Below are 57671 nucleotides of genomic sequence, written 5' to 3' on the forward strand. Positions count from 1 at the left end.
TTTGCTCTAACTAGTGAAAGAATATTAAAAAGATTTAATAACAAAATAAAAAGTTATGAAGACACGTTAAATAGCTTAAAAGAAAATAAGTATGAGGAAGTTTATATTATTCCTTTATATTTTTCAAGAGGTCTAGAATACTCTAAAGTAGAAAAAATATCTAATTCTTATAAAGATTCATTCAAAACATTAAAATATTTAAAGCCTATTTTTGAGGAAAATAAAGATATACTTGATGATTATTTTAAAATACCAAAAAATATATTATTTATCTGTCATGGAAGTAGAAATTCTAATGAATCATTAGATAAAAAATTTATAGAAGATAAAATATTAGATAGTGGAAAGAAGCACTATGTGTCATCAACAAATGAAAAAGATAATATAGATGAATTAATTAATGATATAAAAGAAGATGGAATAGAAAGTATATTAATAATACCTATTCTTCTTACTAAGGGATATCATTTTACAAAAGATATTATTTTAGATAATGATGAAAGTTTCTTTAGTAAACTTAAGAAAAATAATATTAAAGCTGAAGTACTAGATAAAGCACTTGGGGAAGATGAATCATTTAGAAAGCTTATGATGAAAAATATTGATAGTATAATAAAAGATTAATTAAAGAATCTGTTAAGTTGTTATGAAAAAATAGCTTAATAAATCATAGATTTTCTCGTTCTTTGAAAATTATATAAGTTTGACTATATTTGCGCATGGCAAATAAACCTGCAAAATATAATTTTTCAAGCAGGTTAATCAAAGATATTCTTAATAAATTAAGCAGCTATAAACCAAGATTGCCTAGATAAATTATCACTAGAGAAGCCAGCGACTTCAGCGGGAGTAAGGTTATTTAACGACCCATGAATTCTTATAAAATTATAGTGAAATATAAACATAAAAATAAGATTATTAGCTTTTTCAAATGAGTTAAATCCTTTTTTGGACTTATACCAAGCTTTAAAAGTCTTATTAAAAGATTCTATAAGATTATTATTTATATCACTAGACATTGGCTTAACTGGTACATGTTTTGTTTCCGGTAATAGCGTAGCTATCGCTTCGTTATAAGCTGGCCATCTATCTGTAATTAGGTTAGAGGGTGAACCATATTTTTTAGCTTCATTGATCAGAGAAAAAGCAGAGCTTTCATTTCTATATCTACTTAAATGAAAAGATATTATAAATCGCGTTTCAGAGTCTATAACTAACCATAAATAATGTTTTACTCCGTTAATAAAAACAACAGTCTCATCAGCGTGCCAATCGTCAGATTGCAAATCTACTTGTTGTTTAAAGTTATCTGCTTTGAGTTTAAAGTATGGAGCAAATTTATTGCTCCAGTTAGCGATAGTTACATGAGACACTTTTATATTAAAGGTGTTCATAAGAAATTGAGATATAGCTCTAGTTGATGTATTGTTCAAGTAATATAATGTTAGTGCTGTAATAATAATTTGTAATGGGAATCGCATTCCTTTCATAGAAAGGGCCCCGGTAATAGCTTCGCTAGATGGTGAATCAATATTAAAATTATGATGTTGCACAATAATATGATTACATTTTTTATTATTACATTTATATCTATTATAGTGTTTGTAAGAATGATGTAAATAAGTTCCTTTATCACACTTTGGACACTTAGGATACTTCATTTTAGGAACTCCATCACCATCGCTAGCGATGAATTGGCGCTTACATTTTTTACATTGATATTTTTGATTAGCCTGTTTGTCAAAACCAAATTTATATAGTTTATTAGAGTGACAACGAGGGCATCTAATATTTGTTTTGTTCATTGTTTTCTCTCTCCTTTTCTAGGGGGTAATTTAGTCTTTGCAAACTTATTGTATTTCCTAAGGTTGAGAGAATCAATGTTCATATAACTTAACAGATCGTAATTAAATAAAAGGGGGCTTTTTATGGAATTAGTTACTATAATATCATTTTTATCAGCAGCTATAGTTTTAACTTTAGCACCAGGTCCAGATATATTATATGTAATGACTCAAAGTATAACACAAGATAAAAAAGCTGGAATATTTACGGCTATGGGGCTTTGTAGCGGTATATTTATTCATACAATGGCAGCAGCACTTGGAATATCAGGAATACTATATAGTTCGACTAAAGTTTTTAATATTATTAAAATTTTAGGTGCATCATATTTAATTTATTTAGCATTTAAGGAACTTACAAGTAAGGAAGAAAGTTTTCTTTCAGAAAAACAAGAGAATCTAATATATTCAAAACTATATAAAAAAGGTATAACTATGAATTTATTAAATCCTAAGGTTGCATTATTTTTCTTAGCATTACTTCCACAATTTGTAGATAATAATGGAATGAATGTAACATTACAAATGATGATACTAGGAGTAATATTTATGGTGCAAGCCTTTTTGATATTCACTCTAATATCGATTTTTTCTTATAAAATAAAAGAAAAAATATTTAATAAAAATAATAAAATTACATCTAAATTTAATTTAGTAAAAGCGTTTGTTTATGCTTTTATTGGAGTAAATATAGCACTATCATCTAAGTAAAAGTAAAGGTAATCTATAAAATATAGATTACCTTTACTTTTTATATATCATCTACATCCGTTTCTTCACCATATCTAACAGTTCCTTCTGCGGAAAAACTATCATGTGGATTTTTCTCTATGAAAGTTCCGTCATTTGGTTCCTTTGATGAATGACATGTACAATTTGGGCAAGAGTTTGAGCAAGCTTTTTTATGTTTTTTATGAGTCATAATACATACCTCCTTACTATACTAATTATTTTGTACATATAAATAAGAGTTATTCTTAAAAAATATTCAAGAAATTCATAAAATAGAAAAAGTATTACCGAAATAAAGACAAAAATAGTAGTTGTATGGTAATATATATACTAATTCGATGTATAAATGGAGGGGTTTTGTATGGAAAATTTAAATAATGGAGTTGCTATATTTTCAGGCATATTATTGTTAATAACAGTATGTACAATAATAAATTATATTATTACATCATTAGCGTTATATAATGTAGCAAAAGCTGAAGGTGACGATAAACCATGGCTTGCTTGGATTCCGATTGGAAATGCATATATGACTATAAAACTTGGAAAAGGAAATATGTTATTTATAATACCTTTTGTTTTGGCAATGATCTTTACTGGAATGATAAGAAATATTTCTATGGTAATATATACTGCATACTCAATATATATGTATAAAAACATATGTGATAGATATAATGCTAGCTTTTTACCTATATTAATAGGTTCTTTATCTTTAATAGTTGGTATAGTCCCAGCACTTATAAATGCTAATATTTTAATATACTTAATAGGACTTTATGGTCAATGGAACTTATATAGATGCGTAACTAAGAAAGTGAAAGTACAATAAAGAAGATTTTTTTAATTTTAATAAAATAATTTAAATTATAAAATACTAAAGGCTATATAGATTAGTAAATTTCTATATAGTCTTTTAATTATTAATTAAAGCTTAAGTTTACTTAATAGAATATTACTTTTTTGATTAAGTAATTTGTTATATAATATCGATAAGGGAACATAAAGTTAGGAGAGGAGTTAGAAAAACATGGGTGATGATAGAATAATTGATTTTAATGAAATAAAAAATAGAGTGAATGAAAAAGATATAGATAAATTCGAAAGTTATATGTATGATTTATTTTATAAAACTCAAACTGGTGAAATGAGCTTTAGTGATTTTTCTAAAAATTTATCAGAATATATGGCGAAAAATAACATTTCAGAAAAGAAGCTGTTTGAAATACAAAAGAAAATAATGGAGAGATATGGTTTTGATCCTTCATCAATGGAAGATAGTTTAAAACAAATGGGTGTAAATTTAGATTTAAATGATAAAGCTGAAAATTACGAAAAAGTTAGAAAGAAAATATCTTTTAAAGAAAAATATAATAATAAATTGATTGGAAAAACTGTGGAAGAATATTTTATAGAAAATGAAACAAATAAAATAAAGATTCTATTAGATAAAAATATAGTAACTATAATAAGTGATAAAAACATAGATTTAAATGATAATGAGTTAAATGAATTTTTATGTTCCTATAAAAAGATGTTTGAGGGAGAATCTTTAGAAGTTAATATATGTGAAAATAAAAAAACATATAATTATTAAAATGATGAGGCTTTTTCTTTTAAAAGCCTCTTTTAAATTTACATAAAAAAATGATATAATAGTCAAATGAATGAGGTGATAAAATGAGTAGTATAGCAGGACAAGGTTGTCAAAGACTTATACCAGAAGAAGATAGAAAGCCTTTAGAAGAAATTGAAAGAAGTATAGTTAAAAGATATAGAAAACCTATATGGACTAAGTTTATAAAGGCTGTAAAGCAATATAATTTAATTGAAGAAGGAGATAAGATTGCAGTAGCAATATCTGGCGGAAAAGATTCTATGCTAATGGCAAAATTATTCCAAGAACTTCAAAAGCACGGCCAAATAAAATTCGATTTAGAATTTATAGCAATGGACCCAGGTTATCATGAACAAATAAGAGAATTATTAATAGAAAATTGTAAACACTTAAATATACCAATACATCTTTATGAATCAGGAATATTTAAAGTTATAGATGAAAAAGCTAGTGATTATCCATGTTATCTTTGTGCTAGAATGAGAAGAGGTTCTCTTTATGCTAAAGCACAAGAACTTGGATGTAATAAGTTAGCATTAGGACATCATTACAATGATGTAATAGAAACAACTCTTTTAAATATTCTATATGCAGGTAACTTCAAGACAATGCTTCCAAAACTTAAATCTGCTAACTTTGAAGGACTTGAACTTATAAGACCAATGTATTTAATAGAGGAAGAGTACATAAAGAGATTTATCAATTATAGTGGTATATGGCCATTAAACTGTGCATGTATGGTTGCAGCTAAGAAAGTTGGTAATAAGAGATTTGAAATAAAAGAATTAATAAAAAATCTTAAAGAAAACTTCAGTGGTGTTGATAAATCAATATTTAAAGCGGCAGAAAATGTATGTATGGATTCTATACTAGGATGGGAAAAGAAAGGCGTTAAGCATTCTTACTTAGATTTTTATGATGAAGAATAATTTTAAAGGAGCATAGAAAATATGCTCCTTTTTTATAATAATTTATGCAAGATTTTTTAAATGCTCATTTATAGCATGAGCTACACCATTATCATCATTTTTTAGAGTAATAAATTTACATACCTTTTTAACATCTTCTTCTGCATTTCCCATTGCAACACTATATTTAACTTTTTCAAACATAGAAATATCATTAAAATTATCTCCAATTGCCATAACATCATCTAAAGGTATATTTAAGGAATTCGCAATAAATTCAATTGCATTTCCTTTAGAAGATTCGCTATTTAATATTTCAAAATTATTTTTAGAAGATGAAACAATTGTGATTCCAGCCATATCTTTAAGTGCAGATCTACCAGATAGAAGAATATCATTATCAAAAGATATAACAGACACGCTATAACAATCCATTGAATATATATCTTCTAAATTTGTAACTTCTTTAACCTTAATACCATTTTGTGATCCATAGAAAATATGAAGAAGATCATCTAAATCAGATTCATTTAAGCTTGGATTTTTTTCTTTTGCTCTAAAAAAATCATAAATTAGTTTATCACGACCAGCTTCAAACATATAGTTACTAGTTGAAATACAATAATAATAATTGCTATAGTGAAGATAGGGTAGTATTTTTTTTAGACATTCTTTCGATAGTGTAAAAGTTTTTAATGTATTCCCAGTACAGTTATGTATTTGAGAACCATTATTTGAAATTATATATGGGGCTTTAATTCCAGTACCTTTAAGTAAATTTAATACATTTTTATAAGTTCTTCCAGTTGAAATTATTACGTCTACCCCTTTTTTTTGTGCATTTAATATAGCAAGTACATTTTCTTTGCTTATTTTATTATTTGAATTTAATAAAGTACCATCTAAATCAGTTGCAATTAATCTCATAAATACCTCCACAAATATAATAGTATGCGTATTTATTGTACTAGAAAAATAATGAAAAGTATACAAATAATAGATAATAAAATAAGATTTTAATTATTAAATGAATTATATTTTAAAAAACGGTAGAAATTAGAAGTTTAGTATGTATAATAATGATAAATTTAATTGATATAATAAAAGTATATTAAGTATGAAAGAGGTGAATATAATGAAGATAGCTGTTATATCTGATTTACATGGGAATTTAAAAGCATTAGATTATTTTATTAAGTTTATAAATAAAGAAAAAATAGAAACTGTTTTGAATTTAGGAGACATTCTAGGGGGACTTAATCCAATTGAAACACTTAGAATAATAAAAAAGGATAAAAGATTTATAAATGTATGTGGAAATCATGATAAAGAATTAGAATTTTTAAAGGATGATTTAACAAATGATGATATAAGATTTTTAAAAAGCATTCCATTAAGTAGAGTTTTTGAATGTTTTAATAAAAAGTTTTTAATGGTTCATAGTAGGAAAAATAGTAATATAGATATTCCTCTTCTATATAATGAAGGAGATTTAATTGAGTTTTTAACTGATTATGAAGGGGAGTGGGATTATGTATTATTTGGTCATACTCACTATCAATGTTATTTATCATTTTATGATGGTAAGATAATGATAAATCCAGGTTCTCTTGGACTATCTTATGATAACAAAATTAGTTTTGCAATTATTACTATTGAAGAAGGTGAATTTAGTTTAGAATTTAAGAAAATAAAAAACTGGGAATATAATTAAATGATGTTATAATGTAAGAGAAATAAACTATTTAAATTAATAAGCAATAATATGGTAAAGGGAGATGAATTAATTGAAGTTAATAATTAACGGAGATGATTTTGGATTAACAAGAGGGGTTTCAGAAGGGATTATGAAATGTATTAAAAATGGAATACTAACAGATACTTCTGCAATGACTAATATGCCATTTTTCGAAGAAGCTATAAGTATTGCAAAAAGTGAAGGTATAAATGAAATGGGAATACACTTAAATATAACTTGTGGAAAACCAGTTTTACCTCAAAGTGAAGTAAGTAGTATTTGTGATGCAAATGGGAATTTTTATAGAAAGCCAGAGCTAATTCCTTCTAATATAGATCTTTCTCAATTAGAAAAAGAATTAAGAGCTCAAATTGAGAAGTTTAAAAAGACTAATATGAAGATTAACCATATAGATTCACATCATCATTTTTATTCATTTAACGATGATGTATTTAAATTAGTAATTAATCTTGCAAAAGAATTAAATGTACCTATGAGATGTCCAATAAATGAAAAAAGATATGTTGTAGAACAAAATAATGTTTTATGTCCAGATTTTTTTGATAGTACATTTTATGAAGGAAATATATCAGTAGATTATTTAATTAATAGATTAGAAAATTTTAAAGGTATGTATAACGTTATAGAGCTTATGGCTCATCCATCAAATGCATGCGAAGAACTTAAAAAAATTTCTTCTTATAATGTGATGAGAGAGGCTGAACTTGAAGTTTTAACATCAGAAAAAATAAAAGAATATATAAAAAATAATAATATACAACTAATAAGTTATTCTAACTTATAGAAGAAAGAGAAGTGATATTTTATGACTACAGAAGATATAAAAGATATGGATCCTAATATCTTAGTAAGTATAATAAACTTAAAACTTAGAGACTATTATTCAAGTCTAGAAAATTTATGTGAAGATATGGATATTGATATGAATGTATTAGAAAGCTCATTAGAAAAAAGTGGGTTTTCTTATAACAAGGAAGTAAATCAATTCAAATAATTAAAAGGAGTAGTATTTTAATAAAATGCTACTTTTTCTAATTAAAATTTAATAATTGTCTATGGAATAGAAGTTAATATATGGGGTATAATAAAGAAAAAGATGCATAAAAAGAGGTGGGTATTTATGAATTTTAAGAAAAAAAGCAAATTAGCTATTTTAATGGCAGCTACAACTGCATTAGTAGTTACATTAATAAACGACAAAAAAAGAAAAGAGGAGAGCTTAAATAAAGAAGAATATTAATTTTATAGCTTAAAGGTAGACACTATGAGAACGAATGATAAATTAATAACTAATAAAATATTTGAAGAAAAAGATATTAAAGTATTTTTATATGATATAGAGACTGGACTTCCAAATAAGTATTATATGAAATCAAAAGTTGAAGATATTTTAAGAAATAATTATAGTAAAATAAATGATATGACTGCTTTAATAGTAATAGATATAGATAACTTTAATATTATAAATGAAATGTTTAGCTATAGAGTTGGGGACAAGTTATTAAAATTAGTAGCAAAAAGACTTAAAAAGGTTGTAAATGAGAATGATTTATTGGGTAGATATAATGGTGATGAATTTATAATCTTTAAAGATAAATTTAAAGATATAGATAGTATAAAAAAATTTAGTACAGATATACTTAAAGTAATGGAAGAACCATTTTCTGTATATGATGAAAAGATATATATAACAGCAAGCATTGGTATAGCATTATGTCCTCATAATGGAGAAAATTTTAGTGTTCTCTTAAAGTCAGCAGATGCTGCAATGCATTTAAGCAAGAAAAATGGTAAGAACTGTTATAGTTTTTTTGATAATAGTATTTCTTTAGAAGTTACTAGATTATATAATCTAAAAAGATATTTAAAATCAGCATTAATTAATAATGAATTATTTGTAGTATTTCAACCTAAAATATCTTTAAAGGATTGCAGAATGCATGGTATGGAAGCGCTTCTTAGGTGGGAAAGTAAAGAACTTGGTATTGTATATCCATCGGAAATGATTCCTGTTGCAGAAGCTACTAGATTAATAGTACCAATAGGAAAGTTTGTATTAGAAGAAGTATTTAAAAAAGCTAAGGAATTAATTAGTGAAGGTAGAAAAGATTTTAAAATAGCTGTAAATTTATCAGAACTACAATTAAGATATAGTGCTGTATTTAAAGACTTTAAAGAACTTTCAAAAAAATATGATGTTCCTTTAACTTATGTTGAAGTAGAAATAACTGAAAGTGTATTAATGAAAGAAGCTAATAAAAATATAAAAACATTAAATAAGATAAAAGAATTAGGTGCTAGTATTGCACTAGATGATTTTGGCACTGGTTATTCATCTTTTAATTATTTAAAAAATTTACCTATAGATGTTCTTAAGATAGATAAAAGCTTTATTGATGATGTTACAGAGAATATAAAAAGTAGATGTATTGTTGAAAGTATTATATCATTATCTCATAGTTTAGGTATTAAGGTAGTTGCTGAAGGTGTTGACAGTAAAGAGCAAGTGGCATATTTAAAAAGCGTAAATTGTGATATAATTCAAGGTTATTATTATAGTAAACCCTATAAATTTGATAAGATTAAAGATATGTTTTCAAAAACTTTTAAAAAAGAAATTATTTAATATGAAAATAAGGAGTGTATATCAAGGTTTACTTTGGTATACACTCCTTATAGTTTTATTTTATATATTTAAAAACTTCAGGGGTTTTACAATCAATTGTTTTGAAAGTATATCCTTTGTTTTTATAGTAAGATATTATATCAGGAAGTGCTTTGGCCGTATTTTTATGAAGAGGAGAGGCATGCATTAATAAAACAACTGTGTTTTTATCACTTTTAGAATTTTTTAAAATTCTACTTGGAGATAAATTAGGATTCATACCATCTCCACTATCAGCATTCCAATCATAAATTCTTAAATCATTTTCATGTAATAGTTTTACTAAATCTTTTTTTAATTTATAAAAGCTATTATTTACTCCAAATGGAAATCTTAAAATTTTTGGAGAGCAACCTATAGCGTCTTCGATGGCTTGTTGGGTTTTTAGCATCTCATCTAAAAATTTTTCATTTGAAGTATAAAGATTTTTCTTCTCATGAGTAAAACTATGCAAACCAATAGAGTTTCCTTCATCATAAGCTCTTTTTAGAATTTCTTCATTACCCTTTATTTGATTACCTATTACAAAAAAAGTTGCTTTAACATCCTCCTTTTTTAATATATCTAAAATATCTTTAAAAACGGTTTTTGATGGAGCATCATCAAAAGTTAAATATACAATTTTTTCTTTACAATCTATATTTTCTAAAGAATCTTTATCCTCTGCATATGCATATAATATGTTAAAAGGCAGGATAAATAAAATCATAGAAAATATAAAAAATTTTTTAAACATAAAATTACCTCCTAAAACTCAATAATATTAGTTTTGTTTAAATAATAAAAAATATTCTTTTTATATAAAAAATGTTGATATTTTTTTACTAAGTATGCTATAATTCAAGAAAACAATCTTTAAATTGGTCCAGAGAGGCTAGTAAGAAGTTTTAAAAAATTATGATTTATAGGGATCTTTCTATAAATATTTTTTAGTATGCAATGACTTCTTACTTTTGTAAGAAGTTTTTTTTATACCTTTTAAAAGCAGTCCAGCGAGGCTGACAAAGGGAGAAGTTTAATAAATTTCTCCTTACTAAAATGTAGGAGTGATAAATTTATGCAATTATTTGAAACATGTGAATTAAGAGAAGAAAGAACGTTTAAAGCGAAGGCTGTAAGAGTTGTACTAGCGCTTCAACATCTAATAGCTATGTTTGGAGCTACAGTATTAGTACCAATGCTAACAGGACTAGACTTATCAGTAGCATTATTTACAGCTGGAGTTGGAACATTAATGTTCCATATATGCACTAAAGGAAAAGTTCCAGTATTTTTAGGATCATCATTTGCGTTTATTGCAGTAATACAAGCTGTAGGTTTAGAGTATGGTGATTTAAGATATGCTCAAGGTGGAATGTTTGTAGCTGGGTTAATATATGTAATTACTTCATTTTTAGTAAAGAAAATAGGGGTAGATAAAATAAAGAATGTATTACCAGCTGAAGTTGTAGGACCTATGATAATGGTAATAGGATTAAATTTAATACCAACAGCATTTAATATGGCAAATAAAAATATAGTGTTAGCTTTAATAACACTTGGATCAACACTTTTAATTAAACAATTTGGAAGAGGATTTACTAAACAAATAGCAATTCTTGTAGGAGTTTTTGTTGGATATATATGTGCATTAGCAATGGGACAAGTGGATGTTGTAGAAATAAGTAAAGCACCGCTTTTAGCTATACCAAACTTTACATTACCAAAGTTTGATATAGGGGCAATAATGATTATAGCACCAGTTGTTCTTGCAGTATTTATGGAGCATGTTGGAGATATAACTACAAATGGAACAGTAGTTGGGAAAAACTTCATAGAAGATCCAGGATTAAATAGAACATTACTTGGAGATGGGGTAGCAACTATAGCAGCATCCTTATTAGGAGGTCCTGCAAACACTACTTATGGTGAAAATACAGGGGTTTTAGCAGTAACTAAAAATTATGATCCATCTATACTTAGAATTACAGCAGTAATTGCTATACTGCTTAGCTTTATAGCTAAGTTTGGAACTGCAATTAGAACTATACCAGAGCCTGTTATGGGTGGAATAAGCTTAATGCTATTTACTATGATAACTTTAGTTGGAGCTAAAACAATAAAAAATGAAAAAGTAAAATTTAATGCTAAAAATATAATTATTATGTCAACAATTATATTCGTTGGATTAATAGCACCAAATATAAATCCTATGCTTTATAAAAACTTTGGATTTATGATAGCTATTAAAGTGACAAATACAGTAACAATTTCAGGATTAAGCCTTGCAGCAATTGTTGGTGTAGTATTAAACTTAGTTTTAAATAAATTAGTAAAAAAACAAAAATAATTTAATAAAGAACAGAAGGTAGACATTTAGGCTACCTTCTGTTCTTTATAATATATTATAAAGAAAAATGTAGAATTTTATAGTTTACGTAGGATATATATGGTAATATAAGTGTGGGAATAAACAATTCTATGGGGTGAAGTAATGGGAAGAAAGGGACTTTCTATAAAGATTAATTTCAAAATATTAGATACTATATTTATATTAACAGTTATAATACTTCTCATAATAACAAACGATGTGAAAGATAATGTAATAGTTGTTTGTATATTAGTTTTATATTTTGTATTAAAACAAAGAGCACTTAAACAAAGAGAGTTAAATAAAATTAATGAAGAATCTAATATAAATAAGTTGCGTTATAAACGTGCTATAAAAGGTCTTAATGGAGTTGTATGGGAATTATATGAAGATAATTCTTTATATATATCAAGTAGAGCTAGGGATCTACTTAAAACAGATGAAATTATAGATACTTATGAAAAATTTGAAAAATACATAGTTGAAAAATATAAGTGTGAGGTAAGAGAAACTTTTGATAAGTTTGTAAAGTCAGGATATACAGGAAATTTTACTATTGACTTTGATATAAGGGCAAAAGATGGAAGGATAATTCCAATAGAAGTAAAGGGTTCTAGAGAATTTAATGATGGAAAATATACAGTGTATGGAACTGCTTTTGATTTAATATATAAAAAGAATCAAGAAAGATTACTTAAAGAAAGTGAAAAAAATTATAGACTCGCCTTAAAAGGGACTAAAGATATAATGTTCCAATGGGATATAGAAGATAATATAATTAAGCTAGAAGGAAATCTTCATAGTATTTTATATGTAGTGGAATCTAAAGCATTGAATGTAACATTAGAAGATTTTTTAAATAATATTATAAAAGAAGATAGAGAAAAAATTTTAGATGTTTATAAAATTTGCATTAAAGGTAATGAAGAATATTATGAGTGTGAATTTAGAATGAAATCTATAAGAGAGGTTTCATGGATTAGACTTAGAGGTATGGTCTATGATGAAGAAGGAAAACAAATTATTTATGGATCATTAAGTGATGTAAGTGATAGAAAAGAAAAAGAAGAAAAAATTTATTATATGAATTATTATGATAAAATCACAGCTCAACCTAATAGGAGACTTTTTGAGGAATGTATAAGAAGTAAAATCGAAAATTATCTATTAGAAAATAAAAATCTTGCTATAGCATGTATAGATTTAGATAACTTAAAGGATGTTAATGATAATTATGGACATGACTTAGGCGATAAATTATTAAAGCAATTTTGTATAGTTATAAAAAAAGCATTATATAAAAAAGGATTTTTAGCAAGATTCGAAGGAGATGAATTTGTAGTATCAATAGAAGAGTATAATTCAAAAGAAGAGCTAGAAGAATATCTAAAAAAAATAATTAATATGTTTAATAGACCTATAAGAATTGATACTGTAGATATATACTGTACTATAAGTATAGGGGTTAGTTTTTTAAAAGATGATGGAACAGATTTAAAAACACTTCTTAAAAAAGCTGACATAGCAATGTATAATGCAAAAAGCTTAGGTAAAAATCAAATAAGATTTTTTGATAAAGAAATAGAAAATACAATAAAGAGGAACTTAAAAATAACAGATGAATTAAAAAAAGCATTAGAAAGAAATGAACTATACGGGTTGCTTCAGCCTAAAGTAAATACATTCTCTAAAAAGATAGAAGGTGTTGAATATTTAATTAGGTGGAAGAATAAAGAACTTGGTTATGTATCACCTTATGAATTTATAACTTTAGCAGAGAAAAGTGGAGATATAATAGATATTGGGAAATTTATCATAGAAGATGCTGTGAAAATTTGCAAAAAGTTAAATGATGTATCAGAATATCCTATAAAGGTTGCAATAAATATATCACCAATACAACTTAGAGATAATGAAATAGTTAAAATTATAAAAGATAATTTAGAAAAGTATGGAGCTTTAGCTAAAAATATTGAATTTGAAATTACTGAAAGCACAATGATGAACTCAATAACTAAAAATTCTAAATTATTAAATGATATAAAAAAAATAGGGATAACTATTGCACTTGATGATTTTGGAACAGGATATTCATCATTTAGTTATTTAAGAGATCTGCCTATTGATGTTCTTAAAATAGATAAGAGCTTTATTGATTATATAGGTAAGGATAAAAAGAGTGAATACATAATAAAGAAACTTATAGAGTTATCACATTATTTTAATTTAGATATTGTTGCAGAAGGAGTAGAAAATAATATTCAGTATGAATTTTTAAAGAAAATAAATTGTGATACTATACAAGGATATTATTTCTATAAACCTTTATTGGTCGAAGAAATTTTGAAAATAATAAAAGAATAGTAACAAAATTACCTCTTAAATCATAAGGTGTATTGTACACTTAATTTAGGGGGTTTTTTATTTGGGAATTGAAAAGAATAGAGAAAGAAATAAGCGTATTTTAATGCATAAACCAAAAGGAAAAACCAAGGGTAAAATAATTGTATACACTATGATGAATAGTTTAGATGGAGAACCAATTAGTGGAGTGAAGATTAATCTTTATAGAATAAATGGAGTTTCACCAAATTTAGAGGCAACTATATATAGTAATAAAGAGGGGAAGGCTGAGTTTAAAAACATAGAAAATGGAAATTATAGAATAATAGAAATAATTGATAAAAGTATATATGAAAAGCCATGCTATATAAGATGGAATGAAGTTAATATATCAAATTATTTAAAAGAAGAAACAATATATATAATAAATAAGAAAAAAGATAGTATACCTAATTAATTAGAAATCCTCATAAAGTTAGATTTGAATAAATATATTAAATTAATGACAGAAATATTATATAAAATTTTTTAGAACAATAGAATTTAAATCTATTGTTCTTTTTTATGTTTAGAGTTTTTAGATAAGTTTATATGTATTAGATGTTTTTACTATTATAAAAATCTTTGTGCTAATTGTATTGATAAAACAAGATTCTTATTAAAAATTGTATAAGATGTTGTTTAATAAATAAAAAAATGTGTGTATCATTTACTTGGTATTGTGTAGTTAATTTGATTTAAAAAGAATTAATAAACATATAAATCTAAACTGATAAAGTTTCTTTTTATGTAAAAATTATATAAAAGATACACACATGGTATTAAGAGTGACTTTTCTGTGTATAAAATAAGTAAATTGGTGAAGTTGACAGTGTATATTTAATTTGCTAATTTTAAGATGACAAAGGAAATGGAAATAACTTTTAAATTTAGTGGGGGTGATATTCATGAAAATGAATAAAGATTTAATTTTAGAATTTATTCAAAATTGGTCTGTAACTGCACAAGCGCGCGAAGGTTTATCCACTCAGTTTTTGTCAGATAGTCTTAAAATTGATCGAGCAAATGTTAGTCGTATTTTGAATCAGTTAGTTAAAGAAAAAATTATAGAAAAGATTGGGGGACGACCAGTTCTATATAGAATGATTGATGATAAATCAATTATTGAACAATCTTGTTTTTATGACTTAATAGGATACGATGGCAGCTTAAGGGAAGCAATTCAATTTGCAAAAGCAGCAATTATGTATCCTTCGCATAGTTTATCTACATTAATTACGGGTCCTAAAGGATGTGGAAAAAGATATTTTGCTAAAAAGATTATTGAATATTCTATCGAACAAAATGTTTTACCTAAAGATGCTACCCATATACATATTAATTGTTTAGATTATGCTGATGATTATAAGATGATTGAAGAAGTATTTAATTCATCAATAAACGAGTTAAATCAGGTAAAAAAATGCGTGTTGTATATTGAGCATATTGAGTTGATGTTAACCTCTTTAAGAAATGAATTTATAGAATTAATCAATTGTAAATCTAAGAATAATATTATTATTGCTACTTGTGCTGATGATGTTTCAGAAAGTTTGAAGAACATATTGGTAAATAAGTTTGATGTTAATATAGATTTACAAAGTTATCAGAATAGACCAATCTTAGAGCGATTTCAATTTATTGAAAAATTCTTTATAGATGAATCAACGTCAATGCAAAAAGAATTACATGTAAATTCAAAACTTATTTATTGTTTGTTGATGTATGATTGTTTGGGTAATATTGGACAATTAAAAAGAGATATTAGAATTGGATGTGCTAATAGTTATGTTCGTAAATTAGATTCTAATAAATCTTATATATCCTTAGCTATTAATGATTTTCCAAATTATGTTGGGCGAGGAATTTTAAAATACAAGAATTATCATGAGGAATTAAAAGCAATTATTTCAGAAAACTCTAAGTATGTATTTACAAAGGGGGATGTTAAAAAAGAAGAAACCTTGAATGGTTCTGAAAGTATCTATGATGTTGTGAATAATAAGGTAAGTGATTTAGAAAATCAAGGATTAAACAGAGAAGATATTTCTATGATTATTAATGCTGATATTGAAAAGGAATTTAAACAGTATAGCAATAATCTTAGTGAACAAGTCATTAATATTGAGGAGTTATCTAAAGTTGTCAGTGAGAAATTGATTTATATGGTTTCACATTTTTTAAGAAAAGTAAGTATTGAATGTGAAAGATTTTTTCCAGAATCAATTCTGTATGGATTATGTTTGCATTTACATGAAACGATTCTTAGAAAAGGTGAAAGGCGTAAGCTAAAGAAATCACAGATTCATGAAATCCTTGGTAAATATCCTACTGAATATGCTTTGACAATTGATTTTGTTTCACTAATTGATGAGGAATTTAATGTTGATTTGCCAATGGATGAAGTGGTTTTTATTACTATGTTCTTATGTGATCATTTTTATGAAAATAAAGAAACTATAAAACCTGTATTACTTATAGCAATGCATGGTGAATCTACAGCAACTTCAATTTGTAAAAGTGTAAACAATTTAGTTAGGGAAACAATAGCATATGGCTTTGATATGCCATTAGAACAATCGCCAATGGAAGCTTATGAACGATTAAAAACATTAATGTTAGAAATTGATAGAGGCGCAGGAATAATGGTTATGTATGATATGGGGAGTCTGAAAACAATGGCTGAAATGATTTCAGAAGAAGTAAATGTACGAATAGAAGTACAAGAAGTTCCTGTAACATTATTGGCTATTGATTATGCAAGAAAGTGTTTAATGAGCCATACATTGAAGGAAGTCTTTGATAAGATCAAACCATTGAGCTTTGAATCAGATGTTTATTATGAAAAGACTTTTGAAGAAGATGAAAAAAAGGCTATTATTACATTGTGTATGAGTGGTCAAGGTGGAGCAGTTCAAATGAAAGAATATATAGAGGAGGTTTTAGGAGATTTTCCAGTAAAAGTTATTCCATTAGCTATTTCTGATAATAAAGAACTATTAGCAGAAATTAATGAAATAAGAAGGAGCAGCAGTATATGTTGTGTTGTTGGAACATTTAACCCTAATCTTTACCCATACGTTCCTTTTGTAAGCGTTTCTGCTCTATTTGAGACAGATAGAATGCAATTACGTAAGTTGCTACATTTACATCATCCTGATTATTTGAGTGAATCTAGTCTTTATAATAATTTAGAAGAATCGCTATTAATGATTGAAAGTAGTGAAATTAAGAAAACCTTACCACCGATTATAGATGGATTAGAGTTATTAATAGAGGAAGATTTTTCAAAAGATCAGATGATTGGATTATTTATGCATATATCAGCACTTATAGATAGACTTCTTCAGGGAGAAAAAAGTCCAAGTTATAATAAAACATTAAAAATAAAAGAGGAGTATTATAAATTATTTGAATCAATTAAGAAAATGCTTCAACCATTAGAAAGAAAATTCAAAATACGCTTTTCAGGTGATGATATTGCAATGATTTTAAGTTATATGAAAAAAATATAGGGGGTTTAGGTTATGAAAGAAAACGAATTAATGGAAGAAAATAAATCGATTGAAGAATATGCTTTTCAGTTGATTGCTTATTCAGGAGATGCAAGAAGTTCTGCATTTAATGCTTTACATGCTGCCAAAAAAGGTGAGTTTGATGAAGCAAAATCATTACTTGAAAAATGTAAAGAAAGTGCAGTTATGGCTCATAAAATTCAAACTGAAATATTAACGTCAGAAGCTGGAGGAAATAAGTTTAATATTAGTGTTTTATTTGTTCATGCTCAAGATCATCTAATGACTTCAATGTTAGCAGAGGAATTGATTGAAGATATGATTGATATGAGAAAAGAATTAGATAAATTAAAAAATAAATAGGAAAAGAAGGGGATTTTAATTATGAGAATTATGTTAGTTTGTGGTGCAGGAGTTTCAACAAGTATTTTAATGAAAAAAATGATGGATTATAGTAAAGAAAATAATATTGAATTAGAAGTAAAAGCATATGGTTTTGAAGATGCTATTGGACATTTTGAAGAATATGATTGTGTTTTAATAGGACCTCAAATTGCTTATCGTATTGATGATATTAAAGAAGTTTGTCAAAAACCAATTTCAGCAATTAATCCTATGGATTATGGTATGGGAAATGCTGAAAGTGTGATTAAAGCTGCTCAAGACTTATTAAAATAAAAATAGTGGGAGAAATATATGGATAAATTTATAAAATTACTTCAGAAGTATTTAGTCCCTTTTGGACAAAAAATATCAAAAATTAAGTTTTTAAATGCAATTAGTGCTGGGTTAACAATTTCCTTTCCAATGATTATGTTAGGATGTATTGTTAATATTATTGCTAATCCACCTGTGACTGAAAAATTATTAGCAGGAACTGGATTTATTTCTGACTTCTTAAGAGGATGGAATAATTGGGCAACAACATATCATGATACTATTATTACACCATACAATATGACAATGGGAGTATTAGGTTTTATTGTTGTTATTTCTACTGCATATAATTATGCAAAAAGTTTAAAGTTAGATCCTTTAATGACTTCAATTATGGCAATGACTGTTTTCTTAATGGTTGCTGCACCAATGCAAGATGCAGTTTTATATACTGAAATTGCTAATGCTTTAAAGAGTGGAAGTGCTTTAGATGCTATAAATAAAGTTAGTATGATGGCTGCAACATTTATGGGATCTACAGGAATGTTTGGTGGACTGTTTGTTGTATTTTTAAGCGTTAATATTACAAAAATCTGTCGTGACAAGAATATTACATTTAGAATGCCAGGTTCAATTCCTCCATATGTTGCTGCATCATTTTCATCAATTATTCCATTTGCTTTGAATGTTATTATAATTTATGGAATTAATATTATCTTATTAACTGTTTTTAAAGCTTCTTTACCAGCTTTAATTATGGGAATTGTTATGCCTGTTGTGGATAAAGTTACAAATCCAGTTATTATGTTTGGATTGGGATTATTAAGTAGTTGTTTCTGGGCTATTGGTATTCATGGAGGTTTAGTGAATGCTCCATTGATTCCAATTTATATTGCTGCATGTTTACAAAATGCTGATTTAATTGCAGCTGGACAATCTCCTGTTTTCCAACCTATCTTTATGATGACTTATGGTTATGCAGGTGGTATGGGTTGTATGTTGGCACTATCAATTGTTTTATTAAGGTGTAAGTCGGTACAATTAAAAACTGTAGGTAAAATGGGATTAATTCCAGGTTTCTTTGGAATTAGTGAACCAGTTATGTTTGGAACACCTGTTATATTAAACCCAATGCTAGCTTTACCTATGATTATTTCATGTTCTGTTGTTTGGGTTTTTGGTTTTATTGGTTTTTCTACTGGTATTTTATCTTTACCATTTGCACCAATTTTATCAAATATGCCACTAGGATTAGGACAATTATTATCAACAAATGGAATTGCAAATTTCTTATTCCCATATGTAGGAACAATTATTGCTGTATTTATATATTGGCCGTTTGTTAAAGTTTATGATTCTGAAAAATTAGCAGAAGAACAAAAAAATAGTTAATCTAAATAGATTATAAAGTGGGTATATAAAAATATATCCACTTATATTATTAAGGATAGGAGAATTTATATGAGATTTCCAGATAATTTTTTATGGGGTGGAGCAACTGCTGCCAATCAATGTGAAGGCGGATGGAATATTGACGGAAAGGGTATGACTGCTGTTGATACTGATTTAGCTGGTTCAGCAAAAATGCCAAGACGTGCAACATATATTATGCCAGATGGAACAACAGGAAAAGCTGCTTGGTTATTTGAGCCATTGCCAGAAGGTGCAAAAAGAACAGTGTTGGATGGAGAATTTTATCCAAACCATGAAGGTATTGATTTTTATCATAGATATAAAGAAGATATTGCTTTATTTGCAGAAATGGGATTTAAAGTTTTTCGTATGTCAATTGCATGGGCAAGAATTTTTCCTAAAGGAATTGAAGAAGAGCCTAATAAAGCAGGATTAGATTTTTATAGAAATGTATTTTTGGAGTTAAAAAAATATGGTATTGAACCATTAGTTACATTATTACACAATGAAACACCTCTTTATTTAGAGCAAGAATTAGGTGGATGGTCAAATAGAAAATTAATTGAATGTTTTGATCGCTATACAGAGGTTGTATTTAAAGAATATAAAGGATTAGTAAAATACTGGTTGACTTTTAATGAAATTAACAGTTTAACATTAATGTTAGATTTTTTTAGAACACCACCAAATCAAAAAGTTATAAATAAACATTATCAAGCTTTACATAATCAGTTTGTAGCAAGTGCACGTGCAGTTAAGCGTGCTCATAAAATAGATTCAGATTATAAAGTTGGATGTATGGTTGCAGGAATTTGTACTTATCCATTATCATGTGACCCTTTAGATGTATTAGCAGCTCAAAAGAGAAGAGAAGAAACTGTATACTATTGCGGAGATGTTATGGTTCGTGGTGAATATCCTTTCTTTGCAAAACGTATTTGGAAGGAAAAAGGTATTGAGTTAGAGATAACTAAACAAGATAAGAAAGATTTAAAAGAAGGTACTGTTGATATGTATTCTTTCTCTTATTATAGCAGTACATGTGCGGCTTCGCATAAAGATGACAATATTGATCGAGGAAATATTTCTTTAGGTATAAAGAATCCAAAATTGAAATTTAGTGATTGGGGATGGGCTTTAGATCCAACAGGATTACGTTTTTATTTAACTGAGTTATATGCTCGTTATCAAATTCCATTAATGGTTGTAGAAAATGGGTTAGGAGCTATTGATGAATTAACAAAAGATCATAAGGTACATGATCCATATCGTATTGATTATATACGAGAGCATGTGAAAGCTATGGCGGGAGCGCTAGAAGATGGTGTTGATTTAATTGCTTATACACCTTGGGGATGTATTGATTTAGTTAGTGGATCAACAGGCGAAATGAAAAAACGTTATGGTTTTATTTATGTTGATAGGGATAATGATGGACAAGGAACATTAAATCGTTATCGTAAAGATTCTTTCTATTGGTATAAGAAGTGTATTGAATCTAATGGTGAAGATTTAGATTAATATAATATAAAAAGGAGACTACTATGAAAAAAAGATTAGGTATTTCTTTATATCCTGACTTAGCATCTAAAGAAGAGAATATAAAATATTTAGAAACAGCAAGTCATTATGGTTTTGATATTTTATTTATTGCGTTTTTGGGGGCTAAAGGAACAAAAGATGAGATTATAGAGCGTTATTTACCTTATACTTCAAAAGCTAAAGAATTAGGTTTTGAAATTATTGCTGATGTGAATCCACAAGTTTTTGATAAGCTTGGTGTGAATGCTTCTTTGTTTAAAGGACCTTTAGACTTAAGTTTCTTTAAAACCTTACATGTTGATGTTATGCGTTTAGATTATGGAATGTCTGCATTAGAAGAAGCCTTTCTTACCAAAAATAAATATGGCATTAAAGTTTGTATGAACGCTGGTGGAACAGCTGACCATGTTGCGACTGTTTTAGCTGCTGGTGGACAAAAGGATATGATTATGGGGTGTCATAATTATTATCCACATCGTTTTACAGGAGTTCCTTTAGAGCGTTTTATTGAATCAACACATATATGGAATAGACATAGTATTAGATGTTCTGCATTTATTTCATCTCAACAAGAAAATGCATTTGGACCTTGGCAGGTTACAGAAGGTTTACCTACTATTGAAATGCATCGTGATCTTCCTTTAGATATTCAATTTAAACATTTGATGATGATGAATATTGTAGATGATATTATTATTGGAAATTGTTTTGCTAGTGAAGAAGAATTAAAAGCTATGGCAGAAGCTAATACTGAACAGATTGAATTCCATGTAGAGCTTGTTGAAGGAGTTCCGCAATCTATGATTGATCGTTTGCATTTACAATTATCATGTAGAAATGATGTCAATAAATATCTTATTCGTTCTTTAGAAAGTCGTTTAATTAAGGCTGAAACACCACCGTTTCATACTGTAGATATTCATAAAGGTGATGTTTTAATTGATAATGATCTATATGGACAATATGCTGGTGAAGTTCAAATTGCTTTAAGAGATATGCCGAATTATGGAAAAACTAATGTTGTTGGACGTATTAAAGAAGAAGAGATTATTTTAATTGATTATTTAGCTGGTGGACAATCATTTGTTCTAAAAGAAAAATAAATATAGTTATTGAAAAGGAGTAAGAGTTATCTTATTCCTTTTCAATCATAAAGGAGATATTTTATGGGTAAACAAAAAGTGCTAAAAGATTATATATATATATTGTTAGGTTCATTTCTTTTTTGTGCAGGATTAAACTGGTTTATTGTACCAATTGGATTGTATAATGGGGGAACTGTGGGTATTTCACAAATTATTCGTACTTTATTACAATCAAGTGTAGAGTTACCTGCATCTTTTGATATAGCTGGGATAATTAACTTTGTAATTAATTTACCATTGTTATATCTTGCTTACCGTCATTTTGGAAAATCACTTTTTTGTAAAACTGTTTTTAGTGTAGCTACACAAACAATTTTATTTTCTTTCATTTCCATACCTAAAACTCCTATTATAAATGAATATATAGCTTCGTGTTTAATCGGTGGGCTTATTGCTGGTGCTGGTGTAGGGATAACTTTACGTTCAGGTGGAACTGGTGGAGGAGCAGATGTTCTAGGTTTGTATTTTACACAAAAATATAAGGATTTTAGTGTTGGGAAACTAGTCTTGATTATTAATGCATTTATATATGGAACATGCGCGATTTTATTTGAATTGCCTGTAGCTATTTATTCAATTATTTATTCAGTAGTATATTCAATGGTTGTTGACAGAATCCATTTACAAAATATTAATACAAGTGTTATGATTTTTACGAAAAAGAAAGATATTCATAAAAAAATTATTAATGAATTACAAAGAGGAACAACATATTGGAATGGAGTTGGTGGTTACACTGAAAGTGATACTTATGTTGTCATGAGTGTGCTTTCAAAATATGAAATTCAATATCTTACACAATTTTTAGAAGTTGAAGATCCTGATGCATTTGTTATAGTAAGTGAAGGTCATCAAATTATTGGTAATTATGAAGTGAGAGTGTAGGAGGTTTTTATGAAGAAGATATTTTATAATGGAACTATTATAACAATGGATGAAGATAAGCCTTATGTTGAAGCTTTATGTATTGAGAATGGGAAAATTATTGCCTTAGGATTAAAGAAAGATATTTTATCTATGAAAGAAAATGGAGATGATATGATTGATTTAAATGGTCAAACATTATTACCTGGATTTATTGATGCACATAGTCATTTTGTTGGTTTCGCAAATTCATTAGCACAATGTGATTTATCAAAAGCTCAATCCTTTGAAGATGTTGTTAGATTAATGAAAAAGTTTATTAATGATAATCATATTACAAAAGGTGAGTGGGTTTATGGCAGTCATTATGATCAAAACTTTTTTATCGAAAAAAAACATCCAGATAAATTTTTACTAGATAAAATTTCAACTGAACATCCAGTAGTACTTGTACATGCATCTTCGCATATGGGCGTAGCTAATACCCTAGCAATGCAATGCCAAAATATTTCAGCTGAAACAAATGATCCAGAAGGTGGAAAATATGGACGTGTACGGAATAGCTTAGAACCTAATGGATATATGGAAGAAAATGCTTTTATAGATTTTCAAAATAAGGCACCTATGATTAAAATAGAACGAATGATGGAACTTATTAAAAAAGCTCAAGATATTTATGCAAGTTATGGTATAACGACAATTCAAGATGGTATGGTTGCAAACCCATTATTTCAGTTGTTACAATATGCATCATCTTTAAAAATATTGAAATTAGATGTTATTGGATATATAGATTTAGCTCATTGTCGAGATTTAATGCAACAACAAGATGCCTATAGAAATAAATATAAGAATCATTTTAAATTAGGTGGATATAAAACTTTTATAGATGGTTCTCCGCAAGGACGTACTGCTTGGATTACATTCCCATATAGAAACAGTGATAATTATTATGGATATCCTATTTTGAAAGATGAAGAATTATATAAGCTTATTTATCAAGCTTTACAAGATCATCAACAATTATTAGCACATTGTAATGGGGATGCGGCAGCTGAACAATATATAACACAGTTTGAAAAGGTTCTTCATGATTATCCAAAGTTAGATCCTATGCGTCCAGTTATGATTCATGCTCAGCTTGTTAGAAAGGATCAATTAGAGCGTATGAAAAAAATTCATATGATTCCAAGTTTCTTCGCTGCGCATACATATTATTGGGGCGATATTCATATACAAAACTTTGGAATTGAAAGAGCGAGTTTTATCTCACCAGCTAAAGACGCTGTTGACTTGGATATACCATTTACATTTCATCAGGATACACCTGTATTACATCCTGATATGTTAAAAACATTGTGGTGTGCGGTGAACCGTAAAACAAAAAATGGAGTGAGTATTGGTTTAAAGGAAAGAATAACAATTGAAGAAGCACTTAAGGCTATAACTATATATCCTGCGTATCAATATTTTGAAGAAAATCAAAAAGGATGTCTGATGATTGGTAAGAAAGCTGATCTTGTGATTCTAGATCGTAATCCTTTAGAAGTTAATAGTAATGAAATTGATAAAATTAAAGTTATGGAAACAATTAAGGATGGAAAAACTATTTATAAATATGAGTAACTATTGGTAGAGATAGTTTCTTTTCTTAATGTATAGAAAAGTATAAATTTTATTAAGCTGAAAGTTAGATATTATCTAGCTTTCAGTTTTTATATATTGTAAAGTAGATAGAGAGAATCTAGAGGTGTATAAATGGAAATAGGAAAAATTAAATTTTTTATACAAACTATTTCAATTTGTGTATTTGAATAGGTTAAAGAGGGTATGTAATAAAATTTAGCAAAGTGACAGTTATTTGAAAATATGTTATAATTGCCATGCAGATTTTTAGTGAAGGACACAATTTTGGATTAAATAAAGGTATAGAGAGAAATAAATTAATAATTGTATAAATGATAACTTAAGAAAGAAGGAATAGAATTAAATGTTTGTATTTCCATGGTATGCATTAAATGACAAGATTAAAATTATAAATAATAATTGTAATGAAGAAAAGTTGCAAATCAGTAGAACTGATAACATGCGCTCTTTAAATGTTCCATTTGGAATAAACATTATGAAGGGTGGACGATTTGAAGGAAAGGATAATATTTTTTTGAAAGGAGTATTTGAAAATGAACGCTTTCACGCACAGCGTAAAGATGTGAATAATAATTCGGTGGATAGAAAGATGATTTTTCGTAGTGAGTGGAAAATTGAAATGCACCAACATGATTACTTTGAATTAATGTATGTGTTAGAAGGGAATGTAGAACAGAAAATTGAAAATAATTTTCACATATATAAAAAAGGACAAGCATGTTTTATGAATCGAAATACTCGCCATTGCGAAGTGTCAGGGGAAGACTTTTTTGTAGTTTATTTATGTTTGTCTAAAGAATACGTAAGAAAATTGTTACAGGTTACTAATGATAGAGCAGGTATAATTTATAGGTTTTTAGATTCTAATGTAGATGAAAAAGCTAGATATACTAAAAATTATCTTTTTTTTGATTCTATAAATTTAGAGAGTAGTATAAAGCCAATATACGAATTATTTGAAAAAATGTCAGGAGAATTGATAGAAAAAAAACCAGGATATCTTGTCATTTTTCATGGTCTTATTGAACGACTATTTGGAACGTTAGAGGATAAGGAAAAATATGTGGTATCTCATGTTTCTCTGAATTCATCAGTGGAAGAAGCTTTATTTACACGTATTAAAGAAATTATAGAAAACGATTTAGCAAAATGTTCTAGAACAGATCTTTCTAAAAAATTAAATTATAGTGGTGATTATCTGAACAGAATTGTAAAAAAATATACTGGGTTAAATATTACACAATATTGTCAAAGAGTTAGTTTACTTAAGGCAAAAACATTGCTATGCGAAAGTGACATGAGCATTTCATCAATCATATCTTCTATAGGTTTTAAAAATAGGACGCATTTTTATGAATTATTTAAAGAACAGTTTGGAATTTTGCCAAATGAATTGAGAAAATTAAATAAATAAAGTAGGTCTGAATATGATACTGTTTACATTAAGTAACGCGTTTGCGACAATATTTTTTTGATGTATATGTATGTTATTCTTAATTATATCAATTAATAGAATAACAAGGGGGAGAAAATTGAATGTTTAGAAAAAATATAGAAATGTCTCAAGTGCAAGAAGGAGAGGTAACTAAGAGAGAAATGTTTGGTCATGCCATTGCAGGTTTTGGACAAAATCTGATTTTTGGTTTATGGAGTAGCTATATGCTTGTATTCTATACAGATATTTTTGGTATCTCAGCTGGTGCTGCTAGTATTATTATGTTACTGACAAGGATTTGGGATGGAGTTAATGACCCAATGATGGGTACCATTGCAGATCATACAAGAACAAAGTGGGGACGTTATAGACCATGGCTATTATTTATGGCACCAGTAATTGTTATTTTCTTGGTATTAAACTTTAGTTCGCCTGATTTATCGCCTGTTGCGAAAGTTATATATGCAGGAATTACTTATGTTATGATGAGTATGGCATTTACAGCCGTAGATGTACCATATTGGACAATGCCAGCTGCAATGTCAAAAGATGTACAAAAACGTACAAGAATTATTAGCTTCTCACGTATGGCAACAACTGTGGCAACAACTGTTCTAGGTGTAATTGCAGTCCCTATGATTCAAGCATTTGGAAAAGGAAATATGGAAAAAGGCTACATGATGACAGCTTTAGTAATTGGTATTGTTGGTGCAAGTTTGTATTTAGTAGGTTTTGCAAATGTTAGAGAACATGTTCAGCCAGTTAGTTCTGAAAAAATAGGTTTTAAAAATTCAGTTCGTGCTATTGTTCAAAATAGACCACTTTTGCTTCTTTTAGTATGTGGATTGCTTGGAAGTACAGGAACCATGTTGAAACAGGGTATGGTTATTTATTATGTACAGTATTGTGTTGGTGATTTTAACCTGATTCCGATTTTTAGTGTGTTGTTTTTACCGGGGATGATTATAGGTGTTGCTATCGCACCATTTTTTACAAAAAGGTTTGAACAGAAAACGGTATTCATTGTTGCCAAAGTGATTGGTATTATTATTGATGTAGTATTTTTCTTTGCAGGATTTTCAAATATTACGCTTACTATGATTTTATATGCACTTTCTTCTATTCCACTTGGAATATCTTCAGTAGTTTCTTCTGCAATGGTTACCAATACTATTGAATATGCAGAATGGAAATTTGGAAGTCGCCAGGAAGGTTTAATTAGTTCTACTCAGACTTTAACGGCTAAGATTGGAATGGCTTTAAGTGTAGGTGTTACAGGTATTGTGTTGCAAGTTTCAAATTATGTACCAAACCAAGTGCAAACTCATTCTACACAGATGATAATACATGGTGCATTTACTTTGTTCTGTGCAATAATTGGAGTATTATGTGTAATTCCAATGTTCTTTAATAACTTTACAGATAAGCGCCATGCAGAAATTATGGTTGAGCTAGAAGAAAGACGTAAAAAAATACAAAAGTAAACGATATCTTAGAAAGGGGTAATTAATATGAGAGTTAAACAAAATTTTGATAAAAATTGGAGTTATATTATTGATGAAGTAGGACCTTTACCAAAGACCTATGCAAAAAGTGGAATTATAGCAGGAATTACAAACGCTGTAGATGGAGAGTTATTTGAGCCATTTGCAGGTGCAGGCAATATGTTAAGACAGCTTCAGGATATTTTACCAGCAGGAGATGATGCAAAGGGAGATATAGATGCTGCTAATATGTTAATGGGTAATCTTCCTGAAAAATCGAAATCAGCTAAGGGGTGGAAGAAAGTAAACTTACCACATGATTTTCGTTTAGAGATGGGATATTCAGAAGATGGAACAAATTGGGCGCAAGGTTATATTAAAGATGGTATTGCATACTATAGAAAAGCATTTAAAGTGCCAAAGAACGATTTAGGAAAAAGGGTAGTTATTGAATTTGATGGTGTAATGAGAAATTCATCTTTCTGGTACAATGGTTGTTTTATTGGAGACCATTACTCAGGATATACAGGATTTCAGTTTGATGTTACAGAGTTAACAAAATATGGAGATGATGAAGGAGATAATGTTATTTTGGTTCGTTGTGATACAACGAATGGAAGTGAAGGTTGGTGGTATGAAGGTGGCGGAATTTATCGTCATACATGGCTGATAACTTATGCAGATATACACGTTGATCGTTGGGGTGTATTTGTAAAGCCTATTGTAAATGGAAAAAACGCAAATCTAGAAATTGAAACAACTGTTTGTAATGAAAGCTCTAGACATAGTGACTATTTTATCAGGACAATTATTATAGATCCTGAAGGAAAAGAAGTAGGTAGTGTAGTGACAGAAGGAAGTACCCCAGCATATGGCAAAACTTCTTTTAAGACTTATCTGGAGCTAAAAGATATTATGCTTTGGGATTGTAGTAATCCAAATCTTTATACTGCTGTAACAGAAATTATTATAAATGATAAAATTATTGATAATTATGATACTACATTTGGAATTAGAACAATTGAATATACAGATAAAGGTCTTTTGTTAAATGGGGTGCAGACACCACTATATGGAACTTGTTTCCATCAAGATTTTGTTGGAGTTGGTGCGGCAATTCCAGATGCCATTCAGAATTATAAAATAGAAAAAATAAAAGAAGTCGGATTTAATGCTTTCCGTTCTTCTCATAATCCTGCAACCTTAGAACTTTTGGATGCATGTGACAGATTAGGTGTTTTGGTTATAAATGAAAATCGTATTATAGAAACTACAAAGCATAGAATTGAAGATTTAGAAGAATTAATAAAAAGCTCTAGAAATCATCCGTCCGTATTTGCATGGAGTATGTCTAATGAGGAGATTTTTGCAGGTAGTTATCAGGCTTTAAGAATTTTAGATAAACTATTACCTTATGCAAAAAGCTTGGATGATAGCCGTCTGTTTTTATCAGCAGAAGCATTCTTATCTGGAGAAATGGCAGCAAAATATGGATTAGAACTATATGATGTGTTTGGAATGAATTATGCAGAGTCTGCATTAAATAATCATCAGATCGAAAAATTATCAGCGGAGTATCCTGATATGAAGTTCCTTAGTACAGAAAGTGCATCATGGTATACAACAAGAGGTATTTATGAAGATAATAAAGAAAGAGGACATTGCTCTAGTTATGGAACAAGATATGTAATGATGGGCGGTGAAGGGGGTCCAAATGCAGGAGGAACTGCAAAACCGTGGAGAACGTGGAACTTCTATAAGGAAAATCCGAAAACAGGAGGATTTTTTATCTGGACAGGCTTCGATTATCGTGGAGAGCCAACACCATTAAAGGAATATCAAGTATGCTCAAACTTTGGTATTATGGATACATGTGGATTCCCAAAAGATGATTTATACTACTATAAAGCACGAATGAAAGATACGCCAATACTTCATATCATGCCGCATTGGACATGGGAGAAAGAAGGAGAAATAAAAGAAGTGCGCTTATATACTAACTGTGAGGAAGCAGAACTTTTCTTAAATGGAGAGTCACTTGGCAGAAAAGCACTAAATGGAGATTGGATTCAATTCGATATTGCTTATCATCCAGGGGAGCTTCTGGCAGTTGGTTATAAAAATGGAAAAGAAGTGATTAGAGATATGAGAAAAACGGCTGGAAAGCCGGCAGCAATTAAAATGTCAGCAAACAGAAAATATATTCATGGTGATGGTGCTGATGTTTCTTGTATTACAGTATCTATTGTAGATGCACATGGTGTTATAGTACCAAATGCAGAAAATAAAGTAAGCTTCGAGGTAACTGGTGCAGGTACGCTATTGGGTCTTGGAAATGGAGACCCAGGATGTCGAGAAAATGACAAGGCATCCAGTAGACATGCTTTTTCAGGTTTAATCCTTGCTTTAGTTCAGTCAAAGGAAGATGTAGGTGATATAAGGATTCATGCGACAGCTTCTGGATTGAAAGAATGTGAACTTGTGTTGACAGCACAATAGAAGAATTTTTGAAAAGTGTGAACATAATGACGTAGGTATTATGTTTACACTTTTTTTTAATGATAAATGGAAATTAAAAATTAATGAATAAAAACTTAGAAATTATAAAGCAAATTTTAGTATTAGTCTAGTAGTTTTAATTTTAACTTTTTAATAAAATCAATTGCTTTTTTAGTAAGTTAAAATGTTTTTTAGATATGAAAATAAAAAATAAATTACTAATATTAACAGAAATGTGTGTTATATAAATTATATAGATAATAATATTATATAAAAAACTTTTATTTTGAGGATTTATTATTTATGATATAATTTTAATAAAAATAAATGTACTATAGGAGAAGATTACATGTCAAATTATAAACTTAAAGTTGAAAAGATAAGTGAAAAAGCAAAATTACCAAGCTATGCTAACGAAGGTGATGCTGGATTAGATTTATACTCAATAGAAAATTTAAAGGTTAATCCAGGAGAAAGTGCATTAATTAGTACAGGAATTAAAATAGAACTTCCAAAGAATACTGAAGCTCAAGTAAGACCAAGAAGTGGATTAGCACTTAAACATGGAATAACAGTTTTAAATACTCCTGGAACTATTGATGAAGGATATAGAGGAGAAATTAAAGTTATAATAATAAATCACGGAAAAGAACCTTTCTTTGTAGAAGAAGGAATGAGAATTGCACAAATGGTTGTAAAACCAGTTTTTAAAGTAGATGTTTTTGAAGTTTCAAGTCTTACTGAAAGTGAAAGAGGAGAAGGCGGATTTGGATCATCTGGTCTTAAATAAGAAAGATAGCTAATTATTTAGCTATCTTTTTTATTTTAAATATTAACTATTTAATTCTTCACTTAAAGATTCCCATTCTTCATATAAAGATTCTATAACTAACTCTGTGTTTGAGATTTCTTTATTTACTCTTTCAGCCTCTTTAGGATTTGAATATATTTCTTCTAAGCATAGATCATTATTAAGCTTTTCTAAAAGAGCTTCATTTTCTGAAATACTACTTTCAACTTCTCTAAGTCTAGTCTTTTTTATTCTTATTTCTTTTTGAGCAAGTTTAACTTTTTTCTTTTCTTCTTTTACTTGAGTTTTAGTTTTACCGTTTGAAACTTCTTCATAAACTTCAAACCTTGAAGGATTTTGTTTCTTTTCCATATAATAATTATAGTTTCCAAGATATTCATCCATCCCAGTTTCTTTAAGTTCGACTATTTTATTTATTACTTTATTTAAGAAATATCTATCATGAGATACTATAAGCATGCTACCATCATAATTTAAAATAGCATTTTCTAAAGCTTCTCTAGATGGAATATCTAAATGGTTAGTAGGCTCATCTAGAAGAAGAAAGTTAGATTGTGAAAGCATAAGTTTTAAAATGTTAATTCTGCACTTTTCACCACCACTTAAGTTTTTAATTTCTTTAAATACATCATCACCTGTAAATAAGAATGAACCTAAAGCAGTACGTATTTTTGTAGTAGTTAAATCAGGAAAAGCATCCCATACTTCATCTAATATAGTCTTATTTTGATCTAAGTCAGATTGTTCTTGATCATAATATCCAACATTAACATTAGTACCTAAAATAGTTTTTCCGTTATCTGCCTTTAATTTGCCCATTATTATATTAAGTAGAGTAGTTTTCCCACGACCATTATCTCCAATTAAAGCTATCTTTTCTCCACGCTTTAAATCAAATGATATATTATTAAATAAATTTTTATCTTCAAAAGATTTTGAAAGATTTTCTATATGTAAAACATCATATCCGCTTTTAACTGCAGTTTCAAATTGAATTTTAGAAGCGCCTTTTTCTTTATCCGGAGCATCTAATCTTTCCATTTTTTCTAATGCTTTTTCTCTACTTTCAGCTCTTCTTATACTTTTTTCTCTATTAAATGATCTAAATTTTTGTATTATCTCTTCCTGCCTTTGAATTTCAGCTTGTTGAAGATTGTAAGCTTTAAGTTTTGCTTCATAATCTTTCTCTTTAAGCTCTAAATACTTTGTATATGGAGCATTATAACAATTAACATGACCATTTATAACTTGGAATGTTCTATTTGTAACAGCATCTAAGAAGAATCTATCATGGGAAATTACAAGTAATGTACCTTTATAGCTTTTTAAAAATTCTTCAAGCCATTCTATAGCTTCTAAGTCAAGATGGTTTGTGGGCTCATCTAGAAGTAATATATCAGGATTTTGAAGTAATAATTTACAAAGAGCTATACGAGTTTTTTGACCTCCGCTTAATGTTGTTATTACTTTACTAAAATCATCTTCTAAAAATCCAAGTCCTTTTAAAACTTTAGATATATTTCCTCTGTATGTATATCCACCTCTATTTTCATATAATTCTTGAGATGTAGTATAATCTTTAATTAATTTTTCATGATAAGAAGCATTAGATTCATCATAAGGTTCTTTCATTTTTACTTCTAAGTCTTTAATTTTATTTTCTAAATTTATTAAATTCTGAAATACACTAGATACTTCTTCATAAATAGTGTTTTCAGATTGCAGACTAAGATGCTGTGAAAGATAGCCTATTGTTTTGTTTTTATCTATAAACATATCACCATCGTCTGGTGTTATATTTTTGGATAAAATTTTAAAAAGAGTAGATTTACCCTCTCCATTTGGACCGATAATACCAACTTTATCTCCTTCATTTACAGATAAAGTAACATCTTTTAATACATCTTGTATACCATAACTTTTCTTTATATTTCTACAACTTAAAACAATCATAATATATCCTCACTTTATAGTTTAAAACAATTATAAAATCATAAGCTTTAAAAGTTTATGATTTATTAATAAATTGAATATTCCTTTTAATTCTATGCCTTTTTATTATACTATTTATAATGTTTCTTATCAATTTAAAGGGAGATAAGGTTTTATTATAAGCAAATAGATGATAATATTAATATATAAGATTTACTGTTTTTGGAGGAAATAATGCTTAAAGATAATAATGAATTACAAGGAAATATATATTTAAAGAAAAAAAAGAAGGAATTAAATTTATATAATGCAGCTTATGAAATATTTAAAAGCAAAGGCATAAATAATACTTCAATAGATGAGATAGTAAAAAGTGCAGGAGTTGCTAAGGGGACTTTTTATCTATACTTTAAAGATAAATACGATTTAGTTAAAAAATTAATTTTGCTAAAAAGTTCTATATTAATAGAAAAAGCATATGAAAAAACTAAAGAAAAGAAGTTTGAGCAAATAGAAGATATGGTTCTTTATTTTACAGAATATATAATAGATTATTTTAAAGAAAATAAACTTTTATTAGGAATAATAAATAAAAACTTTTCATATGTAATTCATAAAAATAAAAGTTTGATGGAAAAGAAAGCGGAAATAGACGAAATAATTGGTATATTCCTAGAAAAGTTATTAGAAAGAGGATTTAGTGAAGAAGAAGGAAAGATAACCTTATTTATGATAATAGAATTAGTTGGAAGTGTATGTTATAGTTCTATAATTTTAGGTGAGCCAGAAGAGATAGAAGTTATAAAGCCAATATTATTTAAAAATATAAGATTAATGCTTAGATAGTAAAAAGGAGATATTTTAAAATATCTCCTTTTTTAATTAGTCTTGTCTTCCATCTCTTGTCAAAATATATCCAACTTCAGGTTCGCCATTAAGTACTCCTACAACGTAAATAGTCTCAAACTCTCCAGGTATTAATGAAACATTAGAAAGAGTTTTTGAAATTGAAGTTGCGCCTGATAATGCTAAAGTAAAATTATATATACCAGGTGATAAAGGATAATATCCTGTAGTTTCTAAATATTCAACACTATCAAAAAGAGTTTGTCTATTTCGTATACTTAAAGAAAGTAGTGGAGACGTTGGAGAAAGGTTTATAAATCTTAAAAATGAAATATCTAAACTAGCTTTTGATGCAGTATCTCTTAGTACAAAAAATGATAATTCAGAATTATTTGTAATAAGAGAAGCCGTAGAATAACTATTTGGTATAACTGTTAAAGTACCTGAAAATATAGCAGTATCATATGTTCCAGATGGATAAATATCTATAACATAGTCACCAGGTGCAAAATTTATATATTCAGATATAGTACCAAAAGCTAGATTTGATTTTAATAAATTTCCACCAGTATAAATATCTATATTAGGTGTTCCAGGTACTGCATGTATAAATCTAACCTTTGAATTTAAATTTGGAAGAGATTCTCTAAACATAAAATCACCTACTCTCTAGTATTGCAATTGCAATATTGAAGTGTTAAATTAGCTATACGAATTATTAAAGTTCTTGTAATTGGAGGTGGAACTCTAAAAGAACTTAATGTATTTAATATAGCAGGGTTATTTCTTCTAATTTGCTCAAAAACAAATTCACCATTACATGGTCTAGGTGGTCTAGGTGGCCTTGGCGGCTGAACTGGTGGTCTTGGTGGTCTAGGTGGCTGAACCGGTGGTCTTGGTGGCCTAGGTGGCTGAACCGGTGGTCTTCCAGGCTGAGGCATTGGCGGTGTGCTTTCAACCCTTAAATTATTTAAATTATACATAGTATCATCATAAAACTCCTCAAAGTTATCAAAATCTTGATATTCTCTTAATGATGATCTTACAAGTTCATCTTCATCTAAATCTAAATCTAATCCTCTTAAGACTTCAGTTGGTGTTGGAATTTCAAAATTATCTGATGTATCCACATAAATATCTTTGTTATAACACATTAATTCTTCATTTCCACCTAAAGCTTTATCTATAGAAGATTTTCTTAAATCTTCCTCATCATAAGAATCTAAAGTTCTAAATGTGTTACTTTCAATATTTACAATAGGCGTTAATCCGTAATTTAAGTCACAAAATGGACTTTCAACTTCAAATGTATCAAAAATAATATCATCATTTGTTAAAGACATATATTTTTTATCAGGTTTCATTTTCTACCTCCAAAGAATACTATATATTAAATATATGAATGACATACAGTCTTGTTACTTCTATAAATATTCATAGACAATTAAGGGTAGAACAATAGTAAGAACAATATTTAATCTTGTGAATATTATATAGTGGAGGGATATGAATGGATACTAAAAAAAATATCTTAAGAGGAAAACTTTTAGGAATAGAAAGCAAAGTGAAGTTAAAAGATGGTAGAAAAGTTTGTGGGATAAATTTTGACAATGCGGCGACAACACCTCCATTAAAAAGTGTAGTAGAATATATAAATTTTCTAATTAAATATTATGCATCAATAGGAAGGGGAACAGGGCAGAAAGCAACATTTACAACAGATATGTATAATTCTGCAAGAGAATATCTATTGAATTATTTTAATTTAGAAAATAAAAATGAATATACTACAATTTTTGTAAATAATACAACAGAGGGAATAAATAAAATAGCGGATACTTTACTTGAAGGAAATGAAATTGTACTAACAACTAGAATGGAGCATCACTCTAATGACCTTCCTTGGAGAAAAAATGCAGTTGTAGATTATATTGATATAGATGAAAATGGTAGATTAGATTATAACTCATTAGAAGAAAAATTAAATAAGTACAGTGGGAGAATAAGATTTCTATCTGTAACCGGAGCTTCAAATGTAACGGGCTATGTAAATGATATTCATAAAATAAGTAAAATGGTTCATAAACATGGTGGAAAAATAGTAGTAGATGGAGCACAACTTATTCCTCATAAGAAAATATCGATGGGATCAGGTGATGAAAGCATCGACTTTTTAGTTTTTTCAGGTCATAAGCTTTATGCACCATTTGGAAGTGGAGCAATAATTGGAAGGAAAGATGAATTTAATGATAAATTTCCAGATAGAGAAGGTGGAGGAACTGTTGAATTAGTTAAAGATTCAGAAGTTTTATATCTAGATACTCCAGAGAGAAATGAAGCCGGAACACCAAATTATTTTGGAGTAATTGCAATGGTTGAAGCTTTAAAAGAGTTAGATAAAATTGGATTTGATAATCTTTTAGCTAGGGAAGAGATGTTAGCTAGAATTTTAAATGAAGGGTTAAAAAGTATTCCAAATGTTATATGCTATGGAGATAATGAGAATTTATCCGATAGACTTGGAATTGAAGTTTTTAATATAAATGGTGTTTATCATAAAGATATTGCTAAATATTTAGCTGATAATGGAGGAATAGCAGTAAGACATGGATGGTTTTGTGCTCATCCGTATTGTAGAAGACTTATGAATTTAAGCGAAGAAGAGGCAGAAGCATATTTAAAAGTTAAAGATGGGAAAATGTATGGAATGGTTAGAGTAAGTATTGCAGCATATAATACAAAAGAAGAAGTATATAAACTATTAAATTTAGTAGAAGATATATCAAAGAAATATGGAGTGAAGGCTTAGTAATTTAAAAGGAATTTTAAAGTGAAAAAATGTATTTATTGTAATAGAGAAATAAGTCTTAAATATTTACTAAAGCAAGAAAAATTAGATAAAATAAAATGCCCATATTGTACAAAAGAAATTAAGGCAAGCAGTATATCTAAGTTACTATTTATTTCACTATTAGTATTAGTAATTACATTAATGGTGATATTTCCTTTAAAACTTTATTTAAAACTTTTATTTATTAGCATATGGATTGTAGTATGCGAATTTATTTTAAAAGCTATAATATATGTATATGAATAAAAGCACAGTAAGTAGATACTGTGCTCTTTTTTTTGGTCATATTATTTATTGAAAACTTTGTACTTTGGAAGATTTCCTTCAAAGCATAAAGTTGGAGTTCCTTCAAATAAAGGTAGGAAATACTCTAAAGCTTCTTCTTTTATATTATTTCCTCTTTCATTTACCCACTCAGTAGGAAGATATTTAACATTATTTGCTATTTTTGATGCTTCAATTGGGAAGAAAGAAGTTTTATAATTTTCATTATCTTCTCTTTTTATAGCAACCATATATCCATTCATATCATTTTTTGCATATTTTAATGCTTCATAACCAGAAAGGAAAGCTTCCTCTATATCTATTTTTGAAGCACAGTGCATTGAACATCTTTGTAATACACCAAGTTCTAATGCTTTAACTCTTGTTGTTATTCCTGCTTTAAGTATAAGACCTCTTAAATACTCTCCTACACCACCTAATTGGGCATGTCCAAAAGAATCCTCTGAAATACAGTTAAGTTCAGCTAGGAAATTACCTTCTTCATTTTTTAATCCCTCTGATGCAACTATGTAAACTTGATTTTGTTCTTTAAATTTTTCTCTAACATCCATTAAGAATTGCTCTTTATCAAAAGCAACTTCTGGTACATATATAAAATCAGCAACTGGTTTTCCATTTATTCTAGCAGTGCAAGCTGAAGCTGCTAGCCATCCAGTATCTCTTCCCATAGTTTCTATTATGAAGATACCGTTGTTTGTGTAAACAGATGAATCAAGATAAGTTTCTAATACTGCTGTTGAAATAAACTTAGCAGCACTACCAAACCCAGGTGTATGATCTGTATACATTAAATCATTATCTATAGTTTTAGGTATTCCTATAAATTTTATAGCTAGTCCATTTTTTTCAGCATATTTTGAAAGCTTTGCTGTTGTATCCATTGAATCATTTCCACCAACATAGAAGAATGTATCAATATTTAATTCTTTTAATATACATAATAATTTATCATATTCCTCAGTTGATTCTTCAAGAGGCTTTAACTTATATCTGCAAGAACCTAAGCCAGATGAAGGGGTATATGTAAATGTGTTTAATTCCTCAGAAGTTTTTGAAGATAATTCTACAATGTTTTTGTTTAAGATGCCTTCAATTCCGTTTAAACCTCCATAAACTGTATCATATAGTTTTAATTCTTCGTTTGCTTTAACTAATCCAACCACACTAGAATTAATTACTGAAGTTGGACCTCCTGATTGGGCAATTATACAATTTGACATAAATACGCTCCTTTATATAACAAAATTTATTAAATGTGATATACTATTTAAAAATATAACATACTCTGTTTAATACTATACAACAAAAAAGCTATAAAATAAAGTATTTTAATAAAAAAAATAAAAATTAGAATAAATTATGATATTAGATACTAATAATAAAACATATGAAAATAATTAAGAAAGGAATTAAATTATGAGTATTATATTAGTAATATTAGTAGGAATAGCATTATCTATGGATGCATTAGGTGTTACTTTATGTATTGGTGTACAAAAGGGAGTAAAGAAAAGCACTAAATATTCTTATATACTTTCATTTGGCTTTTTTCAGTTTTTATTAATATTTATAGGCGGGATTATTGGAAGTATAGTAAATCGTTTTATAAACATACCTACTTTTTTAGGAGGAATTATTGTTTTTATAGTAGGAGCAATAATGATATATGATGCAATAAAAAAAGAGGAAGAGTGTATACTACTTAAAAAGGGGATGAATATATTTCTTGGAATATCAGTTAGTATAGATGCTCTTGTAATTGGTATCACAATGATGAATAATGTGCAGTTTATTGTATTATTTTTATATTCTATTCTTGTAGGACTTATAACATTTAATATATGCTATATAGGAATTCTTTTATGTAAATGCATAAGAAAAATAGATTTTGTAGAAAGATATGCAAATTATTTTGGTGGGATTATACTTATACTTATGGCAATAAAAATGATTTTCTTTTAAAGGTTTAAAACTTATATAAGAAGTGATAAAATTAACTTAAATGATTTTTAAGTTAACAGGGTGGGATTAGCTAAAATGAACGTTGAAATTATATTGAAAGATAAAGGGCTTAAGGTAACTAAAGCAAGAATTAAAATATTAACTATATTACAAAACAGTAAAGAGAGTATAAGTGCAGATAAAATTTTTGATATTTGTAGAGATGATGATACAAATATTAATTTAAGTACTGTATATAGAACTTTAGATGTATTTTTAGAAAATAATATAATAGATAAGTTTGTATTAGAAGATAGCGTATCAATTTATAAGCTCCATAAGGCAAATCATAAACATTTATTAGAATGTAATATATGTCATAAAGAAGTTGAATTAAATTGTCCAATGATTCAAATAGAAGAGATCATAAATAGGCAAACTGGATTTACATTAACAGAACATAACTTAGAAATGAAAGGTGTATGTGATGAATGTAAAAAAACATCTCAAAAATAGATTTTGAGATGTTTTTTTATTTTATAAATCTTTTAAATATAATCACTATTAATAAAGTTATAACTGCCATAAGAGCAATAGTTCCGCCAGGTGCGCTATCCATATAATAAGATATAACAAGACCAAACATAATATCAATAAATCCAAAGATTATTGAAAAAATAAGAGTTTTATTAAAGTTTTTATTAAGCTGAATAGCAGTTGCAACTGGAACTACTATTATTGATGATATAACTAAAATACCCATTATTCTTATAGACATAGATATTGTTGCACCAATTAGCATAGTAAATATATAATTTATTAATTTAACTTTTATACCTGAAGTTTTAGCACCTTCTTCATCAAATGTAACGTATAAAAGTTTATTAAAAATAATAGCTAATACTATTAAACATATAATACCTGTAATTAATATAAGCATTATATCTTGTTTAGTTACCGTAAGTATGCTACCAAATAAAAAAGAATTAACATTTGCAGAAGCTTTTCCGCTACTTATTAAAATAATTGCAATTCCAAGGCTTAGCGTAAGCACAATAGACATTACAAGTTCTGCATAACGTTTATAATAATCACGTAAAAATTCAATTACAAGAGCGCAAACTGTTGTGAATAAAAAAGCAGTAATTAATGGATTAACACCAATAACTAATCCAATTGCAACTCCAGCAAAAGAAGAGTGGGAAAGAGTATCCCCTATCATCGAGTATCTTCTAAGTACTAAGAACAAACCTATAAATGGGCAGAGAATTGATATGATTCCTCCGGCAATAAAGGCGTTTCTCATAAAATCTAATTCAAACATAAAGTAAATACCTTTCTATTATAAATTTAATATTTTATTATCTCTATTTGAAATATGTTTAATATATTCTTGCTTTGTGTAAATAGTTGGCATGCCACATACAACTTCTATTATGTGAGTTGAATATTCTAAAGCCATATTAATGTTATGTTCTACTGAAATGATTGTTTTATCATTTTCTACGTTAAGCTTATGAAGTAGAGAGTAGATAGACGCTTGGCTCTTAGAATCCACTCCAGTAGATGGCTCATCTAATATTATAAGGTCAGGATTTCCCATAAGAGCTCTAGCTATAAATACTCTTTGTTGTTGACCGCCTGATAAATTACCTATTAATGCATTTATAAAATTAATCATATTTACTTTTTCTAATGCTTTATTAATTTCTTTTTTGTTATTTACTCCGATTGATTTACCATGAGTTTTTAATATTTCATATACCGAAATAGGAAATTGAGAATTAAAGCTTTCAATTTTTTGTGGAACATATGCAATCTTTCTAGCATTCACGTTTATTGTTCCTGATGTAGGTTTTAAAAGACCAAGTATAAGTTTCATAAGGGTAGTTTTGCAGCTTCCATTTTCACCAACTACAGAAACATAAGCACCTTTAGGTATATCTAAACTAACGTTATCAATAAGAAAAGGTGGTTTATTGTTATATGAAAATGTAAGGTTATTTATATTAATCAATTAATCATCTCCTAAAAATAATTACCCTTTATTATACACTTTTATGCAAATGATTTGCAAGATTAACTAATCTAATTTAATTTATATAAATTTTCTAATTTCCAAGAGTTATTTGATTTTTTTAAATGGCACTCAACTTTTCTTGATTCATGTGGTTTTTCTTTTGAAAGTCCTGATGCTGTAACTACAGCAGTATCCCCATCAGAAAACTTAAGCTCCATATTCTGTACTCTTAGAAGAGAATTATCTATATTAGATGTAGTATAGTATTCAACTGCAGAAGATATATTCTGACATTTCTTATAAGTTATTATTTTATTAGTTACAAAACCACCTACTATAAGAAAGACGCAAATAACAGCTAAAGTTATCCTTCTACGTTTCCTTTGCCTCATTTTATATCTTTCTTTTCTTGTTATTCTAGTTCTTCTGTTAACTCTTTTATAATCCATATAAAAATCACTCCTAAAACTATTATAATAAAATATTACCATATTTTACCATAAAGTAAAGAATATTATATTTATTATTTCATAAAATAGTAGGTATAGTTTATAATAATAACAAATAAATAATATTATAAATAGAAAAGAGGACAAAATTTATGGATTTTTCAAGTTTAGTATTAATGGAAAAAGATAAAGAAACAGGATTTATAACAAAGGAGCTTGGAAGCTTTAGTGTAAATGAAGGAGCTTTACATGTAAGAAAGTTTTTTGTAGATGGAGATACTGTTAATTTATATTTTGATACAAATAAAGATGTAAGCGAATGGGAATACTCAGCTATATATGATTTATTTAACGCAAAAGAATTTGAGGAAGAAGGATTTGAACTTTCAGAGGATTTAGATGAATATAATCCAACATTTATAGTTAAATTTAAATATGATGATGATCATAATAAAATGCAAGAAAATGTAACAAAAATAGTAGATCTTATAGAAAAAGAAATGATAGAAGTATTTAAGAATATAGAAGGTAAAGAAGAAGAATATAAAGAAGATTAAAATTTTTATAAAGGCATAAAATAAAGAGAGCCTAATTTATTAAATTAAAAAGGAGGAGAGTTTTATGAAGGAAACTACTTTAAAAAGTAGAAATGAAATTAGAGAAGAGGATAAGTGGGATATAGAAAAAATTTACAAATCAAGTGCTGATTTTGAAAAAGATTTCGAAGATTTAAAAAAGGAAGCTCCAAAGCTTAAAGATTTCGAAGGTAAATTAAATGATCCACAAAATATATTAGAATACTTAAAGTACTCTGAAAAAATAAATAGATTAGCAGAGAAACTTTATGTATATTCACATCTAAAAAGTGATGAAGATACTGCAAATAATGAAAATCAAGCTAGAATGAGCAAAATAGATAGTTATATGGCTGATTTTTCAAGTTATTCAGCTTACTTTGTACCTGAAATACTATCACTTGGAGAAGAGTATATAATAAAAGCAATGGAAGAAGTTCCAGAGCTTAAAAATTATGAATTCTTATTTAGAGATATATTAAAGGAAAAAGATCACGTTCTTACTAAAGAAATGGAAGAATTATTATCTCAAGTTTCAGATTGTTTAGATGCTCCAGATGCAATTCATAATATGTTATCTAATGCAGATATGAAATTCAATAAAATTAAAGATGAAAATGGAAATGAAGTTGAACTTACAGAAGGTAATTATTCAAGCTTTATAAAATCAAAAGATAGAGAAGTTAGAAGAGAAGCTTTTAAAACACTATTCTCAGAATATAAAAATCTTCAAAATACATTTGGAACAACTTTAAGTGCATCAATTAAAAACTTTATTTTTAGTGCTAAAATTAGAAAGTATAAAAATGCATTAGAAGCATCATTAAAGCCAAATGATATTGATGTTAAAGTGTATAAAGAAGCAATAAATACAATAGATAAGAATTTATCATCACTTCATAGATATGTATCATTAAAGAAAAGAATGCTTGGACTTGATGAAATGCATATGTATGATTTATATGTACCTGTAATAGAAATTGAGAATGAACATATTGAATTTGATAAAGGTGTAGAAATTGCAAAAGAAGGACTAAAACCTTTAGGAGAAGAATATTTAAGCATATTTAATGAAGGTATAGAAAATAGATGGATTGATAAATATCAAAATAAAGGTAAAAAAGGTGGAGCTTATTCTTGGGGATGTTATGACACAATGCCTTATGTACTTTTAAATTATAATTATGATTTAAATGATGTATCAACATTAGTTCATGAAATGGGTCATTCAATCCATTCATATTACTCAAGAAAGAATCAAAGTTACTTCTATTCAGGATATACTCTATTTTGTGCAGAAGTTGCTTCAACAACAAATGAAGCTCTTTTAATCCATCATTTAATAAATAAAGAAACAGATAAAAATAAAAAATTATATCTTATAAATCAAGAACTTGAGCAAATTAGAACTACTGTATTTAGACAGCTTATGTTTGCAGAATTTGAATTATTTACACATGAAAGCATTGAAAGTGGAATACCACTTACAGCACTAGAATATTCAAAGAAGTGGCATGAACTAAATGTTAAATACTTTGGACCTGATATAGTAGTTGATGAAGACATAGATATAGAGTGGGCAAGAATTCCTCACTTCTATTCAGATTTTTATGTATATCAATATGCTACTGGATATGCAGCAGCTTCAGCATTTGCAAGTTCAATATTAAATAAAGAAGAAGATGCAGTTTCAAAATATATTACATTCTTAAAGAGTGGGGGAAGTGATTATCCAATTAATATATTAAAGAAAGCTGGAGTTGATATGACAACATCTAAGCCATTAGAAGCAACTATAAATAGATTTAATGAATTATTAGATATGTTAGAAGAAAACTTAAAATAAAATAAAAGGTACTTAATCATGACAATGATTAAGTACCTTTTATTTTATATTTCTTCTATTTTGTTACCTTTTTTATTTAAATTCCTAATCCATTTTTGTGCAATTTCTTCTTCATGTTTTTTGAAGTGTTCATATTTTTTTACTTCTTTTAGTGCATGTTTTAATTTCCTATCAAGTTCTTTTTCATCTAAATCGCTACTGTTATATGCTGAATATATTTCTTTTAAAGCATGCATAGCAGCTCTTTTATCTTTTTCACCTTTAAGGTTTTCAAGTAATCTTTTTAATTCCTTTTTCTTAGATGATATTTTAGGATCATTATCTTCTTCTGCAATTGCAAGTAAAACTTCAAGTCTATCTTTTATGTGGTTTAAAGTTATATCTTCAAATACATCTTCTATTCCAAATTCTTTTAAAAATCTGCTAAAGTCTTTCATATTATCTTCTCCAGATATTATTTTTTCAATTTCTATAAGTTGCATCATAATAAAACCCTCCCAAATTAATAATTTAAGATAGGCACTAAAAATTTAAAATATAATTTAAAGCTTTAGTTCGTATCTTAATATAAATTTTACTCTAACTTTATTTTAAAAATGTGATTTGAATCATATACTAAGTTAACTATATATTAAATATATAAATTTATTTTCTACGACTACAAATGAAAATTTATATACTTTATAATTTGATATAATATATAATAGTTAAATAAAAATAAACAGAGATAAGGGGTTAGGTTATGAGGAACTTTGAAGGCGAGGTTTTTAATTTTTTATCCAGAACACAAGGATTCTATATAAAAACATATTATAGCAATTTTAGCAAAAGTGAAAAATGGATAGCTATTAAAGATTTAGAGGATGGAGTGTATGCAGTAATTATATCTAAAGACTCCGAAGAAGATATAAATTTTAAAGAAGCATATGAATATATGATTTCTTTAGGAAGAAGATTTTCGTTAAATAGTATAGTTTTAGTTAATGGAGATTATATAAAAGGTAATAATATAGAAAATAAATTAGTTTATAACATAAATACTAAAGAGATACTATATTGTGATAGAAGTGCAGATCCATTAAAGATGTGTATAAATGTGATTGATGAAGAAAATCAAAGAGAAGGATATAAAAATATATTTAAACAAAGTCCAGTTACAATGACGTTAATTTTAATTAATGTTATTATATTTTTACTAACTGCAATAGCTTCAAAAAGTCTTATTGATATAAATGGATTAGTTTTAGTTAAATACGGAGCTAAAGTTAATTATTTTATTGATAAAGGTGAAGTTTTTAGGTTAATAACATGTAGTTTTTTACATGGAGGATTGATGCATCTTGTATTTAATATGTATTCATTATTCGTTGTAGGAACTGTAGTTGAAAAAATATATGGAATTAAAAAATATCTTTCAATATATTTTATATCTGCAATTACATCAAGTGCATTAAGTTATTTATTTGCTCCAGATACAATATCAGTTGGAGCATCAGGAGCTATCTTTGGAGTTTTAGGAGCATTCCTATGGTTTGCACTTAAAGAAAAAGAACATATTCAAAAAGGTGTAATAGGAAATGTTATAGCAGTTATAATTTTAAATCTTTATATAGGTTTAACAGCGTCTAATATAGATAACTTAGGTCATATTGGAGGTTTTATTGGAGGATTTTTACTAGCAATACCGTTATATAAAAGTAATTATGGAAAATAATTATTCTAGGGGGAATAGGCATTATGAAATTAGCATACGATAAAATAGTAACTTATTTATTTTTAATAATAATATCTGTTACTACTGTATGGGATATAGCTTGCAGAGGGGGAGTAAAGTTACCAAGAATAGCACTTATACTTGTTACACTTTTAATTTTTGATTTTATATTTAAAAGAAGTTTTTTAAGAAAATCTAAAATGACATATGTAGCAATTGTTATATTTATATTCTTTTCAATGTATTTAGCTAATGTTTTAAACTTTTATGCTTATGAGGGATATGATAAACTTCTTCATTTAGTATCAGGTCTACTAATAGGAGTTATTGGATTTGCAATTTATACTTATCTATTTGGTAGCAAAAAAAATACAGAAATAAAGCCATATGCTATGGTCATATTTACAATAATGTTTGCAATAGCTTGCGCAGGAGCATGGGAGATATGGGAGTTTGCAACAGATAGTTTATTTGGATTAACAGCTCAAAATGGCTTAGAGGATACAATGTATGATATAATTTGCGGAACTATAGGTGGAATTATTGTAACTATACCTATATATATGTATTCAAAGGGAAGTAAGAATAAGATATTAGATAAGCTTATGGATGAAATAAGAGAAGATTAAAAAGGAGTAACAACTTAAGTTGTTACTCCTTAAATATTATGAAGAAAATAATTTTTAAGATTATCATCTAGTTTATTTCTTCTAGAAATCTTTATAATATATTCTTTAGTTTTAGATATATCATTATTTTTAAATAATTTATTTAAATGTGCAATTTCACTTTTAGATAAAGAGTTTTCTATAGATAAATAAAACTCTTTTAATACTTTTGATGAAAGAGCTTCATTAATATTAACAGAAGAGCATTTATCTATAAATTTATAAAATTCAATTACTCCTTTTTCGTAAAGGATATATTCACCTTCTTTAAATAGTTCTAAATTCCTTTCTTTTAAGTAAAACTCATAAGTTTTAAGAGCGCTTAATTTAGTAGATTCATCTAAAGTATTATTTAGATCTTTTAATATATTTACTATTTTAGTTGAAGAAAAATCTTTATCTTTTACTTCTAGCATTATATCTATATCAAAATTTTTTATAGATTTTAAGTACTCTAAAAATTTATCTATAAATATTGTATTAGAGTGAGAGCCAATTCTTTTATTAAGAGCTTGCTCACTGTAGTGAACTTTAATTTTTCCATCTTCTTTATTCCAAGTATCTTTAATAGAATTTAATATTTTAAATGAATTAGTATCTACTCCTTCATAACAAAGATAATGAAGGTTATCATATATTATAGGGATTTTTACATGTTCGTTTATATTTAAGAGATCTTCTATAGAATAGTTTTTTTCATCATTTTCTATAACTAATCTGTCTTTAACATTTTTAGATAAAGAATTATATACATTTAAAAATCTATTTATGGATTCTTTTTTATTATCATAAAGTCCACCAACATGTAGAATTATTTTATTAGATTTATCATTTGAGATACTATCTAAAAATTTTGTGTGATACTCTAGGTCATTAATAGACTTTTCTACAGTAACTAGATTTTTACTATTTAAGACTGTATATTGACCAGGATGCATTGAAATTCTAATAGAATTTTTAGTTATAATATCATTTATATTTTTAAAATCCTCTTTAAAAATATTAGACCAATCTAAGTTGTTTATTTTATGACTTCCAAAAGGGATTATATCAGAGCTTATTCTAAACATATAGATACCATTAGATAAGTTATATTTAAGTATTTCATATAAATCTTCTAAATTATATTTAATACATTCTATAAGTTTTTCTTCTGTATAATTTTTTAGTGTAAATGTTCGTGTGGTTTTATTATGTATTTTAAGAGGAGTGCATGCATATCCTATATTCATAAAAAAAATCCTTTCTTTATAATAGTTTCTTATAAATATAGTGTTAGAAAATATCAAAAAACAAATACCTCATAAATCAAAATAAAAGAAAACTTTTTCAAAGGGGAACTAATTTTCAAATTAATAAAATAATATAAAATATTTTAAAAGAATGGAAACTTTTTAAAAAACAACTATATTTTATGGAAAAATATAAAAAAAAGGTGTATTATATAAATAGATTATTAGTAGAGGGTGAAGTAGAATGAATGGAAGAGAATATGTAAATGAAGTATTAGCTAAAGTTAAAGAAAGAAATAAGGGGGAGGCAGAATTTATAGATGCAGTTACTGAAGTACTAGAATCTTTAATACCTGTATTTGATAAAAATCCTGATTATATTAAAGAAGGAATATTAGAAAGAATTGTAGAACCTGAAAGACAAATATTCTTTAGAGTACCTTGGGTAGATGATAATGGTAAAGTTCAAGTTAATAGAGGTTTTAGAGTACAATTTAATAGTGCTATTGGGCCATATAAAGGCGGACTTAGATTCCATCCATCAGTTAATCAAAGTATAATTAAATTTTTAGGATTTGAACAAATATTCAAAAATTCATTAACAGGACTTCCAATTGGTGGAGGAAAAGGTGGATCAGATTTTGATCCTAAAGGAAAATCAGACAGAGAAGTTATGAGATTCTGTCAAAGTTTTATGGCAGAACTTTGCAAGCATATAGGTAGTGATATAGATGTACCAGCTGGAGATATTGGAGTTGGCGGAAGAGAAATAGGATATATGTATGGGTACTATAAAAAAATTAGAAATACAAGCGAGCAAGGTGTATTAACTGGTAAAGGATTATCTTATGGGGGAAGTCTTGGTAGAAAAGAAGCAACTGGATATGGATTAGTATACTTCACAGAAGAGATGCTAAAAGATAATGGAACAAGTTTTGACGGAAAAACTGTAGTAATTTCAGGATCAGGTAATGTTGCTATATATGCAGCAGAAAAGGCTAAGGAACTTGGAGCAAACGTTGTTGCATTAAGTGATTCAAATGGATATATATACGATGAAAATGGTATTAACTTAGATGTAGTAAAAGATATAAAAGAAGTAAAAAGAGGCAGAATAAAAGAATACTTAAACTATGTAAGCACAGCTAAATACGAAGAAGGATGCAAAAATATATGGAAAATAAAATGTGATATTGCACTTCCATGCGCTACTCAAGGAGAAATTAATGAAGAATCAGCTAAACTTCTTATAAAAAATGGAGTAAAGGCTGTTTCAGAAGGCGCAAATATGCCATCAACTCTTGAAGCAGTTAAAGTATTCCAAGATAATAAAATAATGTTTGGTCCAGCAAAAGCTGCAAATGCAGGTGGAGTTGCTTGTTCGGCTTTAGAAATGTCCCAAAATAGTATAAGACTTTCATGGACTAAAGAAGAAGTTTTAGAAAAGCTAAAAGATATAATGGTTATGATTTATAAAAATGCTAGTGAAGCAAGCAAAGAATATGGAGATGAAGGTAATATTTTAATGGGTGCAAATATTGCTGGATTCTTAAAAGTTTGTGATGCTATGATGGCACAAGGAATAGTTTAAAATTAAAAATACAAAAAGACAGATTTTTATAAAATCTGTCTTTTTGTATAAACTTTTAAAAAAGTTAGTAAAGTACGTATAATATAAACTTTAATGTAAATTCTTAAATATTTTTAATTTTTATGTACTTGATTTTTAACGACTATTGAATTATATTTAAAAGGATGTATTTTAGAGAAAATAGAAATGAATGGGGAATAAATTCCATTTGTCATTAGGAGTGAATATAATGGGAAATATAATTTATGCTGTAACGGCAGTATTTCAAGTTTTCGTATTCTTTATAACTATGTACTTTTTAATATTAGCTTTCTTTGGGCTTTTCAGAAGAAAAGAAAAGAAAAATTATACACCTGTTAAAAAGTTTGCTATGATAGTAGCTGCCCATAATGAAGAAGTAGTTATAGGTAAACTTATAGAGAGTATGCAAAGGCTTAATTATCCAAAGGAATTATACGACATATTTGTTATAGCTGATAACTGTACAGATAAAACAGCAGAAATTTCAAGAGGATATGGAGTAAATGTTTTTGAACGTTTCTCAGAAGATAAAAGAGGAAAAGGTTATGCTCTTGAATGGATGTTTAGTAAACTATTTAAGATGGATAAAAAGTATGATTCCATCTGTATATTTGATGCAGACAATTTAGTACATGAAGATTTCTTAAAGGAAATCAACTCAAAGATGTTAGAAGGATACAAAGTCGTACAAGGATATATAGATAGTAAAAATCCAAACGACTCATGGATTGCAACAGCTTACTCAATAGCATTTTGGTCACAAAATAGAATGTTCCAATTAGCAAGAAGAAACGTAGGTTTATCAAACCAACTTGGAGGAACAGGATTTGCAATTGATACAGAAATGCTTCAAAAACTAGGCTGGGGAGCTACATGTCTTACAGAAGATTTAGAATTTACATGTAAGTTAGTATCACACGGAGAAAAAGTAGGTTGGGCACACGATGCTAAAATATTTGATGAAAAACCACTTACATTAGTCCAATCTTGGTCACAAAGAAAAAGATGGATGCAAGGATTTACAGATGTTGCATCAAGATATTTCTTTAAGTTAATAAAAGAATCAATAAAACAAAGAAAGTTTTATATGTTTGACTGTGCACTTTATGTAATGCAACCATTTGTAACATTATTACTAGGTATTTCAGCAGTACTTACTTTAGTACAATCAAATTTTGGAACTTCAGACGTTTTTGTTATAAGTAATGCATTTAGTGATGTAGGTTGGAAAGTATTTATAATATGCCAATTCTTAATCACACCATTAGTACTTAAACTAGAAAAGAAAGTTTCAACAGGATTCTTTACTCTTTTAGTTATATACTCTTTAAATGTATTTATACTACCGATATTATCCACAAAGATAGATAGCGTTTATGCATTCTGGATAGTATCAGCAGGATATAGTTTAACAATGCTTTTAATAACATTTATATGTTTAGGAAAGAAAGGATTAGTGTTATTTATTAGATTCTTATTATATGGATTATATACAGTAACATGGATTCCAATAACTATACAAGGAATATTAAACAAGAACAATAAAGAATGGAGTCACACAAAACACGTAAGAAACGTAGAGATTTGTGATTTATAATAAAGAAAAAGCTTAAGGTTTTAAATAACCTTAAGCTTTTTTCTTTTAGGTGTATAATGATTTATAAGTGGAAAATATGCAAAAGTCAGCTTGGAGGAGAGTTTATGGAAAGCTTTAATTATTTAGAAAGTTAAATGTTCCAAAATCATTAAGTGAGCTTAATATAGATAATAAAAAATTTGGGATTATGGCAGAAAAAGCAGTAGAACATGGTGGTTTAAAGTATGCTTACGTTCCATTAAATAAAGATGATGTAATAGAAATATTTAATAAATCATTATAATAAAAAGATCTTTAGGCCTTTTTATTTTTATGAATTTATATATTATAAATAGCAAAAGATAATATTAATATATTGTTCAAAAATAATCTATTGAATTATATAAAAAAAAGTATAAAATATATTTAATAGGAAATATTAATAGAAAATAATTATTGATTAATACAGGAGTGATATATATGAATATAACAGCACAAGGAAATAAAATAACATTAAGAGGAGCAGAAGTAAGAGTAGGACAGGAAGCACCTAACTTTGTTTTATATGATAATTCATTAAATAAAGTGACTCTTAAAGATACTGAAGGAAAAAGAGTATTTTTAGCAGTACCATCTTTAGATACTCCAGTTTGTGATATTGAAGTAAAAAGATTTAACAAAGAAGCAACTGATTTAAAAGATACAAAAGTTTACGTAGTATCAATGGATTTACCATTTGCTCAAGCTAGATGGTGTGGATCTGAAGATGTAGACAATGTAATTACTTTATCAGATTATAAAGACAGATCTTTTGGAGAAAATTACGGACTATATATTGAAGAAATGGGATTACTTGCAAGAGCGGTGTTTGTAGTTGATGAAAAGAATAATGTAACATACGTAGAATACTGCAAAGATATAAGTGATGAACCAAATTATGATAAAGCTTTAGAAGCATTAAAGGCTTTATAAAATAAATTAAGAATAATAAAATTAATATAGTAAAAAGAAAAACTGTGCAAACACTTGTACGGTTTTTCTTTTTTTTTATTAAAATTATGATAGAATAGAATGGTTAATAAAATAAAAGATAGGAGTTATAAATATTTAATATTATATAAAGTGAAAAATTGCACAAATTAATTATAAAATATAATTTATAAAAGATAATATTGAATATTTAGACTTTAAAAAAGAGTTTGCATAATCTATTAAGGGGCTTAATGTAAGTAACTCTTTTATAGTACATATTAAATAAATTAAAAATATTATATTAGAAATTAAAAATGAAATTAATATTGTTATTATAAATTCTTAAGGTGGAGGAAAAAATGGTAAAAGAAAATAATATATCATATGATGTTACGGATTTAACGTCTTTAGAAAAATTAGAGCCTGTTAGAATAAGACCGGGCATGTATATAGGTTCTACTGGAAGTAAGGGTCTTCATCATTGTGTTTGGGAAATCTTAGATAATGCAATTGATGAAATATCAAATGGATATGGTAGCAAAGCTACTGTTATATTAAACAGTGATAAAAGTGTAACTGTAATAGATAACGGTAGAGGGATACCAACAGGAATTCACCCAGTTAAGAAAAAGAGTGGAGTTGAGATGGTATATACAGAACTTCACACAGGCGGAAAGTTTGATAACAAAAATTATAAAACATCAGGAGGTCTTCACGGAGTTGGAGCAGCTGTTGTTAATGCTTTATCTAAGTGGGTTGAAGTAGAAGTTCATCAAAATGGAAATGTATATAGACAAAGATTTGAATATGCTTTTGATAAAGAACTTAAAAAAGATATGCCAGGAACACCAGTAACTCCTTTAGAGGTAGTTGGAAAAGCAAAAGATACTGGAACAAAAGTAACTTTTTTACCAGATAAAAAGATATTTTCAAGTACAGATTTTAAATTTGATATTATAGATGAAAGACTTCAAGAATTAGCGTTCCAAAATAAAGGGATGAGACTTGAACTTATAGATAAAAGAGGAGAAGAAGAAGTTAAAAAGGAATACTACTCTGAAAGAGGGTTACTAGATTTTATAGAATATTTAAATGAAAGTAAGACTCCTATTCATAAAGATCCTATTTTATTTGAAGGAGAAAAAGAAATAGCAGGAATATCTATGGCTGGAGAAGTATGTATGCAGTTTACTGATTCAACTACAGATAATATAGCAAGTTATGTAAATAATATACCAACCACAGAAGCTGGAACTCACGAAACAGGATTTAAAACTGGTATGACAAGAGCTTTCAAAGAATGGTCAAGAAAACTTGGTTTATTAAAGGAAAAAGATAAAGAGTTTGAAGGCGATGACTTAAGAGAAGGTATGACTGCTATTGTAAGAATAAAAATATCAGAACCAGTTTTTGAAGGACAAACAAAAACAAAGCTTGGAAATGCAGAAGCTTATACAATGATGAATGAAGTAGCATACACTAAGCTTTCAGAATGGATAGAAGATAATAAAGAACTTGCAAGCAAAATAATAAATAATGCCCTTCAAGCGGCGCAAAGAAGAGAAAAGATTAAAAAGATAAATGAAGCAGAAAAGAAAAAGATAGGTAAAGGTACAGCACCACTTGCAGGTAAAGTTGCTGTTTGTACAGGTAGAGATAAAGAATATAATGAATTTATAGTAGTTGAGGGAGATTCAGCTGGAGGTTCAGCAAAGCAAGCTAGAGATAGAAAATTCCAAAGTATTATGCCATCAAAGGGTAAAATAATGAATACAGAGAAGCAAAAACTTGAAAATGTACTAGCTTCAGAGGAGCTTAAAATATTTAACACAGCAATTGGAACTGGAACTTTAGATAATTATAGTGAAGATGATTTAAAGTACAACAAAATAATAATAATGAGTGATGCTGACGTTGATGGATATCATATAAGAACTCTTTGGATGACTTATATTTATAGATATATGAGACCTCTTATAGCTAATGGTCACCTTTACTTAGCACAACCACCTTTATATAAAGTTTATAAAAAGGTTAAAGGTAAAGAAATAAGTGAATATGCTTATTCAGATGAAGAACTTGAAAAAGTTAAAAAGAAAATTGGTAAAGGGGCATTAATTCAAAGATATAAAGGTCTTGGAGAGATGAATCCAGATCAATTATGGGAAACAACATTAAATCCAGAGAGTAGAACATTGCTTCAAGTAACAATAGAAGATGCAGCTAAAGCTGAAAAAATGGTATCTCTTTTAATGGGAGATGTTGTTGAGCCAAGAAGAAAATATATGTACAAATACGGAGAATTTTAATTATAGATAGAAATGGAGAAATGTTATGGCAAAAAAAGTTAGTAATATACCAGTAGATAGAAACGTAATAAGGGTTCCTATTGAAGAGGCTATGCCAGATAACTATCTTCCTTATGCAATAGAAGTTGCAAAAGATAGAGCACTTCCAGATGTAAGAGATGGATTAAAACCTGTTCATAGAAGAATATTATATGGTTCATACCTGTTAAAGGCATTTCCAGATAGACCATATTATAAATCAGCAAGAATAGTTGGAGATATTTTAGGTAAATTCCATCCTCATGGAGATACATCTGTATATGATGCAATGGTTATACTTGCGCAAAACTTCTCAACTAGAGAGCCACTAATATCAGGACACGGAAACTGGGGTTCAATGGATGGTGATGGTGCAGCTGCTATGAGATATACAGAAGCTAGACTTGCACCAATTGCTATGGAAATGATAAGAGATATAGATAAAGATACTGTAGATATGGTTCCAAACTATTCAGATAGTGAAATGGAACCAACAGTACTTCCAAGTAGATATCCAAATCTTTTAGTAAATGGAACATTCGGTATTGCAGTTGGACTTGCAACTAATATACCACCACATAACTTAGAAGAAGTTACAAATGGTGTTTTAGCTTATATTGATAATAAAGATATAACAACTGATGAAATAATGGAACATATAAAAGGACCAGACCTTCCAACAGGTGGAGTATTAATCGGTAAAAATTCATTAAAATCAGCTTATGAAACAGGAGAAGGTAAAGTTACATGTAGAGCAAAAACATGTATAGAAACTTTAGAAAACGGAAGACTTGGAATTGTAATTACAGAGTTCCCATATAGAAGAAATAAATCAAAGATACTTCAAACTATTTCAGAAATGACAGCTGATAAGAAACACTCAAAAGTACTAGAAGGAATAACTGATATAAGAGATGAATCAGATAGAAATGGTATTAGAGCTGTTATTGAATTTAAAAAAGCAATGAGTGAAAGTGATGTAGAAAAAGTACTTAAATACTTATTTAAGAAAACAGATCTTCAATGTAATATTAGTTTTAATATGGTTGCTTTATGTAATGGTAAGCCAGAAACTATGGGACTTAAAACTATAATAAAACATTATGTAAATCATCAAAAGGAAATAGTAACTAGAAGAACTAAAAGAGAATTAGAAATTGCAGAGAAAAGATTCCATATTGTAGAAGGATTTATTAAAGCAATAGACATAATGGATGAAGTGATTAAAACAATAAGAGCATCTAAGTCTAAAAAAGATGCTTCAACTAATTTAATTAATAACTTTGGATTTACTGAAATTCAAGCTGGTGCAATATTAGAACTTATGCTTTATAGACTTACAGGACTTGAAATTAAAGTTTTTGAAAAAGAATATAAAGAATTAAAAAGAGAAATAAAGAGACTTAAAAAGATATTACAAGAAGAAAAAGAACTTCTAAAAGTAATAAAAGAAGAGCTTAAAGAAGTATGTGAAAATTATAAAAATCCTAGAAGAACAAACATAATTGAAGATGATAGTATAGCTAAGATAGATGTGGAAGAGCTTATTGTTATTGAAGATGTTATGGTTACACTTTCAAAGGATGGATTTATAAAGAGAATTCCTCATAAAAACTATATAAGATCTAATCAAGATGTTGAAGCGATTGATTATAGAGAAGGGGATGAACTTAAATTCTTATTTGAATCAAATACTAGAGATAATATATTAATATTTACTGATAAAGGTAATATGTATCAAACTAAAGGTATAAATATTCCAGAAGGTAAATGGAAGGATAAAGGAGAAAGAATAGATACATTAATTAAAACATTAGATTTAGAAGAAGAGACTATAGTTAATGTTATATCAGAAACAACTTTAAATCCAAATAAATATATTCAGTTCATTACAAGTAAAGGTATGATAAAGAAGAGTTCTTTAGATAAATTTAAAACTTCTTATAGTAAGCTTCAAGCAATTAAGCTTAAGGATAACGAAAATGTAGTAAGTGTAATGTTATTAAATAGAGAAGAAAATAAAGAGTTCTTAAAGGTAAATACAAAGATTGGATTAGAATTTAATTTAGAAATTGGAGAAGTTTTAGATACTCCAAGAAATATCATGGGAAGTTATTTATTTAATCTTTCAGATAATGATGAAATTATAAGCTGTGAATATGTAGATACTTTAGAATACAAAGAATTTGCAATTGGAGTAACAAATAAAAATGTTATAAAAGCATTTTCAAGAATTCCTAAAAATGATGATCTTAAAACATATACTGATACTTTAAGTGACTTATTATTATTCACTGATAAAGGAAATGTAGTTAAGATAAAATCATTTATGCTAGAAAGTGTTGTATCTAAAGATATAAAACTTAATGATATTGTTTCAGGTCTTTTAGAAAAAGAAAGGGTTATAAAAATAGTATCACTAAAAGAATATAATGAGGATTTAGCTGTATTTGTCATTACAAAAAGAGGATTAGTTAAAAAGACTATACTTACAGAGTTTAGTCATGACTTTACAATAACTCAATACTATAAATTTAAATTTGAGGATGATGAAATTGCTTCAATAACAATAAATAATCAAAAGTATGGCGAATTAGTTATAATAACTAAAAAAGGAATGGCTATTAGATTTAATCAATCTAATATAAATCCAATGGGAAGAATTGCATCAGGTGTTACTGGTATAAGTTTAAAAGATAATGATGAAGTACTTTACGGAAGGTATATAATAGAAAGTGGAGATAATGAAATTGCAGTTACATCTACAGAAGAAGGTATATTTACTTTAACTTCTTTAAAGAAAAACGTAGAAACTGTAAAAATTTCAGATATCAAACTTCAAAATAGAGCAGGAAGAGGAACAGATGTTATGGTAGTTTCATTAGATGATGAAATTGTATCTGTTCAGTATAATTAGAAGGGAAGAGATTAAAATGAAGAAAGTAGCAGTATTATTAGCTAATGGTTTTGAAGAAATTGAAGCTTTAACAGTTGTTGATGTTTTAAGAAGAGGAAACATTAATTGTAGTATGGTTTCAATTAATGAAAAAGAAGTTACTGGTGCACACAACATAAAAGTCATAGCAGATGAAATTCTTTCAGATGATTTAGATGTTGATATGGTAGTATTACCAGGCGGAATGCCAGGTGCTACAAATTTAAGAGATGATGTAAGAGTTATAAACTTATTAAAAAAGATGAATAGTGAAAATAAAAAAATTGCAGCAATTTGTGCAGCCCCAATAGTTCTTGCAAAGGCTGGAATTATAAGTGGAGAAGATATTACATCATATCCAGGATTTGAAGATGATCTAAAAGAAGGAAATTATAAAGATGATTTAGTAGTTATAAGTGGAAATTTAATAACTAGTAGAGGACCTGCAACAGCTTTAGAATTTTCATATACTTTACTAGATGTACTTAATAATTCAAAAAGCAGTGTGCTTAGAGATGAAATGTTATATAATTTAATAAAGTAAGTTAGAAGAGGAAGAATAATGAAAGAGAAGTGGCTTGTAAGAAATAAAAAAGAGGAATTCCTAAAGTTATCTAGTG

General features: G+C 27.6%; 54 protein-coding genes (2 of these 54 running past the window's edge). 41 read left to right on the forward strand and 13 right to left on the reverse strand.

Annotation, left to right across the window (positions count from 1 at the left end):
- Nucleotides 1-624, forward strand: partial view of a sirohydrochlorin cobaltochelatase gene (locus ACZ5TJ_RS05145; protein ID WP_464201743.1) — the 3' portion only. Its footprint begins 120 nt before the window's first position; 624 of the gene's 744 nt are visible here — the last part of the coding sequence; its start codon lies off the left edge, out of view; its stop codon occupies nt 622-624.
- Nucleotides 625-782: 158 nt separating this feature from the next.
- Here the strand turns inward: ACZ5TJ_RS05145 and ACZ5TJ_RS05150 are convergent, their stop codons facing one another.
- The gene (locus ACZ5TJ_RS05150; protein WP_464198879.1) at nt 783-1805 is read right to left on the reverse strand and encodes an IS6 family transposase; all 1023 of its coding nucleotides are present in this window, start codon (nt 1803-1805) and stop codon (nt 783-785) included.
- Between the two features lie 123 nt (nt 1806-1928).
- On the opposite strand from ACZ5TJ_RS05150, the gene ACZ5TJ_RS05155 reads away from it, so the two are divergent.
- Nucleotides 1929-2555 (forward strand): LysE family translocator, encoded by a 627-nt coding sequence (locus ACZ5TJ_RS05155; RefSeq protein WP_464201744.1) that lies wholly within the window; start codon nt 1929-1931, stop codon nt 2553-2555.
- A gap of 40 nt (nt 2556-2595) precedes the next feature.
- Here the strand turns inward: ACZ5TJ_RS05155 and ACZ5TJ_RS05160 are convergent, their stop codons facing one another.
- Nucleotides 2596-2766 carry a hypothetical protein gene (locus tag ACZ5TJ_RS05160; RefSeq protein WP_464201745.1) on the reverse strand — a complete coding sequence of 57 codons (171 nt, stop codon included), beginning with the start codon at nt 2764-2766 and terminating at the stop codon, nt 2596-2598.
- A gap of 171 nt (nt 2767-2937) precedes the next feature.
- On the opposite strand from ACZ5TJ_RS05160, the gene ACZ5TJ_RS05165 reads away from it, so the two are divergent.
- From ACZ5TJ_RS05165 to ACZ5TJ_RS05175, 3 genes are all read left to right on the forward strand, one after another.
- Entirely contained in the window at nt 2938-3408 is a 471-nt protein-coding gene (locus tag ACZ5TJ_RS05165; RefSeq protein WP_464201746.1) for a hypothetical protein, read from the forward strand.
- 198 nt (nt 3409-3606) lie between these two features.
- On the forward strand, nt 3607-4173 hold the full coding sequence (locus ACZ5TJ_RS05170) for a DUF3867 family protein (RefSeq protein ID WP_045726032.1): 567 nt from the start codon (nt 3607-3609) through the stop codon (nt 4171-4173).
- Between the two features lie 83 nt (nt 4174-4256).
- Nucleotides 4257-5123 carry a tRNA 2-thiocytidine biosynthesis TtcA family protein gene (locus tag ACZ5TJ_RS05175; RefSeq protein ID WP_045726033.1) on the forward strand — a complete coding sequence of 289 codons (867 nt, stop codon included), beginning with the start codon at nt 4257-4259 and terminating at the stop codon, nt 5121-5123.
- Nucleotides 5124-5165: 42 nt separating this feature from the next.
- On the opposite strand, the gene ACZ5TJ_RS05180 is transcribed toward ACZ5TJ_RS05175, so the two are convergent.
- Nucleotides 5166-6029 (reverse strand): Cof-type HAD-IIB family hydrolase, encoded by an 864-nt coding sequence (locus ACZ5TJ_RS05180; protein WP_464201747.1) that lies wholly within the window; start codon nt 6027-6029, stop codon nt 5166-5168.
- A gap of 208 nt (nt 6030-6237) precedes the next feature.
- On the opposite strand from ACZ5TJ_RS05180, the gene ACZ5TJ_RS05185 reads away from it, so the two are divergent.
- The 4 genes from ACZ5TJ_RS05185 (at nt 6238) to ACZ5TJ_RS05200 (ending at nt 9487) form a co-directional block, all read left to right on the forward strand.
- Nucleotides 6238-6816 (forward strand): metallophosphoesterase family protein, encoded by a 579-nt coding sequence (locus ACZ5TJ_RS05185; protein ID WP_464201748.1) that lies wholly within the window; start codon nt 6238-6240, stop codon nt 6814-6816.
- Between the two features lie 73 nt (nt 6817-6889).
- On the forward strand, nt 6890-7645 hold the full coding sequence (locus ACZ5TJ_RS05190) for a carbohydrate deacetylase (RefSeq protein ID WP_464201749.1): 756 nt from the start codon (nt 6890-6892) through the stop codon (nt 7643-7645).
- Nucleotides 7646-7666: 21 nt separating this feature from the next.
- Nucleotides 7667-7855 (forward strand): DUF4250 domain-containing protein, encoded by a 189-nt coding sequence (locus ACZ5TJ_RS05195; protein WP_464201750.1) that lies wholly within the window; start codon nt 7667-7669, stop codon nt 7853-7855.
- 270 nt (nt 7856-8125) lie between these two features.
- Complete coding sequence (locus ACZ5TJ_RS05200) at nt 8126-9487, forward strand: putative bifunctional diguanylate cyclase/phosphodiesterase (RefSeq protein WP_464201751.1); 1362 nt, start codon at nt 8126-8128, stop codon at nt 9485-9487.
- 55 nt (nt 9488-9542) lie between these two features.
- Here the strand turns inward: ACZ5TJ_RS05200 and ACZ5TJ_RS05205 are convergent, their stop codons facing one another.
- Complete coding sequence (locus tag ACZ5TJ_RS05205; protein ID WP_464201752.1) at nt 9543-10262, reverse strand: polysaccharide deacetylase family protein; 720 nt, start codon at nt 10260-10262, stop codon at nt 9543-9545.
- A gap of 321 nt (nt 10263-10583) precedes the next feature.
- On the opposite strand from ACZ5TJ_RS05205, the gene ACZ5TJ_RS05210 reads away from it, so the two are divergent.
- From ACZ5TJ_RS05210 to dut, 15 genes are all read left to right on the forward strand, one after another.
- Nucleotides 10584-11855 carry a uracil-xanthine permease family protein gene (locus ACZ5TJ_RS05210; RefSeq protein ID WP_464201753.1) on the forward strand — a complete coding sequence of 424 codons (1272 nt, stop codon included), beginning with the start codon at nt 10584-10586 and terminating at the stop codon, nt 11853-11855.
- Between the two features lie 144 nt (nt 11856-11999).
- Nucleotides 12000-14240, forward strand: coding sequence for a sensor domain-containing protein (locus tag ACZ5TJ_RS05215; RefSeq protein WP_464201754.1), 2241 nt, complete (start codon nt 12000-12002; stop codon nt 14238-14240).
- 61 nt (nt 14241-14301) lie between these two features.
- Nucleotides 14302-14676 carry a prealbumin-like fold domain-containing protein gene (locus ACZ5TJ_RS05220; RefSeq protein WP_464201756.1) on the forward strand — a complete coding sequence of 125 codons (375 nt, stop codon included), beginning with the start codon at nt 14302-14304 and terminating at the stop codon, nt 14674-14676.
- A 490-nt stretch (nt 14677-15166) separates the two neighbouring features.
- Entirely contained in the window at nt 15167-17773 is a 2607-nt protein-coding gene (locus ACZ5TJ_RS05225) for a PRD domain-containing protein (RefSeq protein ID WP_464201757.1), read from the forward strand.
- A 12-nt stretch (nt 17774-17785) separates the two neighbouring features.
- Nucleotides 17786-18136: a PTS lactose/cellobiose transporter subunit IIA gene (locus ACZ5TJ_RS05230; protein ID WP_464201759.1), complete on the forward strand. Its 351-nt coding sequence runs from the start codon at nt 17786-17788 to the stop codon at nt 18134-18136.
- Nucleotides 18137-18157: 21 nt separating this feature from the next.
- Complete coding sequence (locus ACZ5TJ_RS05235) at nt 18158-18451, forward strand: PTS sugar transporter subunit IIB (protein WP_464201760.1); 294 nt, start codon at nt 18158-18160, stop codon at nt 18449-18451.
- A gap of 18 nt (nt 18452-18469) precedes the next feature.
- Nucleotides 18470-19822 carry a PTS sugar transporter subunit IIC gene (locus tag ACZ5TJ_RS05240; protein WP_464201761.1) on the forward strand — a complete coding sequence of 451 codons (1353 nt, stop codon included), beginning with the start codon at nt 18470-18472 and terminating at the stop codon, nt 19820-19822.
- A 69-nt stretch (nt 19823-19891) separates the two neighbouring features.
- Nucleotides 19892-21364 carry a family 1 glycosylhydrolase gene (locus ACZ5TJ_RS05245; protein ID WP_464201763.1) on the forward strand — a complete coding sequence of 491 codons (1473 nt, stop codon included), beginning with the start codon at nt 19892-19894 and terminating at the stop codon, nt 21362-21364.
- A gap of 23 nt (nt 21365-21387) precedes the next feature.
- A complete protein-coding gene (locus tag ACZ5TJ_RS05250; RefSeq protein ID WP_464201764.1) occupies nt 21388-22488 on the forward strand; it encodes a DUF871 domain-containing protein in 1101 nt (366 codons plus the stop codon).
- Nucleotides 22489-22551: 63 nt separating this feature from the next.
- Nucleotides 22552-23415, forward strand: coding sequence for a YitT family protein (locus tag ACZ5TJ_RS05255; protein WP_464201766.1), 864 nt, complete (start codon nt 22552-22554; stop codon nt 23413-23415).
- A gap of 9 nt (nt 23416-23424) precedes the next feature.
- Nucleotides 23425-25020, forward strand: a complete 1596-nt coding sequence (locus tag ACZ5TJ_RS05260; protein WP_464201767.1) for an amidohydrolase — start codon at nt 23425-23427, stop codon at nt 25018-25020.
- A gap of 364 nt (nt 25021-25384) precedes the next feature.
- Nucleotides 25385-26455 carry a helix-turn-helix domain-containing protein gene (locus tag ACZ5TJ_RS05265; protein WP_464201769.1) on the forward strand — a complete coding sequence of 357 codons (1071 nt, stop codon included), beginning with the start codon at nt 25385-25387 and terminating at the stop codon, nt 26453-26455.
- A gap of 122 nt (nt 26456-26577) precedes the next feature.
- A complete protein-coding gene (locus tag ACZ5TJ_RS05270) occupies nt 26578-27960 on the forward strand; it encodes an MFS transporter (protein WP_464201770.1) in 1383 nt (460 codons plus the stop codon).
- Between the two features lie 27 nt (nt 27961-27987).
- Nucleotides 27988-30459: a glycoside hydrolase family 2 TIM barrel-domain containing protein gene (locus ACZ5TJ_RS05275; RefSeq protein WP_464201771.1), complete on the forward strand. Its 2472-nt coding sequence runs from the start codon at nt 27988-27990 to the stop codon at nt 30457-30459.
- A 349-nt stretch (nt 30460-30808) separates the two neighbouring features.
- On the forward strand, nt 30809-31249 hold the full coding sequence (gene dut, locus ACZ5TJ_RS05280) for a dUTP diphosphatase (RefSeq protein ID WP_039310760.1): 441 nt from the start codon (nt 30809-30811) through the stop codon (nt 31247-31249).
- Nucleotides 31250-31291: 42 nt separating this feature from the next.
- On the opposite strand, the gene abc-f is transcribed toward dut, so the two are convergent.
- Entirely contained in the window at nt 31292-33223 is a 1932-nt protein-coding gene (abc-f, locus tag ACZ5TJ_RS05285) for a ribosomal protection-like ABC-F family protein (protein WP_464201772.1), read from the reverse strand.
- A 213-nt stretch (nt 33224-33436) separates the two neighbouring features.
- On the opposite strand from abc-f, the gene ACZ5TJ_RS05290 reads away from it, so the two are divergent.
- The gene (locus tag ACZ5TJ_RS05290) at nt 33437-34048 is read left to right on the forward strand and encodes a TetR/AcrR family transcriptional regulator (RefSeq protein WP_464201773.1); all 612 of its coding nucleotides are present in this window, start codon (nt 33437-33439) and stop codon (nt 34046-34048) included.
- Between the two features lie 36 nt (nt 34049-34084).
- On the opposite strand, the gene ACZ5TJ_RS05295 is transcribed toward ACZ5TJ_RS05290, so the two are convergent.
- Both ACZ5TJ_RS05295 and ACZ5TJ_RS05300 read right to left on the reverse strand, forming a co-directional pair.
- Nucleotides 34085-34702 carry a DUF4397 domain-containing protein gene (locus ACZ5TJ_RS05295; RefSeq protein WP_464201774.1) on the reverse strand — a complete coding sequence of 206 codons (618 nt, stop codon included), beginning with the start codon at nt 34700-34702 and terminating at the stop codon, nt 34085-34087.
- Nucleotides 34703-34710: 8 nt separating this feature from the next.
- A complete protein-coding gene (locus ACZ5TJ_RS05300) occupies nt 34711-35412 on the reverse strand; it encodes a hypothetical protein (RefSeq protein ID WP_464201775.1) in 702 nt (233 codons plus the stop codon).
- A 146-nt stretch (nt 35413-35558) separates the two neighbouring features.
- Here ACZ5TJ_RS05300 and ACZ5TJ_RS05305 point away from each other — a divergent pair, with 146 nt between their 5' ends.
- Together ACZ5TJ_RS05305 and ACZ5TJ_RS05310 are read left to right on the forward strand one after the other, a co-directional pair.
- Nucleotides 35559-36857, forward strand: a complete 1299-nt coding sequence (locus ACZ5TJ_RS05305; protein WP_464201776.1) for an aminotransferase class V-fold PLP-dependent enzyme — start codon at nt 35559-35561, stop codon at nt 36855-36857.
- Between the two features lie 21 nt (nt 36858-36878).
- Nucleotides 36879-37145, forward strand: a complete 267-nt coding sequence (locus ACZ5TJ_RS05310; protein WP_464201777.1) for a hypothetical protein — start codon at nt 36879-36881, stop codon at nt 37143-37145.
- Nucleotides 37146-37186: 41 nt separating this feature from the next.
- Here the strand turns inward: ACZ5TJ_RS05310 and ACZ5TJ_RS05315 are convergent, their stop codons facing one another.
- The gene (locus ACZ5TJ_RS05315; protein ID WP_464201778.1) at nt 37187-38404 is read right to left on the reverse strand and encodes a 6-phosphofructokinase; all 1218 of its coding nucleotides are present in this window, start codon (nt 38402-38404) and stop codon (nt 37187-37189) included.
- Nucleotides 38405-38600: 196 nt separating this feature from the next.
- On the opposite strand from ACZ5TJ_RS05315, the gene ACZ5TJ_RS05320 reads away from it, so the two are divergent.
- Nucleotides 38601-39146 carry a manganese efflux pump MntP gene (locus ACZ5TJ_RS05320; protein WP_464201779.1) on the forward strand — a complete coding sequence of 182 codons (546 nt, stop codon included), beginning with the start codon at nt 38601-38603 and terminating at the stop codon, nt 39144-39146.
- A gap of 75 nt (nt 39147-39221) precedes the next feature.
- Nucleotides 39222-39641: a Fur family transcriptional regulator gene (locus ACZ5TJ_RS05325; RefSeq protein ID WP_045726052.1), complete on the forward strand. Its 420-nt coding sequence runs from the start codon at nt 39222-39224 to the stop codon at nt 39639-39641.
- A 16-nt stretch (nt 39642-39657) separates the two neighbouring features.
- Here ACZ5TJ_RS05325 and ACZ5TJ_RS05330 read toward each other — a convergent pair whose 3' ends face one another.
- The 3 genes from ACZ5TJ_RS05330 to ACZ5TJ_RS05340 form a co-directional block, all read right to left on the reverse strand.
- Nucleotides 39658-40449 (reverse strand): metal ABC transporter permease, encoded by a 792-nt coding sequence (locus ACZ5TJ_RS05330; RefSeq protein ID WP_039310727.1) that lies wholly within the window; start codon nt 40447-40449, stop codon nt 39658-39660.
- Nucleotides 40450-40467: 18 nt separating this feature from the next.
- Complete coding sequence (locus tag ACZ5TJ_RS05335) at nt 40468-41142, reverse strand: metal ABC transporter ATP-binding protein (RefSeq protein ID WP_464201780.1); 675 nt, start codon at nt 41140-41142, stop codon at nt 40468-40470.
- A gap of 71 nt (nt 41143-41213) precedes the next feature.
- Nucleotides 41214-41594, reverse strand: a complete 381-nt coding sequence (locus ACZ5TJ_RS05340; protein ID WP_464201781.1) for a hypothetical protein — start codon at nt 41592-41594, stop codon at nt 41214-41216.
- Between the two features lie 152 nt (nt 41595-41746).
- Between ACZ5TJ_RS05340 and ACZ5TJ_RS05345 the strand changes: the two genes are divergently transcribed.
- Both ACZ5TJ_RS05345 and pepF read left to right on the forward strand, forming a co-directional pair.
- The gene (locus ACZ5TJ_RS05345; RefSeq protein WP_464201782.1) at nt 41747-42151 is read left to right on the forward strand and encodes a DUF6762 family protein; all 405 of its coding nucleotides are present in this window, start codon (nt 41747-41749) and stop codon (nt 42149-42151) included.
- A gap of 64 nt (nt 42152-42215) precedes the next feature.
- Entirely contained in the window at nt 42216-44015 is a 1800-nt protein-coding gene (gene pepF / locus ACZ5TJ_RS05350) for an oligoendopeptidase F (RefSeq protein WP_464201783.1), read from the forward strand.
- Between the two features lie 44 nt (nt 44016-44059).
- On the opposite strand, the gene ACZ5TJ_RS05355 is transcribed toward pepF, so the two are convergent.
- Nucleotides 44060-44500, reverse strand: coding sequence for a hypothetical protein (locus ACZ5TJ_RS05355; protein WP_464201785.1), 441 nt, complete (start codon nt 44498-44500; stop codon nt 44060-44062).
- A gap of 257 nt (nt 44501-44757) precedes the next feature.
- Here ACZ5TJ_RS05355 and ACZ5TJ_RS05360 point away from each other — a divergent pair, with 257 nt between their 5' ends.
- Nucleotides 44758-45729, forward strand: a complete 972-nt coding sequence (locus ACZ5TJ_RS05360; RefSeq protein ID WP_464201786.1) for a rhomboid family intramembrane serine protease — start codon at nt 44758-44760, stop codon at nt 45727-45729.
- Nucleotides 45730-45752: 23 nt separating this feature from the next.
- Entirely contained in the window at nt 45753-46358 is a 606-nt protein-coding gene (locus tag ACZ5TJ_RS05365) for a DUF2238 domain-containing protein (RefSeq protein ID WP_464201788.1), read from the forward strand.
- 29 nt (nt 46359-46387) lie between these two features.
- Here the strand turns inward: ACZ5TJ_RS05365 and uvsE are convergent, their stop codons facing one another.
- Nucleotides 46388-47629 carry a UV DNA damage repair endonuclease UvsE gene (uvsE, locus tag ACZ5TJ_RS05370; RefSeq protein ID WP_464201789.1) on the reverse strand — a complete coding sequence of 414 codons (1242 nt, stop codon included), beginning with the start codon at nt 47627-47629 and terminating at the stop codon, nt 46388-46390.
- Nucleotides 47630-47873: 244 nt separating this feature from the next.
- Here uvsE and gdhA point away from each other — a divergent pair, with 244 nt between their 5' ends.
- From gdhA to recJ, 8 genes are all read left to right on the forward strand, one after another.
- Entirely contained in the window at nt 47874-49220 is a 1347-nt protein-coding gene (gdhA, locus tag ACZ5TJ_RS05375; RefSeq protein WP_464201791.1) for an NADP-specific glutamate dehydrogenase, read from the forward strand.
- A 229-nt stretch (nt 49221-49449) separates the two neighbouring features.
- Nucleotides 49450-50838, forward strand: a complete 1389-nt coding sequence (locus ACZ5TJ_RS05380) for a glycosyltransferase family 2 protein (protein ID WP_464201793.1) — start codon at nt 49450-49452, stop codon at nt 50836-50838.
- A gap of 163 nt (nt 50839-51001) precedes the next feature.
- A complete protein-coding gene (locus tag ACZ5TJ_RS05385) occupies nt 51002-51121 on the forward strand; it encodes a hypothetical protein (protein ID WP_464202279.1) in 120 nt (39 codons plus the stop codon).
- A gap of 176 nt (nt 51122-51297) precedes the next feature.
- The gene (gene tpx, locus ACZ5TJ_RS05390) at nt 51298-51789 is read left to right on the forward strand and encodes a thiol peroxidase (protein ID WP_464201794.1); all 492 of its coding nucleotides are present in this window, start codon (nt 51298-51300) and stop codon (nt 51787-51789) included.
- A 359-nt stretch (nt 51790-52148) separates the two neighbouring features.
- Nucleotides 52149-54098 (forward strand): DNA gyrase/topoisomerase IV subunit B, encoded by a 1950-nt coding sequence (locus tag ACZ5TJ_RS05395; protein ID WP_464201795.1) that lies wholly within the window; start codon nt 52149-52151, stop codon nt 54096-54098.
- Between the two features lie 25 nt (nt 54099-54123).
- A complete protein-coding gene (locus ACZ5TJ_RS05400) occupies nt 54124-57033 on the forward strand; it encodes a DNA topoisomerase IV subunit A (RefSeq protein WP_464201797.1) in 2910 nt (969 codons plus the stop codon).
- Between the two features lie 16 nt (nt 57034-57049).
- A complete protein-coding gene (locus ACZ5TJ_RS05405; protein WP_464201799.1) occupies nt 57050-57595 on the forward strand; it encodes a DJ-1 family glyoxalase III in 546 nt (181 codons plus the stop codon).
- 18 nt (nt 57596-57613) lie between these two features.
- A protein-coding gene (gene recJ, locus ACZ5TJ_RS05410; protein WP_464201801.1) for a single-stranded-DNA-specific exonuclease RecJ crosses the window boundary here: on the forward strand, nt 57614-57671 show its beginning. Its footprint extends 1709 nt past the window's final position; the window shows 58 of its 1767 coding nt (coding positions 1-58); it begins with the start codon at nt 57614-57616; its stop codon lies beyond the right edge, outside the window.

The sequence above is a fragment of the Clostridium budayi genome (assembly GCF_055396605.1).

Coding starts and splice junctions, on each gene's coding strand:
- ACZ5TJ_RS05150 (WP_464198879.1), bottom strand. CDS start 1,805: ATGAACAAAACAAATATTAGATGCCCTCGTTGTCACTCTAATAAACTA.
- ACZ5TJ_RS05155 (WP_464201744.1), top strand. CDS start 1,929: ATGGAATTAGTTACTATAATATCATTTTTATCAGCAGCTATAGTTTTA.
- ACZ5TJ_RS05160 (WP_464201745.1), bottom strand. CDS start 2,766: ATGACTCATAAAAAACATAAAAAAGCTTGCTCAAACTCTTGCCCAAAT.
- ACZ5TJ_RS05165 (WP_464201746.1), top strand. CDS start 2,938: ATGGAAAATTTAAATAATGGAGTTGCTATATTTTCAGGCATATTATTG.
- ACZ5TJ_RS05170 (WP_045726032.1), top strand. CDS start 3,607: ATGGGTGATGATAGAATAATTGATTTTAATGAAATAAAAAATAGAGTG.
- ACZ5TJ_RS05175 (WP_045726033.1), top strand. CDS start 4,257: ATGAGTAGTATAGCAGGACAAGGTTGTCAAAGACTTATACCAGAAGAA.
- ACZ5TJ_RS05180 (WP_464201747.1), bottom strand. CDS start 6,029: ATGAGATTAATTGCAACTGATTTAGATGGTACTTTATTAAATTCAAAT.
- ACZ5TJ_RS05185 (WP_464201748.1), top strand. CDS start 6,238: ATGAAGATAGCTGTTATATCTGATTTACATGGGAATTTAAAAGCATTA.
- ACZ5TJ_RS05195 (WP_464201750.1), top strand. CDS start 7,667: ATGACTACAGAAGATATAAAAGATATGGATCCTAATATCTTAGTAAGT.
- ACZ5TJ_RS05200 (WP_464201751.1), top strand. CDS start 8,126: ATGAGAACGAATGATAAATTAATAACTAATAAAATATTTGAAGAAAAA.
- ACZ5TJ_RS05205 (WP_464201752.1), bottom strand. CDS start 10,262: ATGTTTAAAAAATTTTTTATATTTTCTATGATTTTATTTATCCTGCCT.
- ACZ5TJ_RS05210 (WP_464201753.1), top strand. CDS start 10,584: ATGCAATTATTTGAAACATGTGAATTAAGAGAAGAAAGAACGTTTAAA.
- ACZ5TJ_RS05215 (WP_464201754.1), top strand. CDS start 12,000: ATGGGAAGAAAGGGACTTTCTATAAAGATTAATTTCAAAATATTAGAT.
- ACZ5TJ_RS05225 (WP_464201757.1), top strand. CDS start 15,167: ATGAAAATGAATAAAGATTTAATTTTAGAATTTATTCAAAATTGGTCT.
- ACZ5TJ_RS05230 (WP_464201759.1), top strand. CDS start 17,786: ATGAAAGAAAACGAATTAATGGAAGAAAATAAATCGATTGAAGAATAT.
- ACZ5TJ_RS05235 (WP_464201760.1), top strand. CDS start 18,158: ATGAGAATTATGTTAGTTTGTGGTGCAGGAGTTTCAACAAGTATTTTA.
- ACZ5TJ_RS05240 (WP_464201761.1), top strand. CDS start 18,470: ATGGATAAATTTATAAAATTACTTCAGAAGTATTTAGTCCCTTTTGGA.
- ACZ5TJ_RS05245 (WP_464201763.1), top strand. CDS start 19,892: ATGAGATTTCCAGATAATTTTTTATGGGGTGGAGCAACTGCTGCCAAT.
- ACZ5TJ_RS05250 (WP_464201764.1), top strand. CDS start 21,388: ATGAAAAAAAGATTAGGTATTTCTTTATATCCTGACTTAGCATCTAAA.
- ACZ5TJ_RS05255 (WP_464201766.1), top strand. CDS start 22,552: ATGGGTAAACAAAAAGTGCTAAAAGATTATATATATATATTGTTAGGT.
- ACZ5TJ_RS05260 (WP_464201767.1), top strand. CDS start 23,425: ATGAAGAAGATATTTTATAATGGAACTATTATAACAATGGATGAAGAT.
- ACZ5TJ_RS05265 (WP_464201769.1), top strand. CDS start 25,385: ATGTTTGTATTTCCATGGTATGCATTAAATGACAAGATTAAAATTATA.
- ACZ5TJ_RS05270 (WP_464201770.1), top strand. CDS start 26,578: ATGTTTAGAAAAAATATAGAAATGTCTCAAGTGCAAGAAGGAGAGGTA.
- ACZ5TJ_RS05275 (WP_464201771.1), top strand. CDS start 27,988: ATGAGAGTTAAACAAAATTTTGATAAAAATTGGAGTTATATTATTGAT.
- dut (WP_039310760.1), top strand. CDS start 30,809: ATGTCAAATTATAAACTTAAAGTTGAAAAGATAAGTGAAAAAGCAAAA.
- abc-f (WP_464201772.1), bottom strand. CDS start 33,223: ATGATTGTTTTAAGTTGTAGAAATATAAAGAAAAGTTATGGTATACAA.
- ACZ5TJ_RS05290 (WP_464201773.1), top strand. CDS start 33,437: ATGCTTAAAGATAATAATGAATTACAAGGAAATATATATTTAAAGAAA.
- ACZ5TJ_RS05295 (WP_464201774.1), bottom strand. CDS start 34,702: ATGTTTAGAGAATCTCTTCCAAATTTAAATTCAAAGGTTAGATTTATA.
- ACZ5TJ_RS05300 (WP_464201775.1), bottom strand. CDS start 35,412: ATGAAACCTGATAAAAAATATATGTCTTTAACAAATGATGATATTATT.
- ACZ5TJ_RS05305 (WP_464201776.1), top strand. CDS start 35,559: ATGGATACTAAAAAAAATATCTTAAGAGGAAAACTTTTAGGAATAGAA.
- ACZ5TJ_RS05315 (WP_464201778.1), bottom strand. CDS start 38,404: ATGTCAAATTGTATAATTGCCCAATCAGGAGGTCCAACTTCAGTAATT.
- ACZ5TJ_RS05320 (WP_464201779.1), top strand. CDS start 38,601: ATGAGTATTATATTAGTAATATTAGTAGGAATAGCATTATCTATGGAT.
- ACZ5TJ_RS05325 (WP_045726052.1), top strand. CDS start 39,222: ATGAACGTTGAAATTATATTGAAAGATAAAGGGCTTAAGGTAACTAAA.
- ACZ5TJ_RS05330 (WP_039310727.1), bottom strand. CDS start 40,449: ATGTTTGAATTAGATTTTATGAGAAACGCCTTTATTGCCGGAGGAATC.
- ACZ5TJ_RS05340 (WP_464201781.1), bottom strand. CDS start 41,594: ATGGATTATAAAAGAGTTAACAGAAGAACTAGAATAACAAGAAAAGAA.
- ACZ5TJ_RS05345 (WP_464201782.1), top strand. CDS start 41,747: ATGGATTTTTCAAGTTTAGTATTAATGGAAAAAGATAAAGAAACAGGA.
- pepF (WP_464201783.1), top strand. CDS start 42,216: ATGAAGGAAACTACTTTAAAAAGTAGAAATGAAATTAGAGAAGAGGAT.
- ACZ5TJ_RS05355 (WP_464201785.1), bottom strand. CDS start 44,500: ATGATGCAACTTATAGAAATTGAAAAAATAATATCTGGAGAAGATAAT.
- ACZ5TJ_RS05360 (WP_464201786.1), top strand. CDS start 44,758: ATGAGGAACTTTGAAGGCGAGGTTTTTAATTTTTTATCCAGAACACAA.
- ACZ5TJ_RS05365 (WP_464201788.1), top strand. CDS start 45,753: ATGAAATTAGCATACGATAAAATAGTAACTTATTTATTTTTAATAATA.
- uvsE (WP_464201789.1), bottom strand. CDS start 47,629: ATGAATATAGGATATGCATGCACTCCTCTTAAAATACATAATAAAACC.
- gdhA (WP_464201791.1), top strand. CDS start 47,874: ATGAATGGAAGAGAATATGTAAATGAAGTATTAGCTAAAGTTAAAGAA.
- ACZ5TJ_RS05380 (WP_464201793.1), top strand. CDS start 49,450: ATGGGAAATATAATTTATGCTGTAACGGCAGTATTTCAAGTTTTCGTA.
- tpx (WP_464201794.1), top strand. CDS start 51,298: ATGAATATAACAGCACAAGGAAATAAAATAACATTAAGAGGAGCAGAA.
- ACZ5TJ_RS05395 (WP_464201795.1), top strand. CDS start 52,149: ATGGTAAAAGAAAATAATATATCATATGATGTTACGGATTTAACGTCT.
- ACZ5TJ_RS05400 (WP_464201797.1), top strand. CDS start 54,124: ATGGCAAAAAAAGTTAGTAATATACCAGTAGATAGAAACGTAATAAGG.
- ACZ5TJ_RS05405 (WP_464201799.1), top strand. CDS start 57,050: ATGAAGAAAGTAGCAGTATTATTAGCTAATGGTTTTGAAGAAATTGAA.